At 70.3% G+C, this 57,671-nt stretch carries 43 protein-coding genes and 3 riboswitches (1 of these 46 running past the window's edge); of the genes, 30 read left to right on the top strand and 13 right to left on the bottom strand.

All coding sequences use genetic code 11. The annotated features are described in order from the left end of the window. The 11 genes from LGM56_RS31850 to bamE all read left to right on the top strand — a co-directional run. Window positions 1–8,280, top strand: the 3' portion of a protein-coding gene (locus LGM56_RS31850) for a non-ribosomal peptide synthetase (protein ID WP_226207752.1). The gene continues 1,386 nt to the left of window position 1, outside the view; 8,280 of the gene's 9,666 nt are visible here — the last part of the coding sequence; its start codon lies beyond the left edge, outside the window; it ends in the stop codon at window positions 8,278–8,280. Window positions 8,281–8,289: 9 nt separating this feature from the next. Then, window positions 8,290–13,290 (top strand): non-ribosomal peptide synthetase, encoded by a 5,001-nt coding sequence (locus LGM56_RS31845; protein WP_226207751.1) that lies wholly within the window; start codon window positions 8,290–8,292, stop codon window positions 13,288–13,290. Continuing rightward, window positions 13,280–14,314 (top strand): GNAT family N-acetyltransferase, encoded by a 1,035-nt coding sequence (locus LGM56_RS31840; protein WP_226207750.1) that lies wholly within the window; start codon window positions 13,280–13,282, stop codon window positions 14,312–14,314. The genes LGM56_RS31845 and LGM56_RS31840 overlap by 11 nt, the downstream gene beginning before the upstream one ends. Before the next feature lie 32 nt (window positions 14,315–14,346). Then, window positions 14,347–15,723 (top strand): lysine N(6)-hydroxylase/L-ornithine N(5)-oxygenase family protein, encoded by a 1,377-nt coding sequence (locus LGM56_RS31835; RefSeq protein WP_226207749.1) that lies wholly within the window; start codon window positions 14,347–14,349, stop codon window positions 15,721–15,723. A 22-nt stretch (window positions 15,724–15,745) separates the two neighbouring features. Continuing rightward, on the top strand, window positions 15,746–17,995 hold the full coding sequence (locus LGM56_RS31830; RefSeq protein WP_089494826.1) for a TonB-dependent siderophore receptor: 2,250 nt from the start codon (window positions 15,746–15,748) through the stop codon (window positions 17,993–17,995). 86 nt (window positions 17,996–18,081) lie between these two features. Beyond that, window positions 18,082–18,921 (top strand): formyltransferase family protein, encoded by an 840-nt coding sequence (locus LGM56_RS31825; protein ID WP_089494827.1) that lies wholly within the window; start codon window positions 18,082–18,084, stop codon window positions 18,919–18,921. Then, window positions 18,921–19,937: a GNAT family N-acetyltransferase gene (locus LGM56_RS31820; protein WP_226207748.1), complete on the top strand. Its 1,017-nt coding sequence runs from the start codon at window positions 18,921–18,923 to the stop codon at window positions 19,935–19,937. The genes LGM56_RS31825 and LGM56_RS31820 overlap by 1 nt, the downstream gene beginning before the upstream one ends. A 249-nt stretch (window positions 19,938–20,186) precedes the next feature. Continuing rightward, window positions 20,187–20,453: a type II toxin-antitoxin system VapB family antitoxin gene (gene vapB / locus LGM56_RS31815; RefSeq protein WP_089494829.1), complete on the top strand. Its 267-nt coding sequence runs from the start codon at window positions 20,187–20,189 to the stop codon at window positions 20,451–20,453. After that, on the top strand, window positions 20,450–20,866 hold the full coding sequence (locus LGM56_RS31810; RefSeq protein ID WP_083265877.1) for a PIN domain-containing protein: 417 nt from the start codon (window positions 20,450–20,452) through the stop codon (window positions 20,864–20,866). The genes vapB and LGM56_RS31810 overlap by 4 nt, the downstream gene beginning before the upstream one ends. 361 nt (window positions 20,867–21,227) lie before the next feature. Further along, a complete protein-coding gene (locus LGM56_RS31805; RefSeq protein ID WP_226207747.1) occupies window positions 21,228–22,391 on the top strand; it encodes a M20 aminoacylase family protein in 1,164 nt (387 codons plus the stop codon). Between the two features lie 174 nt (window positions 22,392–22,565). Next, window positions 22,566–23,105 carry an outer membrane protein assembly factor BamE gene (bamE, locus tag LGM56_RS31800; protein ID WP_089495289.1) on the top strand — a complete coding sequence of 180 codons (540 nt, stop codon included), beginning with the start codon at window positions 22,566–22,568 and terminating at the stop codon, window positions 23,103–23,105. Between the two features lie 42 nt (window positions 23,106–23,147). On the opposite strand, the gene LGM56_RS31795 is transcribed toward bamE, so the two are convergent. Genes LGM56_RS31795 through cobA form a run of 4 tightly spaced genes read right to left on the bottom strand, consistent with a single transcriptional unit; the run spans window position 23,148 to window position 26,218 of the window. Then, window positions 23,148–24,452, bottom strand: coding sequence for a cobyrinate a,c-diamide synthase (locus LGM56_RS31795; protein WP_226207746.1), 1,305 nt, complete (start codon window positions 24,450–24,452; stop codon window positions 23,148–23,150). A gap of 2 nt (window positions 24,453–24,454) precedes the next feature. Then, the gene (gene cobO, locus LGM56_RS31790; RefSeq protein ID WP_089425397.1) at window positions 24,455–25,057 is read right to left on the bottom strand and encodes a cob(I)yrinic acid a,c-diamide adenosyltransferase; all 603 of its coding nucleotides are present in this window, start codon (window positions 25,055–25,057) and stop codon (window positions 24,455–24,457) included. 37 nt (window positions 25,058–25,094) lie between these two features. Next, a complete protein-coding gene (locus tag LGM56_RS31785) occupies window positions 25,095–25,472 on the bottom strand; it encodes a cobalamin biosynthesis protein (protein WP_226207745.1) in 378 nt (125 codons plus the stop codon). Further along, window positions 25,469–26,218 carry a uroporphyrinogen-III C-methyltransferase gene (gene cobA / locus LGM56_RS31780; RefSeq protein ID WP_226207744.1) on the bottom strand — a complete coding sequence of 250 codons (750 nt, stop codon included), beginning with the start codon at window positions 26,216–26,218 and terminating at the stop codon, window positions 25,469–25,471. The genes LGM56_RS31785 and cobA overlap by 4 nt, the downstream gene beginning before the upstream one ends. A gap of 169 nt (window positions 26,219–26,387) precedes the next feature. Beyond that, window positions 26,388–26,625: riboswitch (cobalamin riboswitch) on the bottom strand. 113 nt (window positions 26,626–26,738) lie between these two features. Next, a riboswitch (cobalamin riboswitch) is annotated at window positions 26,739–27,004 on the top strand. Window positions 27,005–27,337: 333 nt separating this feature from the next. Between cobA and cobW the strand changes: the two genes are divergently transcribed. From cobW to LGM56_RS31745, 7 genes are all read left to right on the top strand, one after another. Next, a complete protein-coding gene (gene cobW / locus LGM56_RS31775) occupies window positions 27,338–28,426 on the top strand; it encodes a cobalamin biosynthesis protein CobW (RefSeq protein WP_089494834.1) in 1,089 nt (362 codons plus the stop codon). 6 nt (window positions 28,427–28,432) lie between these two features. Then, window positions 28,433–32,242 (top strand): cobaltochelatase subunit CobN, encoded by a 3,810-nt coding sequence (gene cobN, locus LGM56_RS31770; protein WP_226207743.1) that lies wholly within the window; start codon window positions 28,433–28,435, stop codon window positions 32,240–32,242. After that, entirely contained in the window at window positions 32,239–33,324 is a 1,086-nt protein-coding gene (locus tag LGM56_RS31765) for an ATP-binding protein (protein ID WP_226207742.1), read from the top strand. Before cobN ends, LGM56_RS31765 begins: the two co-directional genes overlap by 4 nt. 68 nt (window positions 33,325–33,392) lie before the next feature. Beyond that, window positions 33,393–34,001, top strand: coding sequence for a vWA domain-containing protein (locus LGM56_RS31760; RefSeq protein ID WP_226207741.1), 609 nt, complete (start codon window positions 33,393–33,395; stop codon window positions 33,999–34,001). Between the two features lie 60 nt (window positions 34,002–34,061). Then, window positions 34,062–34,514, top strand: coding sequence for a YaiI/YqxD family protein (locus LGM56_RS31755; RefSeq protein ID WP_089425404.1), 453 nt, complete (start codon window positions 34,062–34,064; stop codon window positions 34,512–34,514). A 174-nt stretch (window positions 34,515–34,688) separates the two neighbouring features. After that, window positions 34,689–35,261, top strand: a complete 573-nt coding sequence (locus LGM56_RS31750) for a DUF1993 family protein (RefSeq protein ID WP_089494838.1) — start codon at window positions 34,689–34,691, stop codon at window positions 35,259–35,261. Between the two features lie 31 nt (window positions 35,262–35,292). Continuing rightward, the gene (locus LGM56_RS31745) at window positions 35,293–35,619 is read left to right on the top strand and encodes a low molecular weight protein tyrosine phosphatase family protein (protein WP_071334455.1); all 327 of its coding nucleotides are present in this window, start codon (window positions 35,293–35,295) and stop codon (window positions 35,617–35,619) included. Between the two features lie 21 nt (window positions 35,620–35,640). On the opposite strand, the gene LGM56_RS31740 is transcribed toward LGM56_RS31745, so the two are convergent. Both LGM56_RS31740 and LGM56_RS31735 read right to left on the bottom strand, forming a co-directional pair. Next, window positions 35,641–36,063 carry an NUDIX hydrolase gene (locus LGM56_RS31740; protein ID WP_089494839.1) on the bottom strand — a complete coding sequence of 141 codons (423 nt, stop codon included), beginning with the start codon at window positions 36,061–36,063 and terminating at the stop codon, window positions 35,641–35,643. Window positions 36,064–36,212: 149 nt separating this feature from the next. Continuing rightward, window positions 36,213–36,473, bottom strand: a complete 261-nt coding sequence (locus LGM56_RS31735; RefSeq protein ID WP_089472774.1) for a hypothetical protein — start codon at window positions 36,471–36,473, stop codon at window positions 36,213–36,215. A 276-nt stretch (window positions 36,474–36,749) separates the two neighbouring features. On the opposite strand from LGM56_RS31735, the gene LGM56_RS31730 reads away from it, so the two are divergent. The 4 genes from LGM56_RS31730 to LGM56_RS31715 all read left to right on the top strand — a co-directional run bounded on the left by LGM56_RS31730 (window position 36,750) and on the right by LGM56_RS31715 (window position 41,452). After that, the gene (locus tag LGM56_RS31730) at window positions 36,750–37,928 is read left to right on the top strand and encodes a CaiB/BaiF CoA transferase family protein (RefSeq protein WP_226207740.1); all 1,179 of its coding nucleotides are present in this window, start codon (window positions 36,750–36,752) and stop codon (window positions 37,926–37,928) included. A 106-nt stretch (window positions 37,929–38,034) separates the two neighbouring features. Next, window positions 38,035–39,336 (top strand): CitMHS family transporter, encoded by a 1,302-nt coding sequence (locus LGM56_RS31725; RefSeq protein ID WP_226207739.1) that lies wholly within the window; start codon window positions 38,035–38,037, stop codon window positions 39,334–39,336. Window positions 39,337–39,481: 145 nt separating this feature from the next. Then, a complete protein-coding gene (locus tag LGM56_RS31720) occupies window positions 39,482–40,648 on the top strand; it encodes an acyl-CoA dehydrogenase family protein (RefSeq protein ID WP_089431073.1) in 1,167 nt (388 codons plus the stop codon). A 60-nt stretch (window positions 40,649–40,708) separates the two neighbouring features. Then, window positions 40,709–41,452, top strand: a complete 744-nt coding sequence (locus LGM56_RS31715; protein WP_226207738.1) for an IclR family transcriptional regulator — start codon at window positions 40,709–40,711, stop codon at window positions 41,450–41,452. 117 nt (window positions 41,453–41,569) lie between these two features. On the opposite strand, the gene LGM56_RS31710 is transcribed toward LGM56_RS31715, so the two are convergent. Beyond that, window positions 41,570–42,925 (bottom strand): chitinase, encoded by a 1,356-nt coding sequence (locus LGM56_RS31710; RefSeq protein ID WP_226207737.1) that lies wholly within the window; start codon window positions 42,923–42,925, stop codon window positions 41,570–41,572. A gap of 250 nt (window positions 42,926–43,175) precedes the next feature. Beyond that, window positions 43,176–44,078 (bottom strand): LysR substrate-binding domain-containing protein, encoded by a 903-nt coding sequence (locus LGM56_RS31705; protein WP_226207736.1) that lies wholly within the window; start codon window positions 44,076–44,078, stop codon window positions 43,176–43,178. 94 nt (window positions 44,079–44,172) lie between these two features. On the opposite strand from LGM56_RS31705, the gene LGM56_RS31700 reads away from it, so the two are divergent. Continuing rightward, complete coding sequence (locus tag LGM56_RS31700; RefSeq protein WP_226207735.1) at window positions 44,173–45,381, top strand: MFS transporter; 1,209 nt, start codon at window positions 44,173–44,175, stop codon at window positions 45,379–45,381. A gap of 6 nt (window positions 45,382–45,387) precedes the next feature. Here LGM56_RS31700 and cobJ read toward each other — a convergent pair whose 3' ends face one another. From cobJ to cobG, 4 genes are read right to left on the bottom strand one after another with little or no spacing between them, the layout of a single operon-like run. Beyond that, on the bottom strand, window positions 45,388–47,109 hold the full coding sequence (gene cobJ / locus LGM56_RS31695; protein ID WP_226207734.1) for a precorrin-3B C(17)-methyltransferase: 1,722 nt from the start codon (window positions 47,107–47,109) through the stop codon (window positions 45,388–45,390). After that, the gene (locus LGM56_RS31690) at window positions 47,106–47,840 is read right to left on the bottom strand and encodes a precorrin-2 C(20)-methyltransferase (protein ID WP_089494848.1); all 735 of its coding nucleotides are present in this window, start codon (window positions 47,838–47,840) and stop codon (window positions 47,106–47,108) included. Before LGM56_RS31690 ends, cobJ begins: the two co-directional genes overlap by 4 nt. Continuing rightward, window positions 47,837–48,463 carry a precorrin-8X methylmutase gene (locus LGM56_RS31685; protein ID WP_046545711.1) on the bottom strand — a complete coding sequence of 209 codons (627 nt, stop codon included), beginning with the start codon at window positions 48,461–48,463 and terminating at the stop codon, window positions 47,837–47,839. The genes LGM56_RS31690 and LGM56_RS31685 overlap by 4 nt, the downstream gene beginning before the upstream one ends. Further along, on the bottom strand, window positions 48,456–49,820 hold the full coding sequence (gene cobG / locus LGM56_RS31680) for a precorrin-3B synthase (protein ID WP_319000786.1): 1,365 nt from the start codon (window positions 49,818–49,820) through the stop codon (window positions 48,456–48,458). The genes LGM56_RS31685 and cobG overlap by 8 nt, the downstream gene beginning before the upstream one ends. 106 nt (window positions 49,821–49,926) lie before the next feature. Then, a riboswitch (cobalamin riboswitch) is annotated at window positions 49,927–50,118 on the bottom strand. A gap of 142 nt (window positions 50,119–50,260) precedes the next feature. Between cobG and LGM56_RS31675 the strand changes: the two genes are divergently transcribed. From LGM56_RS31675 to LGM56_RS31650, 6 genes are all read left to right on the top strand, one after another. Beyond that, window positions 50,261–50,557: a hypothetical protein gene (locus tag LGM56_RS31675; RefSeq protein ID WP_226207732.1), complete on the top strand. Its 297-nt coding sequence runs from the start codon at window positions 50,261–50,263 to the stop codon at window positions 50,555–50,557. Window positions 50,558–50,698: 141 nt separating this feature from the next. After that, window positions 50,699–51,952: a precorrin-6y C5,15-methyltransferase (decarboxylating) subunit CbiE gene (gene cbiE, locus LGM56_RS31670; RefSeq protein WP_226207731.1), complete on the top strand. Its 1,254-nt coding sequence runs from the start codon at window positions 50,699–50,701 to the stop codon at window positions 51,950–51,952. Then, window positions 51,952–53,040 carry a cobalt-precorrin-5B (C(1))-methyltransferase gene (locus LGM56_RS31665; protein ID WP_226207730.1) on the top strand — a complete coding sequence of 363 codons (1,089 nt, stop codon included), beginning with the start codon at window positions 51,952–51,954 and terminating at the stop codon, window positions 53,038–53,040. The genes cbiE and LGM56_RS31665 overlap by 1 nt, the downstream gene beginning before the upstream one ends. Then, the gene (locus LGM56_RS31660) at window positions 53,037–53,768 is read left to right on the top strand and encodes a cobalt-precorrin-6A reductase (RefSeq protein WP_226207729.1); all 732 of its coding nucleotides are present in this window, start codon (window positions 53,037–53,039) and stop codon (window positions 53,766–53,768) included. Before LGM56_RS31665 ends, LGM56_RS31660 begins: the two co-directional genes overlap by 4 nt. Before the next feature lie 43 nt (window positions 53,769–53,811). Further along, window positions 53,812–54,540 (top strand): precorrin-4 C(11)-methyltransferase, encoded by a 729-nt coding sequence (cobM, locus tag LGM56_RS31655; RefSeq protein ID WP_226207728.1) that lies wholly within the window; start codon window positions 53,812–53,814, stop codon window positions 54,538–54,540. Window positions 54,541–54,672: 132 nt separating this feature from the next. Continuing rightward, complete coding sequence (locus LGM56_RS31650) at window positions 54,673–55,500, top strand: hypothetical protein (RefSeq protein WP_226207727.1); 828 nt, start codon at window positions 54,673–54,675, stop codon at window positions 55,498–55,500. Between the two features lie 13 nt (window positions 55,501–55,513). Here LGM56_RS31650 and LGM56_RS31645 read toward each other — a convergent pair whose 3' ends face one another. After that, window positions 55,514–56,692, bottom strand: coding sequence for an MFS transporter (locus LGM56_RS31645; protein WP_226207726.1), 1,179 nt, complete (start codon window positions 56,690–56,692; stop codon window positions 55,514–55,516). A 133-nt stretch (window positions 56,693–56,825) separates the two neighbouring features. On the opposite strand from LGM56_RS31645, the gene LGM56_RS31640 reads away from it, so the two are divergent. Then, on the top strand, window positions 56,826–57,341 hold the full coding sequence (locus tag LGM56_RS31640; protein WP_226207725.1) for a MarR family winged helix-turn-helix transcriptional regulator: 516 nt from the start codon (window positions 56,826–56,828) through the stop codon (window positions 57,339–57,341). The last annotated feature ends 330 nt before the right edge of the window (window positions 57,342–57,671 follow it).

Raw genomic sequence — 57,671 nt, 5'->3', positions numbered from 1 at the left:
GACGATGCGGCGCTGAAAGCGCACGTGGTCGCGCAACTGCCGGCCGCCTGGCAGCCGCACCGGTTCGTGCGGTGCGATGCGCTGCCGTATACGCTGAACGGCAAGCTCGACCGTGCCGCGCTACGCGAGCAGATCGCCGCCGCGCGCGACACCGCGCAAGGCAGCGGCGACACACCGCGCACGCCGACCGAACAGCAGCTCGCCGGCCTCTGGCAGACGCTGCTCGGCCTCGACGTCACGCCGTCGCGTGACGACCGTTTCTTCGCGCTGGGCGCCGATTCGCTCGCCGCGATGCAGTTGCAGGCCGCGATCCGTGCCGCGGTACGCGTGAACCTGCGGCTCGACACGCTGTTCGCCGATCCGGCGCTCGTCGAACTGGCCGAAGCGGTCGACCGTGCGGAACGCGAAACCGGCGAGCCGCTGGCCACGATTTCCGCACGCCGTGTACCGGCCGATGCGGCCGTGTCCACCGCACCGTATGTCGACCGCGCCGCATCGCTCGCCCAGCAACGTTTCTGGGTACTTGCGCAAACGCGCGATGCAAGCGCCGCGTATCACATCGCCGCACACTGGACGATCGACGGCACGCTCGATCGCGCGGCGCTGCAGCGCGCGCTCGATCACGTGATCGGACGCCACGAAGCCTGGCGCACGACGCTCGTCGACAACGACGACGGCGTCGTGATGCAGCGGATTCATGCCCATCTGCCGGTGTCGATCGCCGACCTCGACCTGCGCGACCAGCCGCCCGCCGCGCGGGACGCGCAAGCCGCCCGTCTCGCCGAGCGCGAGGCGGTCGAGCCGTTCGACCTCGCACGCGGCCCGCTGCTGCGCGCGACGCTGGTCGCACTCGCCGACGACCGTCACCGTCTGCTGCTGACCGCCCATCACGCGATCACCGACGGCTGGAGCTCGCGCTGCGCGTTCGACGAACTGTCGGCCGCCTATCGCGCGTATGCCGAGGGCCGCGAGCCGTCGCTGCCCGACCTGCCGATCCAGTACGCCGACTACGCGGACTGGCAGCGCGACATGCTGGCCGACGGCGAGGGCGAGCGGCAGCTCGATTACTGGCGCGGCGCGTTGCGCGACGTGCCGGGCCCGCTTGCGCTGCCGGTCGATCGCCAGCCGGGCGCCACACGCACGCTGCAAGGCGCGCGCGTGTCGGTGCGGCTGCCCGACGCGGTCGCGGCCGACGTGCGGCAACTCGCGCGCGACGCGCAGGCAACGGCCTTCACGGTGCTGCTGGCCGGGCTCGACGCATGGCTGTCGCGCCTGACCGGCGCAACGGACGTCGTCGTCGCGGTGCCGGTCGCGCATCGCCAGCGCCCGGAAACCCGTGCGCTGCTCGGGCTGTTCCTGAACACGGTCGCGCTGCGTGTGCACGTGGCGCCGACGCTGCCGTTCCGCGCGCTCGTCGATGCGACGCGCACGGCGGCACTCGATGCGCTCGCGCATCAGGACGTGCCGTTCGAACGCGTCGTCGATGCGGTGAAGCCGCCGGTCAAGCGCGGCGACGAATGGCTGCGCGTGAAATTCGCGCAGCAGTTCGACGCGCGGCACGACAGCGTGCTGCCGGGCGCGACGGCCGTTGCCACGCCGGGGCCCGACCTCGCTGCACGCTTCGATTTTGCCGTGGATTTCACCGACGATGCGAATGGCATCGAACTGGTCGCGGCCTATGCGACCGACTGCATCGACGCCGACACCGCGCGGGCGTGGCTCGACAGCTACGCGGCGCTCGTCGGTGCGGCCGCGCGCGATCCGCACCAAACGACGGCCGTATTGCCGTGCGACGCGTCGGCCGCTTCGCGCCAGCCGCGCGACGGCCGTGCGCTGCGCGTCGAACATGCGGACATCGTCGCCGCGTTCGCGCGGCAGGCGGCCGCGTATCCGCACCGCATTGCGCTCGCCGATGCGTCGGCGTCGCTGACGTTCACCGAACTCGACGATGCGTCGAACCGGATCGCCCGCGCGCTGACCCAGCGAGGCGTGGCCGCCGAAGCATCCGTCATCGTCTGCATCGAACGCTCGGCGCGCTTCGTCGTCGGCCTGCTCGGCGCGCTGAAGGCCGGTGCGCTCGCCGTATTGCTCGATCCCGCGCAGCCTGCCGCGCGACTGGCCGCGGCGGCAGCCGACTGCGGCGCGCGCTGGGCGCTCGTCGCGGACCCGGCCGCATGGCCTGCCGGCATCGACGCACAGCCGCTCGACGTCGACGCGCTCGCGCAGGACGCGACGCTCGCCCACGCCACCGGCGTGCGCCTCGCACCGCATCCGGAGCAGGGCGCGTACCTGATCTATACGTCGGGCTCGACCGGCACGCCGAAGGGCGTCGTCGTGTCGCACGGCGCGCTGGCCGACTACGTGCAGGGGATGCTCGATGAACTCGCGTTCGCCCCGGACGCGTCGTTCGCGATGGTGTCGACCGTCGCGGCCGACCTCGGCCACACGACGCTGTTCGGCGCGCTGTGCGCGGGCCGCACGCTGCACCTGCTGCCGGCCGCCTGCGCGTTCGATCCCGACCTGTTCGCCGAAGAAATGCGCCGCCGCGACGTCGGCGTGCTGAAGATCGTGCCGAGCCACCTGCAAGCGCTGCTCGATGCACGTGTGCCGGCCGACGTGCTGCCGCGCCACGCGCTCGTGACCGGCGGCGAAACGCTCACGTGGGCGCTCGTCGCGCGCCTGGCCGCGCTGGCCCCGGCCTGCCGCGTGATCAACCACTACGGGCCGACCGAAGCGACCGTCGGCGCGATCGCCTGCGACACGGCGTCGATCGCCGCCGACGCGCGCGATCCGGCGAGCGGCGTGCCGCTCGGCCTGCCGCTGCCGAATGCGCGCGCGCTGGTGCTCGACGCGTTCGGCGCGTGCGTGCCGGCCGGCGCGACAGGCGAGCTGTATCTGGGCGGGCCGGGCGTCGCGCGCGGCTACCTGAGGCGTCCGGCGCAGACCGCCGAGCGCTTCGTACCCGATCCGTTCACGCCCGGCGCGCGGCTGTATCGCACGGGTGACCGCGTGCGCCTGCGCGCGGACGGCCGCCTCGCGTTCCTCGGCCGTATCGACGACCAGGTGAAGATTCGCGGCTATCGCGTCGAACCGGGCGAGGTGAGTGCGGCGGTGCGTGCGGCCGGCCCGGTCGCGCAGGCCGAAACGCTCGCGATCGAACACGACGGCCGTCTGCGGCTCGCGACGTTCGTCGTGATGCGCGACGGTTCGACATTCGACGAGGCGCCCCTGCGCGCGGCGCTTGCCGCGAAGCTGCCCGACTACATGGTGCCCGCGCAATTCGTCGCGCTCGCACGCCTGCCGGTGACCGCGAACGGGAAGATCGATCGCGCTGCGTTGCGCGAACTGGCGGCCGCGCCGGTCGTGACGGCCTCCGGCGATGCGCCGCAGGGCGCGGTCGAAACGGTGCTCGCCGAAGTGTGGCAGGCCGTGCTGAAGGCGCCGAAGGTCGGCCGCGACGACAACTTCTTCGAGCTCGGCGGCGATTCGATCCTCGTGCTGCAGGTGATCGCCCGCGCGCGCAAGCGCGGCGTGCGCTTCACGCCGAAGCAGCTGTTCGACGGCCCGACGGTCGCCGAACTCGCGCGTATCGCGAAGACGGAGGACGTGACTGCCGCTGCCGCCGTGAAACCTGCGGTCGCAGCCGCTGTCGGCGCGCCGGTGACGGCGCAGGTCCTCACGCCTGCCCAACAGCGCTTCTTCGCGCTCGATATCCCGCATTCGGGGCACTGGAACCAGTCGGTCACGTTCGACGTACGCGGGCCGTTCGACGCCGACGCATTCGCGCGCGCGTTCGACGCATTGCTGACGCATCACGACGCGTTCCGCCAGCGTTTCGCGCGCGGCGCGGACGGCACGTGGCACGCCAGAGACGCGGCAAAGCCGTACGATGCACTGCCGTTCGTCGAAGTCGCCGCCCGCGACGCAGCCGACGCGCTCGCGCGCTTCGACGCATTGCAGCGCCGTCTCGACCTCGGCCGCGGGCCGCTTGCCTGCGCCTGCGCGGCACGCTTGCCGGACGGCTCGACGCAGCTCTATCTCGCGATTCACCATGCGATCGTCGATGGCGTGTCGTGGCGCATCCTGCTCGACGACCTGGACACGGCCTATCGCGCCGCATGCGAACGCGCGCCGGTCCGGCTGTCGCAGCCGGGCCTGCGTGCGGATGCATGGGCGGTACGGCTTGCCCGTGCGGCAACGGAACCGGCATCGCCGTTCGCGGCCGAGGCCGCGTACTGGGCCGGCATGGCGCAGGGCGACGACATCGTGCCCGATCATCCCGACGCAGCGGCGACGAACGCCGATGCGGCCGCTGTCGTGCAGACGATCGACGCGGCCTTGACGCGCGCGGCGCTCACCGACGCGCACGCGGCTTATCGCACGCAGACGATCGAACTGCTGGGCGCGGCGCTCGCACGGGCGCTGGCCGGCGTGAGCGGTGCCGCATCGTGCCGAGTCGAACTCGAAGGGCACGGCCGCGAGGCGCTGTTCGACGACGTGGATGCCAGCCGCACGATCGGCTGGCTGACGAGCCATTACCCGGTGACGCTGCCGGTCGCGGCCACGGCAAGCGACACGCTGTGCGCGGTCAAGGACGCGCTGCGTGCGGTGCCGCACAAGGGGCTCGGCTTCGGCGTCCTCGCGCACTACGGCGATGCGGCGACGCGTGCGGCGCTGGCCGCCGTGCCGCGTCCGCGCGTCACGTTCAACTATCTCGGCCAGTTCGACGCGCCGCGCGATGCCGCGCTCGTGCCGCGCTTCGGCGGCACCGGCGTGGAGCGCGATCCGCAGGGGCCGCTCGGCAATACGCTCGCGATCCACGCGTACCTCGACACGGATCGCGACGGCGCTCGCACGCTGAAAGTGCACTGGGTCTACGGCGCACCGCAATTCGAGCGCGCGACGATCGACGCATTCGCCGAACGTTTCGCGTCGGCGCTGCGCGAACTCGTCGACGCGTGCGCGTCGCGCGTCGCGCATCGCGTCGGTGGCGCGACGCCGGGCGATTTCCCGCTCGCGCAGGCCGCCGGGCTCACGCAGGCTGCGATCGAGCGCACGCCGCTCGACTGGCGCACGATCGACGACGTCTATCCGTTGTCGCCGATGCAGCAGGGCATCCTGTTCCATGCGCTGTTCGCCCCCGGTCACGCCAGCTACGTGAACCAGCTCGTCGCGACCGCGGCAGCACTTGACGCCGACCGGTTCACGGCCGCGTTCGACGCGTCGATCGCACGCCATGACATCCTGCGCACGAGCGTGATGCCGGACGAAGCCGCGCCGCTGCAGTGCGTGCATCGCCACGCGCAAATGCCGGTCGAACAGCTCGACTGGCGCACGCGTGGCGACACGTTCGATGCCGATTTCGACGCCTGGCTCGCCGCCGATCGCGCACGCGGCTTCGACTGGCGCGAGCCGCCGCTGATGCGGCTCACGCTGATCCGTGTGAGCGATGACGCGTGGCGCGTCGTGTGGACGCGTCACCACGTGCTGCTCGACGGCTGGAGCACCGCGCGCCTGCTCGCCGACGTGTTGCGCGACTATCGCGACCCGGACGCCGTGTCGCCGTTCGCGAGCCGTCCGGCGCTGCGTTATCGCGACTTCATCGCGTGGCTCGGCACGCGCGACCGCGACGCCGACGAACGTTTCTGGACCGAACGCCTCGCGCGCCTCGACGCACCGACGCTGATCGCGGAACGCACGGCCGACCGTGCGGAGGCCGACATGGTCACGTGGCGCGCAACGCTCGATGCCGACACGCTGACGCGTGTCGCGCAGACGGCGCGCGCACTGAAGCTGACGGTCAACACGCTGGTGCAGGGCGCGTGGGCGCTCGCGCTGCAGCGGATGACGCACCAGCCGGCCGTCGCGTTCGGCGCGACCGTCGCGGGCCGCCCCGATGCCCTCGCGGACGTCGATTCGGTGCTCGGTCTCTTCATCAACACGCTACCGGTGATCACGGCGCCCGCGCCGCAGCAACGCGCGGCCGACTGGCTGCAAACGCTGCAACGCGAGAACGCGGCCGCCGCCGAGCACGCGCACACGCCGCTCGCCGACATCCAGCGCTGGGCGCGCGGCGCGGGCGGCGCACTGTTCGACACGCTGGTCGTGTTCGAGAACTACCCGGTCGACGACACGGCGCGCGACGCCGATCCGCGCGCACTCGCATTGAGCGACGTGCGCAGCATCGAATCGACCGATTTCGCGCTGACGCTGGTGATCGAGAGCGGTGCCGAACTGACGATCGACTACGGCTACGACACCGCGCGCGTCGACGCGCGGCAGGTCGAGACCTGGCACCGCGCGTTCGTGTGCGCACTCGATGCACTGGCCCGCACGCCGGATGCGCGGATCGGCACGCTGTCGATCGCCGACGAAGCCACCCGTGACGCACTGGCGCGGGCGCAAGACACCGCCCAAGCGTGGCCGGCTGCGCAGCAACAGCCGCTGCACCTGCAATTCGCGGATGCGGCACGGGCGACGCCCGATGCGGTCGCGCTCGAATACGCGGACGTTCACGGTGGCGTGCATCGCGCGACCTATCGCGAACTCGACGTCAGCACGTCACGCATCGCGGCTGCGCTCCGCCGGCGCGGCGTGCAGCCCGACACGCCGGTCGCGCTGTGCGTCGAGCGTTCGTTCGACATGGTGATGGCGCTGGTCGGCGTGCTGAAGGCCGGCGCGGCGTACCTGCCGATCGATCCCGACTATCCGGCCGAGCGCATCGCCTACATGCTGCGCGACGCGCGGCCGGCCGTCGCGATCACGCAGGCCCATCTGCGCGAGCAGGTCGAGGCCGCGCTCGGCGAGGGCGTCGCGACACAGCTGCTGACGGTAGCGGACCTGCTCGCCGACGAAGCCGAAAGCGACGCTGCCGAGGTGACCGCCACGATCGACGACGCCCAGCTCGCGTACCTGATCTACACGTCCGGTTCGACCGGCAAGCCGAAGGGCGCGGGCAACACGCACGGCGCGCTCGCGAACCGGATCGCGTGGATGCAGCACGCCTACGGGCTGACGCGCGACGACGTCGTGTTGCACAAGACGCCGTTCGGCTTCGACGTGTCGGTGTGGGAATTCGTATGGCCGCTGGCGATCGGCGCGAAGCTCGCGATCGCCGCGCCCGGCGACCATCGCGATCCGGCGCGTCTCGCGGCCGCGATCCATGCGCACGGCGTGACGGTGCTGCACTTCGTGCCGTCGATGCTCGCCGCGTTCGCCGCGCATCTCGACGATTTCTCGGCCGCCGCGCAGTGCGACAGCGTGCGCCTGATCGTCGCGAGCGGCGAGGCGCTCGCGCCCGAACTCGTCGCGAAGATGGCGCGGCTGCTGCCGAACGCGACGCTCGTGAACCTGTACGGGCCGACCGAAGCGGCGATCGACGTGTCGCACTGGACCTGCGGCCCCGACGATGCGCAGGCGGCCGCGGTGCCGATCGGCCATCCGATCGCGAACCTGCAACTGCACGTGCTCGATGCGGCTTGGCAGCCGGTGCCGGCCGGCGCGACCGGCGAACTGTATCTCGCGGGTGCGGGCCTCGCGCGCGGCTATCTCGGCCGTCCGGCGCTGACCGCCGAGCGCTTCGTGCCCGATCCGTTCGTGCCGGGCGCGCGCATGTACCGCACGGGCGACCTCGCACGCCGGCGTGCCGACGGCGCGCTCGACTATCTCGGCCGCGACGACACGCAGGTGAAGCTGCGCGGCCAGCGGATCGAGCCGGGCGAAATCGAGGCGCTGCTGCGCGCGGCGCCCGGCGTGAACGACGCGGTCGTGATCGTGCGCGACGAGCAACTGATCGGCTATGTCGCACGCGGCGACGCGGGCCCGCTCGACCGGGCGGCGCTACTCGACACGCTGCGCGCGCAATTGCCGGCCTACATGGTGCCGTCGCAACTGATCGAACTCGACGCGTTGCCCGTGACGCCGAACGGCAAGTGCGACCGTCATGCGCTGCCCGCGCCGGTGCGTGAAGCGGCCGCGGAAGTCGCGCTCGCGACCGACACCGAACGCGCGCTCGCCGGGATCTGGCAACGCGTGCTGCACGTGGACGCGATCGGCCGCGACGGCGATTTCTTCCTGCTCGGCGGCCATTCGCTGCTCGCGACGCAGGCCCACGCGCAGGCGAACCTGCACTGGGGGCTCGCGTTGCCGCTGCGCACGCTGTTCGACACGCGCACGCTGGCGCGCTGCGCGGAGGCGATCGACGCGGCCTGCGCGGCCCGCGGCGCGACCGATGCGGCGAGCGCGATCGATGCGCTGCTCGGCGAACTGGAAACCCAATAAGGACGACGGATGACGAAGGTTCAACCCGACTGGCTCGCGCTCGCGACGCGTTTCGCGCAACTGCCGGACGCGCAGCGCGCGGTTTTCATCGACAAGCTCGGCGCGGCCGGCATCGACTTCCGCGTGCTGCCGATCCCGCCGCGCACGCCGCGCCACGACCGCGTGCCGGCGTCGTTCGCGCAGACGCGGCTGTGGCTGCATGCGCGGCTGATCGATGCGCCGGATGCGTATCACATCACTGAGCGGCTGGCGCTGACGGGCCCGCTCGACGCGCATGCGCTGCGTCTTGCGTGCGATGCGCTGATCGCGCGCCACGAGGCGCTGCGCACGACCTTCGACGAAGCGCAGGACGGCGTCGCGCAAACGATCCACGCACCGTTGCGCTGCCCGTGGCGTGAAACCGATCTTGAAGCGCTGCCGGACGCGCAACGCACGGCGCGCGCGGCAGCCGTCGCGACGGCCGACGAAGCCGAGCCGTTCGATCTCGGCGTGGCGCCGCTTGTCCGCGCGCATCTGGTGCGCTTCGATGCGACGCATCACTGGCTCGCGCTGACCGTGCATCACATCGTGTCGGACGGCTGGTCGTCGAGCGTGATGCTGGAGGAGCTCGCGGCGTTCTATCGCGCGTATGCGTCCAACCGGTCGGTGTCGCTCGCGCCGCTGCCGATCCAGTACGCCGATTACGCGCTGTGGCAGCGCCGCTGGCTCGACGCCGGCGAGCGCGATCGCCAGCTCGCGTTCTGGCGCGAACGGCTCGATCCGCAACGTGGCGTACTGACGCTGCCGGGCGCGACGGCACGACCCGCGCGCCGCAGTGCGCGCGGCGCACGCCATGTGTTTTCGCTCGATTCGCGCATCGGCGCGCAACTGCGCGCATTTGCGGCCGCATCGGGCGCCACGCCGTTCGCGGTGCTGCTCGCCGCGCTCGATGCGCTGCTGGCGCGCGCGACCGGCGACGCGCGGATCTGCGTCGGCGTGCCGGCCGCGAACCGCGAACGCGCGGAAGTCGCCGGCCTGATCGGCTTCTTCGTCAACACGCTGGCAATCGACGTCGACGTGCCCGCGCACGGCGATTTCTCGTCGCTGGTCGCGCGCACCCAGCGCGCGCTCGTCGACGCGCAGATGCACCAGGACGTGCCGTTCGAGCAGGTGGTCGATGCGCTCGGCGTGCCACGCAGCGCGAGCCACCATCCGCTGTTCCAGGTGATGGCCGCGTACGGCGAGCGCCGTGCGCTGCCGGCGCTCGGCGCGGCAGCGGCCGCGTTGCTGCCGTCGGGCACGCCATCCGCGAAATTCGACCTGACGCTGTCGGTCGAAGCGACGCCGGACGGCACGTTCGACGCCGCCTTCATCTACGCGCTCGACCTGTTCGAGGCGGACGCGATCGCCCGGCTGGCCGCACGCTTCGTCACGCTGCTCGCCGATGCGCTCGCGCGCCCGGACATGCCGATCGGCGATCTCGACTGGCTGCCCGCCGCTGAACGCGCGCAACTCTTCGCATGGAACGCCCCGGCGGGCGCGACCGAATCCGAACCGTTCGTGCCGGTGCATGCCCGCATCGCCGCGCATGCTCAGGCACGGCCCGACGCACGCGGCGTGGCCGACATCGACCGCGCGCTGACGCGCGGTGAAGTCGACGCACGCGCGGCACGCCTGGCGCGCCACCTGGTCGCGGCCGGCGTCCGCCCGGAAATGCGCGTCGGCGTCGCGCTGCAGCGCTCGGTCGACCTGCTCGTCGCGCTGATCGCGGTGCTGAAATCGGGCGCCGCGTTCGTGCCGCTCGATCCCGCGCATCCGCGCGAACGGCTCGCGCAGATCGTCGACGACGCGAACATCGCGCACGTGCTGACCGACGGCGCGAGCGCCGCGTCGCTGCCCGAGCTGCCCGAGCTGCGCGTGTGGCGCGCCGATGAAGTCGATGCCCTCGACGAAGCCGCGCACGTCGTGCTGCCGGACGTGCTGCCGGGCCACGCGGCCTATGCGATCTACACGTCGGGCTCGACCGGCAAGCCGAAGGGCGTGATCGTCGACCACGCGTCGTTCGCGCTGCATTGCGCGGCGATCGCCGAACGCTACGGCGCGGGCGAGAACGACGTGTTCCTGCTGTTCCAGTCGGTCAACTTCGACGGCGCGCACGAAGGCTGGTTTTCGCAATACATGTCGGGCGCCGCCGTGTCGGTGACGGCCGACGTGCTGTGGCCGCCCGCGCAGACCTGCGCGATGATGGTTCGCGACGGCGTGACGATGACCTACGTGCCGCCCGGCTGCGCCGCGCAGCTTGCCGAATGGGCGCTCGCGCATGGCGCGCCGCCGACGCTGCGTTCGCTGACCGTCGGCGGCGAGGCGACGTCGCGCGAGGCGTTCGCGCTGCTGCGCCGCGCGCTGCCGAACGTGCGCGTGGTCAACGGCTACGGCCCGACCGAGACGGTCATCACGCCGACGCTATGGATGTTCCGGCCCGGCGACGATCTCGCGAAACTCGGCGACGCCGCGTACCTGCCGATCGGCACGCTGGTCGGCGCGCGCACCGCGCACGTGCTCGACGAGCGGCTGCATCCGCTGCCGGTCGGCGTGATCGGCGAACTGTATCTGGGCGGCGAGGGGATCGGCGTCGCGCGCGGTTATCTCGACCGCCCGGCGCTGACGGCCGAGCGCTTCGTGCCCGATCCGTACGGCGCGCCGGGCGCGCGGCTGTACCGCACCGGCGACCTCGTGCGGCGTCGCGCGGATGGCGTGTTCGACTTCATCGGCCGCGTCGACCACCAGGTGAAGCTGCGCGGGCTGCGCATCGAACTCGGCGAGATCGAGGCCCAGCTTGCCGCGCACGACGCGGTGCGCGAAGCCTGCGCGGTCGTGCACGGGCAGGGCGCACTGGCGCAGCTCGTCGCGTACGTCGAACTGACCGCCGACGCACAGGCGGCCGCGCAGCCGGTCGAAGCCGCGACGCTCGACGCGCACCTGCGCCGCACGCTGCCGGACTACATGGTGCCCGCCCAGCTGATCGTGCTCGACGCGCTGCCGCGCAACGCGAACAGCAAGGTCGACCGCGCACGGCTGCCGGCGCCGGTACGCGTCGAACGTGCGTACGAAGCGCCGCACGACGGCGACGAAGCCGCGCTCGCGGCGATCTGGTGCGACGTGCTGAATCTCGAGCGCGTGGGCCGCGGCGATCATTTCTTCGATCTCGGCGGCCATTCGCTCGCCGCCGTGCGCGTCGCGACGCGCGTGGCCGAACGACTCGGCCGCGACGTGCCGGTGCGCGCGCTGTTCGAGGCGCCGGTGCTCGCGCAGTATGCGTTGCAGGTGGCCGATGCGCCGCGCGCCGCGCATGCCGGTGCGGCGGCGCCGGGTGTGGCCGTCGCCAAACCCGATGCACACGGCGTGTGGCCGCTGTCGCCGGCGCAGCTCGGCCTGTGGTTCCTGTGGCGCGCACAGCCGGACAGCGCCGCGTACAACATTCCGGTCGCGCTGCGGGTGCGCGGCCCGCTCGACGTCGATGCGCTGCGTGCGGCCTTCGCGGATGTCACGGCCGCGCATCCGGCGCTGCGCGCGCGGCTCGTGGCGCGTGACGGCGCACTGCCGGGCCAACGGATCGATGCCAATGCTTCTGTCGAACTGCCGGTGATCGACCTGTCCGCGCAAGCCGATGTGCTCGCCCGCGCCGCAGCGCTGACCGACGAGGATGCACTCGCACCGTTCGATCTGGCCGCCGATGCGCCGCTATGGCGTGCGCGCGTGCTGCGTCTGGATGCGGAAGACCACGTGCTGTCGGTGACGATTCATCACATCGTGTCGGATGGCGAATCGATCGAGCTGTGGCTCGATGCGGTTCGTGCACGCTATGTCGCCCGCGTGCAGGGCCGCGCCGGCGCCGTGCCGGCCGATGAGGTCGTCCAACAGTCCGCCCAACCGCTCGTGCTGCCCGCACCGTGCCATCCGGCCCGCGTCGCCTACTGGCGTGACGCGCTGGCCGATCTGCCGGCAAGCGTGCTGCCGCAGCGCGCGGACGCGCCCGCCGTGCCGCAATGGTGCGCGGCCCGGATCGCGTTCGAATTCGACGGCGCGCTGATCCGCGCCGCACGCGACACGGCGTCGGCCGCGCACGCGACGTTGCCGATGCTGCTGCACGCGGCGCTCAATACCGCGCTGTTCCGCGCGACGGGCGCGGCCGACCAGCCGGTCGGCGTGCTGGCTTCGACGCGCGAGCTGACGGGCGATGCGGCCCGTGCCGCGCTCGGCCTCTTCATCAATTCGGTCGTCGTGCGCACGCGGCTCGACCCGGCCGCGCGTCGCGCGGACGTACTTGCACACGTGCGCGATACGGCGCTCGCAGCGTACGCGCATGCGGACGTGCCGTTCGCGGACGTCGTCGCGGCGCTGCGCGCGCCGCGTGCCGCGCAGGCCAATCCGCTGTTCCAGGTGATGTTCAACTACCTGCGCCCGGCGGGTGCCGCGGCGCGCGACTGGGCCGGCCTGGCGCTGGCCGGATTCGACGATGTGCGCCATCGCGTCGTGTTCACGCTGGAGCTGGACGTCGTCGAGCATCCGGACGGCCGCGTGAGCGCCGCGTTCTCGTATGCGGACGAACTGCTCGATCGCGGTTTCGTCGATGCGCTCGTCGATCTCTATCACGACGAAGTCGCGCGCTTCGCCGGTGCGCCGGAAGCGGTGCTCGGTGCGCCCGACAAGCGCATCGTTGCGCAGGCGTCGCATCGCGTGCAGACCGACAGCAACGCACGCGCCGCAACGCCACCCCGCGCGCCGCATGCGGCGGCCGTGCTCGCGGCGCTGTGGTCCGACACCTTCGCGACGGCCGCGCCCGAACCTGACGCCGACCTGTTCGAAGCCGGCGCGACGTCGTTCGACGTCGTGCGCTTCGTCGACGCGGCCAACCGCGCCGGTCACGCGCTGACGGTCGCCGACGTGTTCGCGTCGCCGACGCTCGCGGCACTCGGCGCGCGGCTCGATGCGCACACGGAAACGGGACAGGAGGCGCGCCATGCTGGCTGAAGTGCGTCCGGACGGATTCACGATGCTCGATACCTACCGCCTCGCGTTCGCGGACGGCCTGTTCGCGGTGCGCGACGGCGCTCAGATCCGCGTCGCGCAGGGCGACGGCATCGGCGCACAGTTGCTGCGCGCCCAACTCGGCGACGACGGCGCGCTGCGCCTCGTCGCCTACAACCATCGCGCGGCGCCGGCCGACCAGCGGCGTGCGCTGCTGGCCGCACTGGCCGCGGCGTTTTCGGACAGCGCGCGCCACGCGGCGATCCGGCTCGACCCGGCCGCGTGGCCGGCGGTCGCGCTCGATGCGCTGCGCGCGAGCGGCGTGCTCGCCGACGGCGGCCGCTGCATGCGTGAAGGCTGGGCGCAGCAGGCTGATCTGTGGCGCGTCGGCGCGCATCTGCCGTGCGCGACGTTGCCGATGTTCACCGATGGCCGCCGTCATCCGCGCCGGCCGCCCGCGCCGCGCGGCGAGGTCTACGCGCGCGACCTGCCGGCGCTCGGCGTGCGCTTCACGTTGCGCGGCTGGCAGCCGGCCGAGGATGCCGAACGCCTCGCGCGCTGGTTCGACGAACCGCGCGTGCGCGACGGCTGGCCTGGTGCGCAGCCCGGCTTGAACGGCCCGCAAGGCGCCGCGCCCGACATCGATCCGCACGTGACTCCGCTCGTCGGCTGCTTCGACGGCGAACCGTTCGCGTATGTCGAGGCGTACTGGCTGAAGGAAGACGCACTCGCGCCGCACGTCGCGGCGCGCGACTACGACCGCGGGCTGCGGATGCTGGTCGGCGAGTCGCGCTGGCGCGGCCCGCATTGCGTGGCGGGCTGGTTGCCGTCCGTCGTGCATTACCTGTTTCTCGACGACCCGCGTACCGAAGCGGTCGGCTGTGCCGTTCCGGCCGGCCACGCGCGGGTTGCCGACCATCTCGCGCGGCATGGCTTCGCGCGGCAGCGCCGTCTCGCGCTGGCCGACGCGCAGCCGCTGTGGATGCACACGCTGCGCGAGACGTTCTTCTCCGGCCGTCACGTCTGACGCGCCGGATTCACCGACAAGGGAGCTGAGACATGCAGAGAGAAACCGTATTCGACCTGATCGGCGTCGGCTTCGGGCCGTCGAATCTGGCGCTGGCCATCCGCCTCGAGGAACGGCGCGCGGCGCGCCCGCTCGCCCATTGCTTCATCGAGCGCCAGCCTGAATTCGGCTGGCATCGCGGCATGCTGCTCGACGACTGCCGGATGCAGATCTCGTTTCTGAAGGATCTCGTCACGATGCGCGATCCGACCAGCCGCTACACGTTCATCAACTACCTGTTCGAACGCGGCCGGCTGAACGAATTCGTCAACCTGAAGAACTTCTATCCGACCCGCGTCGAATTCCACGACTACCTGAGCTGGGTGGCCGACGCGTTCGACGATAGCGTCCACTACAGCGAGACTGTCCTCGCGATCGAGCCCGTGCACGGCGACGGCGCGAAGATCGACGCACTGCGCGTGCTGTCGCGCGACGCCGCCGGCCACGAGCGCCAGCGGGTCACGCGCGCGCTGTCGGTCGGCGTCGGCGGCACGCCGGCGATTCCCGACGCGTTCGCCGCGCTCGGCCGCGACCGCGTGATCCACTCGTCGTCGTACCTGACCGACATCGACCGGCTCGTCGCGTCGCCGGACGGCGAGCGCCGCCGCGTCGCGGTGATCGGCGCGGGGCAGAGCGCGGCCGAGGTGTTCATCGATCTCGCGCGCCGCTTCCCGCACGTCGACGCGAGCCTCGTGATGCGCGCAGGCGCCTTGAAGCCGGCGGACGACAGCCCGTTCGTCAACGAGATCTTCAGCCCCGAGTTCACCGATGTCGTCTATGCGCAGCCGCACGACGCGCGCCGCGCGCTGCTCGAGCGCTATCGCGACACGAACTACGCGGTGGTCGACCGGCCGCTGATCGAACAGATCTACGAAATGCTGTACCTGCAACGCATCGACGGCACGCCGCGTCATGCGCTGCTCGCGAACAGCGCGATCGAGGCCGCGGTGCGCACCGCCGACGGCCGCATCGAGCTGACGCTGCGCGACCGGATGAGCGGCGACACGCGCGTCGAGGGCTTCGACGCGCTCGTACTGGCCACCGGCTACCGCCGCGACACGCATTCGGCGCTGCTCGAGGGGCTCGCGCCGCACCTGGGCGATGCGCTTTCACGCGGCGACGTCACGCGTGACTACCTGCTCGCGACGCCCGAGCACTTCGCGCCGCGCATCTACCTGCAAGGCTGCTGCGAAGACAGCCACGGCCTGTCCGACACGCTGCTGTCGGTACTGGCGCGCCGCGCGGACGAAATCTGCGCGTCGCTGGAAGACGGGATCGCGCCCGCCCATGAAGAAGGCGCGGCCCGGGCAACACAGGAAAAACGACAGGAAAACGGGGCGAGCGCGAGCCGGATGGCTTTCGCTCTTTGACAAAGGCGCGGTCGGAGACCGCATGAAAAAAGTGGAGCAGAGAAAGATGGAGTGGGCAACAGGCACGCGTTTGCGTGCGATCGCAGCCGCGGCGAGCGTGGCGTTCGGGGTGGCGGCAGGGCACGCACAGGCCCAGACGGCGCCTGCCGTGAACGCAGGCGCGGCGGCGTCGGCCAGCAGTGCGCAGAACGGTGCGGCGGCCAGTGCGTCGACCGGTACGCTGCCGACGATCAACGTCAACGCGGCCTCGGAAGGAGACGGCACGGTCGGGCTCGTCGCGAAGCGCAGCCGCACCGGCACGAAGACCAGCACGTCGATCAACGAGATCCCGCAGACGATCAACGTCGTCACCGCGCAGCAGATCGAGATGACCGGCGCGACCGACGTGAACGCGGCGCTGCGCTACGTGCCGGGCTTCTCGTCGTACGGCTCGGACAACCGTTCCGACTGGTACGCCGCGCTGCGCGGCTTCACGCCGACCGCGTACGTGAACGGGCTGCAGGTGCCGAACACGATCAACCTCGCGAGCTGGCGCGTCGATCCGTACATGATCGACAGCATCAGCGTGCTGCGCGGGCCGACCTCGGTGCTGTACGGCGCGGGCGACCCGGGCGCGATCGTCGACGTGCAGACCAAGCTGGCCGACGGCGAGCGCGTGCGCGAGGCCGGCGTGCAGATCGGCAACTACGCGCGCAAGCAGTTCATGATCGACGTGGGCGACAAGCTCGACCCGGACGGCAAGTACGCGTACCGCTTCGTCGGCGTCGCACGCGACGGCAACGCGCTGACCGGCCCGAACAACGACCAGCGCGTCGCGCTCGCGCCGTCGTTCCGCTGGCGTCCGAACGCGGATACGTCGCTGACGCTGTCGGCCACCTATCTGCAGGACTGGGGCGACATCTCGTCGAACTTCCTGCCCGCGCAGGGTACGGTGCTGCCGAACCCGAACGGCCAGATCAACAAGGACGTGTACGAAGGCGATCCGAACTTCAACTACTACCGCAAGAAGCAGTGGTCGGTCGGCTATCAGTTCGAGCGGAACCTGACGCCGGCGTGGACGTTCCGCCAGAACACGCGCCTGATGCACCTGTCGCTCGACAACGGCTCGGTATTCGGCAACGGCTTCGTCGACGGCAGCACGACCGACGTGTCGCGCTGGGCCGGCGTGTTCCAGATGAACTACAGCCGCTTCGACATCGACAACAACCTCGAAGGCCGCTTCGCCACGGGGCCGCTCCAGCACACGCTGCTGCTCGGGTTCCAGTACAACCGCCAGACCGCGACCGACAGCGAGTGGCTCGCCGCCGCGCCGCCGCTGAACATCTACAACCCGGTCTACCTGCCCGTCACGAAGGCGGTGTTCACGCCCGACTCGACGTTCCGCACCAACACGTACACGACGATGAACACGTTCGGCCTGTACGCGCAGGACCAGATCAAATGGAACCGCTGGACGCTGACGCTCGGCGGCCGCGAGGACTGGGTCAACATGCGGATGGACGACCGCGCGGCCGGCACGTCGACGAAGGCGGACGTCACCGCGTTCACCGGTCGCGTCGGCCTCACGTACCAGGGCGATTACGGGCTGTCGCCGTACGTCAGCTACGCGACGTCGTTCAATCCGCTGATCGGCGTGAACCTGGTCGGCGGCGGGTTGCCGCAACCGACCCGCGGCAAGCAGATCGAAGCCGGCCTGCGCTGGCAGCCGCCCGGCAAGAACCTGATGCTGAACGCGGCGATCTACCAGATCAACCAGACCAACGTGCTCACGACCGCGCTGCCGAGCCAGGACCCGACCGGCACGAAGTCGGTGCAGACGGGCGAGGTGCGTTCGCGCGGGATCGAGCTGAGCGCGACCGGCAAGGTCACGCGCAACCTGTCGGTGATTGCCTCGTACGTGTACCAGGACGTGAAGAACGTGAAGGCCAACGACGTGTCGCTGAACAACTGGCCGGTCGACATTCCGCGCCCGCGCCAGATGGCGTCGCTGTGGACCGACTGGACCTGGCACACGGGGCCGCTCGCGGGCTTCGGCCTGGGCGGCGGCATTCGTTACCAGAGCGCATCGGCCGGTGGGGCCGACAACTCGCTGACGGTATCGAGCGTCACGCTGTTCGACGCGGGCGTGCACTACGACACGCGTAACTGGCGCTTCGCCGTGAACGGAACGAACCTGGCCAACCGCCACTACATCAGCGGCTGCCAGTCGATGAACGTCTGTGTGTTCGGCACCGACCGTACCGTGATCGCGACCGCGAAATACAACTGGTGACAAGGCGTGCCGCGTCGCGCCGGCCGGCCCTCGCGGCCGGCGCGGGCGGGCCGCGGCACCTTCGTCCGCTTTTCCACGACGCATCCATGCCGAAGAAAAATCTCGTCTACATCCAGTCGCTGCGCAACGGCGCGGCCGATCGTGCCGGCCAGCCGGTCGCTTATCGGGGCGGCACGCGCTACATGAAGGCGCCGCTCGAATATCTCGTCGAACGCCTGAACGACTCGTCGCTCGGCGAGCGTTACACGCTCAAGGGCGTGATCGTCGACGACGACGACGGTTCGCCGGCCGACCGCGCGAAAGTCGCCGACTACGGCTTCGCCCGCACGCCGGGCCGTCCGTGGATCCTGCCGGAAGGGTTGGCGGTGCAGGGCCGGCCGGTCGACGAACTGTTCTGCACGATTGCATCGACGTACCGGCGGCTGCCGCGCGACGCGCGCGAGCGCGTGGCTGGCAAACAGGCGTTCGAGCGCCGCCTGCTCGAGCGCCTGCTCGAACTCGACGCCGACGTCGTCGTGCTCGACGGGCTGCTCGTGATCCTCGACGAGCTCGTGCGGCCCGGCGCGCGCTTTCACCGGCGCATCGCCAACATCCACCCGGGCATCACCGCCGACGGTTCGCCGTACCAGCGGCGCGGCGCGTGGGCGACGCTCGACGCGCTGCACGGCGCGCGCGGCGAACGGATCGACTGGTCGAACGGCACGACCTCGTCCGTCGCGCCCGTGACGATGACGGGCGCGTCGTTTCACTACGTCGACAACGGCATCGATTCCGGCGAGGTGATCTGCGACGTGCTCGACACGCCGATCTCACCGGACGACACGATTCTCGAACTGCGCTGGAACAACTTCCAGCGCAGCCTGTTTCCGGCACTCGAACGGGGGCTGCACGTCCTCGCCGACCGCCACGACGCGGGAGCACTGTGATGGAAGACACGTTGACGAAACCGGCCGGCGCCGCGGATGCCGTCGAAGGTGAAGTGGCCGCCGCGCTCGACGGCGCCGCACCCGGGCAGGCGATGGCCGTCGCCGAACACACGCTCGACGCGTGGCGGCCCGACGACTCGCCGGACGTATTGCTCGCGGCATTCGTCGCGCTGTTCAACACCGACACGCGCTACGACGCGGCGACGATCACGGTGCCGCTCGGCGGCGCCGACGCGGCAGCCGTGGCGGCGTACGTCGCGCGCGCGGTGCGCGAGGGCGTGATCGACGGCGCGCAGGTTGCCGGCGACGCGCTGCGCTTCACCGTGTCGCGTGCGACGTTCTGGCAGAACCCGCGGCCGTGGCTGAAGGCGCCCGCGTCGGGTGGCATGCCGCTGCGCCATGTGATCACGAACGGCCACCGGCACCCGGTGCGGCCGCCGTCGCCGGCCGGCGAGATCTACGCACGCACCATGCCGCAGGTCGGGATGACGTTCAGCCTGCGCACCGTCGATGTCGACGCGCACGCGGACCTGTTCAGCGGCTGGATGAACCTCGATCGCGTCGCGCACTTCTGGGACCAGCGCGGCACGCGCGACGAACACGCGGCGTATCTCGCCGAGCGGCTCGCCGATCCGCACATGCACCCGATGATCGGCTATTTCGACGACACGCCGTTCGGCTATTTCGAGTTCTACTGGGCGAAGGAGGACCGTCTCGCGCCGTTCTACGACGCGCACGACTACGACCGCGGGCTGCACCTGCTGATCGGCGATTCGCGCTTCCAGAGCGCCGGCAAGCTGCATGCGTGGTGGAGCGGGGTGCTGCACTACATGTTCGTCGACGAACCGCGCACGCAGCGGCTCGTGGGCGAGCCGCGCGTCGATCACGTGCGGCACATCGCGTACATGCACCGGCTTGGGTTCTACACGCTGAAGGAGTTCGACTTCCCGCACAAGCGCGCGGCGCTCACCGTGATCGAGCGCGATACATTCTTCGACACTTTCAAATTGCCGTGACGGCGCGGGGGCGGGGTGCGGCGCGAGGGTGCGCGCCGCACCGTGGCTCGCGGGCATCGGCCGTCCGGGATATGGACCGCGCGGCCCGCGTCGTGAAGAATGGATCGCTCTCCTCATCGACGACAGGCCCGCGACATGGCAAAAACATCCGCGACAGCATGGGGCGCGACATCCGATTCGCGCGCGCCCGCATTGACATATGCCAGCATATGCCTAGAATGGACGCATCGTACTCCCATGGAGTGGCTCATGCGCACCGTTTCCATTTTCAAGAACGCCCGTAACCAGGCCATCCGCATCCCGAAGGACATGGAGTTCGAGGGCGTGACGGAACTCGAGATCCGCCGCGAAGGCGACACGCTGCTGCTGCGGCCGGTGCGGCCCACGTGGCTCTCGTTCGCGAGCGAACCGCCGGCCGACGCCGACTTCCTCGCCGAACGCCCGGCCGTCATCGAGTCCGGCCGCTTCGACCTGTCCGATGGCGGTGGCGCCGCACCGACGGAGTCCGGCCAGTGACCACGCTCTACATGCTCGATACGAACATCTGTTCGTTCATCATGCGCGAGCGGCCGCCCGTGGTGCTGTCGCGGCTGCAATCGTGCGTCAATGCGCAGCACCGGATCGTCGTCTCGGCAATCACCTATGCCGAAATGCGGTTCGGCGCGGTCGGCAGGAAGGCGTCGCCGAAGCATGCGGAACTCGTGACGGCCTTTGTTGCGCGGCTGGACGGCGTGCTGTCGTGGGATACGGCGGCCGTCGATGCAACGGCCGCGATTCGTGCCGATCTCGCCGCGCGCGGCACGCCGATCGGCGCGAACGACGCATCGATCGCCGGCCATGCGATCGCCGCCGGTGCGGTACTCGTCACGCACAACAGCCGCGAGTTCGGTCGTGTCGCGGGGTTGTCGCTCGAAGACTGGGCGGCGTGAGCGCAGTCGGGCCAGGATGTGCCCATGTCGGGAGTTGTTCACTTTTCAGCCGGCGTACACAAAAAGCGTACGGGGTGAGAAAGTGAACAAGGCGATCGTAAGCCATTGATTGAAAATAAATTCCCAGCCGCCTTCCGCGAATGGGGATCGGCGCGCCGGGGGCCGGAAATCGGGGGGCGACGCCCGGCCCGGCTAACCCCGTTTGCCCGTGACAATCGTCCCGAAAATCCATTCAGGCTCGTCCTGCGCGTTGAATCAGCGGCAACCGCCGGTTGCTACCGCGACGACTTTCCATCTGCCCGGTTGCCGTCGAATCCACTATCCTTGCCTGCATATTCCCCACAGGACAGGAGACGACACCGTGACGCACAGCGTGATTCCCGCAAGCCTCGCCGACGAAATGATCGAGATCCGGCACCGCATCCACGCCCACCCCGAGCTCGGCTTCGAGGAATTCGCGACGAGCGACCTCGTCGCGGAGCAACTGCAGTCATGGGGCTACACGGTGCATCGCGGGCTGGGCGGCACGGGCGTCGTCGCGCAGTTGAAGGTCGGCAGCGGCGCACAGCGTCTCGGCCTGCGCGCCGACATGGACGCACTGCCGATCCACGAGGCCACGGGCCTGTCGTACGAGAGCAGGATCGCCGGCAAGATGCATGCGTGCGGCCACGACGGTCACACGGCGATGCTGCTCGCGGCCGCGAAGCATCTGGCGCGCGAGCGCCGTTTCTCCGGCACGCTGAACCTGATTTTCCAGCCGGCCGAGGAAGGGCTCGGCGGCGCGAAGAAGATGCTCGACGAAGGGCTGTTCGAGCTGTTCCCCTGCGACGCGATCTTCGCGATGCACAACATGCCCGGTTTCCCGACGGGCAAGTTCGGCTTCCTGCCGGGGTCGTTCATGGCGTCGTCGGATACGGTGATCGTCGACGTGCAGGGCCGGGGCGGCCACGGCGCGGTGCCGCACAAGGCGGTCGATTCGGTGGTCGTCTGCGCGCAGATCGTCATCGCGCTGCAGACGATCGTGTCGCGCAACGTGTCGCCGCTCGACATGGCGATCGTCACGGTCGGCGCGATCCATGCGGGCGAGGCGCCGAACGTGATTCCCGATCGCGCGCAGATGCGCCTGTCGGTGCGCGCGCTGAAGCCGGAGGTGCGCGACCTGCTCGAGACGCGCATCAAGGAAGTCGTGCATGCGCAGGCGGCCGTGTTCGGCGCGACCGCGACGATCGACTACCAGCGTCGCTACCCGGTGCTCGTCAACGATGCGGAAATGACCGCGTTCGCGCGCAACGTCGCCCGCGAGTGGGTGGGCGACGCGAACCTGATCGACGGGATGGTGCCGCTCACCGGCAGCGAGGATTTCGCGTTCCTGCTCGAGAAGCGGCCGGGCTGCTACCTGATCATCGGTAACGGCGACGGGGAGGGCGGCTGCATGGTGCACAACCCCGGCTACGACTTCAACGACGCGGCGCTGCCGACCGGCGCGTCGTACTGGGTGAAGCTGGCGGAGACGTTCCTGACCTGACACCGCGGCGCGGCGGCGCGGAAGCTGCCACCCGGTGCGCATCCCGTCGCGTCCGCGACATCGGACGCGACGGGATGCGCGTGAATTTGACGCTCCTTGACATCGGCGGGACAGGTCACGTGCTACGCTGCGCGCGACGCCGAATCGGCTCGATGAATACAGGTGTGGACGAAAATGCGAAAACAGCTTCTGACCGTGCTGACGGCCTGTGCGGTCGGCGTTCTGGTGGCCGGGTGCGACGACCAGAAAGTGGCTGACGCGGTCAATGCGATCAAGCCCGATCCGATGGCGTTCGGTAACCTGCAGCCGGGCGTTTCGACGATCGAGGACGTGCTCCGTCAGGCAGGCAAGCCCGAGATGGTCAGGCAGGGCGAAGACGGCTCGCAGCGGTTCGAGTATCCACGCGGTCCTTATGGCACGAGCACCTACATGCTCGATTTTGGGCCCGATGGCCGGCTCGTGTCGATCACGCAGGCGCTGACGGCGGCGAACATCACGAAGGTCGTGCCCGGAATGTCGAAGGACGACGTGCGACAACTGCTCGGCAAGCCGACCGAGGTCGCGCAATACGCGTTGAGCCATGAAGAGGTGTGGAGCTGGCACTGGGCCGAGGGCGGCGTATCCGGCGACGCGATGTTCAACGCGCATTTCTCGCCCGACGGCACCGTGATCCGGACTTCGCGTTCGGAAGCGCCGGGCCGCGAAAAACCCTGACCTGATGATCGACGCGACGCAAGCGGCGCAGCATCGAGCAAACTACAACGCTTCCCCGCTGAACAACGCCACGACCGCATCCGGATTCGACGGCCAGTACATGTGCATGTACGTCGCGACGATCGCATCGCAACAATAGACGGCTTCACCGTAGGCCGCCGCGCCATCGGGACGCGCGGCATGCGCGACCGGTTCCAGCGGCGTCGCGAGCCGCGAGTAGTGGAACGTATGCCCTCGCATCGTCCCGCTGCGCGTGTCGAGTTGCTGCATGCCGAGCGCCGCGAACCGGCGCTGCATCGTCGCGTGACCCGGCAACAGCCCAAGCATCGGCGTCATCACGCCGTCGACATCGGTCAGCGACTCACACAGATACACCATCCCCCCGCATTCTGCGACGATCGGCCGGCCAGCCGCTGCGTGCGCACGAATCGACCGCGCGGTCGCGGCATTCGCCGCGAGTGCCGCCGCATGCAATTCCGGATAGCCGCCCGGCAGGAACAGTGCGTCGCAGTCGTCCGGCACGGGTTCGTCGGCGAGCGGCGAAAAGAATCGCACTTGCGCACCGAGCGGGTCGAGCAACGCGAGATTCGCCGGATAGATGAACGAAAAAGCCGCATCGCGCGCCACCGCGATCCGCTTGCCAGCAAGCGCACGCGGCAGCGGCGCCGCTGCATCCGGTTCCGCGAACGCAACGGCCGGCGGCAACTCGGCAAGCGCCGTTTGCGCGAGCACGTCGGCCGCGCGATCGAGCCGCGCATCGAGATCGTCGATGTCGCCCGGCTGATGGAGGCCGAGATGCCGCTCCGGCAGCGCGATGCCCGCATCGGCCGGCACGTGCCCGAGCCAGCGCAAGTCGTCGGGCAGCGCCTGTTGCAGCAGTTCCGCATGCCGGGCCGACCCGACGCGATTCGCCAGCACGCCATGAAACGGCAGCCCCGGCCGGAACCGCGCGAGCCCGAACGCGATCGCCGCGAAGGTCTGCGCCATCGACTTCGCCGAAATCACCGCGACGACCGGCACGCCGAACGCGGCCGCGAGGTCGGCGCTGCTCGGCGTGCCGTCGAACAGCCCCATCACGCCTTCGATCAGGATCAGGTCGGCCTCGCGCGCGGCGTCGGCCAGCAGCGCGCGGCAGCCGGCCTCGCCGACCATCCCGAGATCGAGCGCATGCACGGGCGCGCCGCTCGCGCGCGCCAGCAGCATCGGATCGAGAAAATCGGGCCCGGTCTTGAAGACGCGCACGCGCCGGCCAAGCCGGCGGTGCAGCCGCGCCAGGCCAGCCGTCACCGACGTCTTGCCCTGGCCCGACGCGGGCGCACTGACGAACAGCGCGGGGCAGGCGGCCATACTCAGAACTCCACGCCGCGCTGCGCCTTCACGCCTTGCTCCTTGTACGGATGCTTGACGAGCCGCATTTCGGTGACGAGGTCGGCCGCGTCGATCAGCGCATCGGGCGCATGCCGCCCGGTCACGACGACGTGCACCGACTCGGGACGCGCGGTCAACGTCGCGAGCACTTCGTCGAGCGGTAGGTATTCGTACTTCAGCACCGTGTTCAGCTCGTCGAGGATCACCATCCGGTAATCGCCGCTCTCGATCATCCGGCGCGCCTCGTCCCAGCCCTTGCGCGCGGTCGCGATGTCGGCGTCGCGGTTCTGCGTGTTCCACGTATAGCCGTCGCCCATCGTCACGAAATCGCATTCGGCCACCGCGCCGAGGAAGTCACGCTCGGACGTGTGCAGCGCGCCCTTGATGAACTGCACGACACCGAGCCGCATGCCGTGGCCGAGCACGCGCACGGCCATGCCGAACGCGGCCGTGCTCTTGCCCTTGCCGTTGCCGGTGTTGACGATCAGCAGGCCCTTTTCGTTGACGGCGGCGGCCTGCTTCTTCTCGTGGCCGGCACGGCGGCGTTCGGTCATCCGTTGATGGGATTCAGCGTCGGTTTTCATCGGATTCGTCCTGTCGAAAGAAAGCGAAACAAAGGGTTCAGAGCGGGCCGGCGAGTGCGACCGTCACGCCGTCCCGGATGGATTTGGGGCCCAGCAGCCGGCCATGCGGCGCCGCGAGCTGCGCGCACGGCTCGGCCACGCCCGCGACGCCGAAGCGGGCGAGCGCGGCGGCCGACGGGCCGCTCGCGGCCAGTTCCGGGCGGCTCGCGAGTTGCGCCGCATCGAACGCGACGAGCGGCCAGCCGCGCTGCGCACACAGCGTGCGCAGCGCGCGGGCACGCGCCTTGTCGGCGAGCGTGGCCACGAGCGCGGGTTCGGCGGCCGGGTAAAGCATCAGCGCCGCGCGGATCGCGGCATCGAGTTGCGCGGCCGTCACGCCTGCACGGAAACCGATGCCGAGCGCGACACGCATCATGCGCCGCCGCCGAGCGCGGCCCGTACCGCGGGATCGTCGGCAAACGCCGCGACGCGCCCGATCACGACGATCGCCGGCGAACCGATACCGGCGGTGCCGATGCGTTCGACGAGCGTGTCGAGCGTCGCGAGTACGTGCCGCTGTTCGGCGCGCGTCGCGTTCTCGATCGCCGCGCACGGCGTCGCGCCGGGCAGGCCGCCATCGCGCAGCGCGGTGGCAATCGCGTCGAGCCGGCGGATGCCCATGTAGATGACGATCGTCATGCGCGTGGCCGCGAGCGCGCGCCAGTCGGGTTCGTCGGCGCCCGCGCCGTGGCCCGTGACGAAGATCACGCCCTGCGCGTCGCCGCGCTGCGTGACCGGGATGCCGATCGCGGCCGGCGCGGCGATGCCCGCGGTGACGCCGTTCACGACCTCGACCGGGAATCCCGCCGCGCCGAGCGCGGCCAGCTCCTCGCCGCCGCGGCCGAACACGAACGGATCGCCTCCCTTGAGCCGCGCGACGCTGCGCCCCGCGCGCAGATGCGCGAGCATCGCGGCGACGATCGTCTCCTGCGGCGTCGACGCATGACCGCCGCGCTTGCCGACGTGCTCGATGTACGCATCGGCGCGCGCATGGCGCAGCACGTCGGGATTCACGAGATCGTCGACGAGCAGCACGTCCGCCGCGCCGATCGCGTGGACGGCCTTGAGCGTCAGCAGGTCGGCGTCGCCGGGGCCGGCGCCGACGAGCCAGGCGCGGCTCATCGGACGCGGCACGGCGCACACCGTGTCGAAACAAGGGAATAAGGCAGGCGGGCGGCGCGGCGGCGGCCAGCGGACAGGTCAACCATGACGGATCGAACGAAGCCCGCGCGGACGCGGGCGGAATGCGCACCTCATCCGTCCCCCGCGGATCGGGCGTTCGGCGAGCGTCGGGCTCGCCCCTTGCGTCGGCCGGTATCCGGGCTGGCCGCTTGCCAGGCCGCAGCCTTCCCGCCCGGCTGACGGGCAGTGGCATCGTGGGCGGCCTGGGCGCGTGCGCGGGGAAGCGCGTCGCGCGGGCGGCGTACCGTTGCGGGGACAGCACAGGCCGGGCGGGGGGCCGCCTCCTGTTTCCCGTTTAACTGCACGCGCGGAATGCGCATGCGGGCACCGAACGCGGCGCTACGATAGCACAGCGCCTCCCCCGCGCGAACCGCCGCGCACGGCTTCCGGCCACGCGCGGCGGTCATCCCGAACCGGGCCCGGCGGCCCGCTCCGCCTTGACGCTCCCCGCACCGCCGCCTACACTCGCACGCGTTTTGGTGCTCGCGCGCGCCGCTCCGGTGCGCGCAGTTAAACGGGAAACAGGGAGCCTGCCTGCGCCGCAGTCGAGCCAACCTGTGCTGCCCCCGCAACGGTAAGCGAACGCGTCGCGCGAGAAGCGCCACGCAACGCCGCTTCGCCGCATGCCGCATGCATGCGGACGACCGCCACTGGATGCCGCGCATCCGGGAAGGCGAAGCGGCGTGTTCGTCAGCCCGGATACCGGCCGAAACGTTGGGGTTCAGCGCCGCGGGGAGGCGGCGCATCGTCCACGGCCGCAGCCGGCCCGACGCCCGCGCATTGCCCGCTTCCTCCACCGATCCGTCCCCGCGCGAACCCGCGCCGGCCGACCGGCGTGGCGAATGGCAGGCAGCGCGAGCCGGGCCGCCGGCAGCCGTGTTGGCATTCACGATGTCGACCGTTCGCAAGGAAGCACCATGTCCGATTCGTCGTCCCGCCCGTCCCGCGACTGTCCGTGCGGACCGCGCGGCGGCATGCCCGCGATCCGCCAGATGAACTGCCACGCCGCCCTCGACGCGACGATCCCGGGCTGATTCCATTTTCGACACAGGACCTACCATGACCCTACGCAAGCTTCCCGTCACGATCGTCACGGGCTTTCTCGGCAGCGGCAAGACGACGCTGATGCGCCACATCCTGCAGCACGCCGAAGGCCGCCGCATCGCGGTGATCGTCAACGAATTCGGCGAGCTCGGCATCGACGGCGAAATCCTGAAGGGCTGCGGCATCGGCTGCGAGGATGCCGATGGCGCGCAGGGCGAAGCGGCGGGCCAGCTGTACGAACTCGCGAACGGCTGCCTGTGCTGCACCGTGCAGGAAGAGTTCTACCCGGTGATGGAAGCGCTCGTCGAGCGCCGCGCGGACATCGACCACGTGCTGATCGAGACGTCGGGCCTCGCGCTGCCGAAGCCGCTCGTGCAGGCGTTCAATTGGCCGACGATCCGTAACAGCTTCACGGTCGACGCGGTCGTGACGGTGGTCGACGGGCCGGCGGCCGCCAGCGGCCAGTTCGCGGAAAATCCGCAAGCCGTCGACGCGCAGCGCCGCGCCGATCCGAACCTCGACCACGAATCGCCGCTGCACGAGCTGTTCGCCGATCAGCTGTCGTCCGCCGATCTCGTGATCGTGAACAAGGCCGATCTCGTTGGCGACACCGAGTTCGCGCAGATCGAAACCGCGATTCGCGACGAGATCCCGCCGCAGGTGAAGATCGTGCGCGCGACGCGCGGCGAGCTCGACCTCGCGATGCTGCTCGGCCTCGAATCGGCATCGGAAGACACGATCCACCTGCGTCACGACCATCACGGCTCGGCCGACGACGGCGATCACGATCACCATCACGACGATTTCGACTCGGTAGTCGTGTCGGGCGACGCCGGCACGCGCGAAGCGACGATCGCCGCGCTGCAACGCGTCGTCGAAGCGCACACGATTTACCGTGCAAAGGGCTTCGCCGCGCTGCCCGGCGCGCCGATGCGGCTCGTGATCCAGGGCGTCGGCCGCCGCTTCGACAGCTATTTCGACCGTCGCTGGCAGGACGGCGAAACGCGCGCGAGCCGCTTCGTGCTGATCGGCGAGGATCTCGACGCGGCCGCGCTGCAACGCGCGTTCGACGCCGCGTGCGCGGCCGAGCCGCAACAGGCGTAACGCACGATGCATCTGCTGCGCACCACGCCGGGCGGCTTCGTCGACGATACGCAGGGCGTCGTCCGGATCGACCAGCAACCGGCCGACATCGTGATCCTGAGCTCGGCCGACACGACGCTGTCGCTGCTCGCGAGCGTCGTGCCGCATCTGCCGGCCGGCTTCCCGAGCGTGCGGCTCGCGAACGTCACGTTCCTGCGGCAGCCGGCGTCGGTCGACTTCTACGTCGACGACGTGCTGCAACACGCGAAGTCGGTCGTGATCGATCATCTCGGCGGCGAGGCGTACTGGCCGTACGGGATCGAGCAGGCCGTGTCGCTCGCGTCGAAGCGCGGGCAGCACCTCGCGATGTTTTCGGGCGACCTGCAGGAAGACCCGAACCTCGTCGCGAAGAGCACGGTCGCGCCCGACCTGTGCCGGCTGTGGTGGCGCTACCTGCGTGAAGGCGGCGTGCACAACGCCGAGGCGCTGCTGCGCAGCATCGCATTCCACACGCTCGGCTTCGGCGACGAACCCGAATTGCCGCGCCCGCTGCCGGCCGCCGCGCTGTATCACCCGGCGCGCGACCGCGCGAGCGTCGACGACTGGCGGCCGCGCTGGACGCCCGGCGCGCCCGTCGTTGCGATCCTGTTCTATCGCGCGCACTGGCAGGCCGCGAACACGGCCGTGTTCGATGCGCTGGCCGATGCGCTCATCGACGAAGGATTGAATCCGCTGCCGATCGCGGTCACGTCGCTGAAGGACGCGGTGAGCCGCGAAGTCATCACGCAGCTCTGCGACACGCACGACGTCGCGCTCGTGCTGAATACGACCGCATTCGCGGCGGGCGCGATCGACAGCCCCGGGCACGACGTGCTCGCCGGCGACGCGCCGGTACTGCAGGTTATCCTGTCCGGCGGCAATCGCGACGCGTGGGTGGCCGACAACCAGGGCCTGCATGCGCGCGACATCGCGATGCACATCGCGCTGCCCGAGGTCGACGGCCGCATCGTCACGCGTGCGGTGAGCTTCAAGGGGCTCGCGTACCGCTGCCCGCACACCGAGGTCGACGTCGTGCGCTACCAGCCGGACGCAGAGCGGATCGCGTTCGTCGCGGCGCTTGCGCGCGGCTGGTGCCGGCTGCGCACGCTCGACAACGCCGACAAGCGCGTCGCGCTGATTCTCGCGAACTATCCGCAAAGCGAAGGGCGGATCGGCAACGGCGTCGGGCTCGACACGCCGGCGTCCGCGCTGCGCGTGCTCGCGGCGCTGCGCGACGCGGGCTACACGGTGGCCGACCTGCCGCCCGACGGCGACGCGCTGATTGCGCGGCTCACCGAAGGCGTGACCAACGACGCGGCCGTGCATGCGTTGCGCCCCGCATTCCAGAGCTTCCCGCTGGCCGACTACGTCGCGCGTTTCGCGCGCCTGCCGGCGGCCGTGCGCGACGCGCTGAACGAACGCTGGGGCCCGCCCGAAGTCGACCCGACGCTGCGGCAAGGGCGCTTCACGATCGCGGGCTGGCGCGCGGGCAACGTGTTCGTCGGCATCCAGCCGTCGCGCTCGCGCGGCGAGAACGACTACGCGAGCTACCACGACGCGGATCTCGTGCCGCCGCATGCGTATCTCGCGTTCTATTTCTGGCTGCGCGATGCGTACCGCATCGACGCGGTCATCCATCTCGGCAAGCACGGCAACCTCGAATGGCTGCCGGGCAAGAGCGTCGCGCTGTCCGACGCGTGCTGGCCCGACCTGACGCTCGGGCCGCTGCCGCACCTGTATCCGTTCATCGTCAACGATCCGGGCGAGGGCAGCCAGGCGAAGCGCCGCGCGCAGGCGGTGATCATCGATCACCTGATGCCGCCGCTCACGCGCGCGGAAAACTACGGCCCGCTGCAGGATCTCGAGCGGCAGGTCGACGAATACTACGAAGCGCTGATGGTCGATGCGCGGCGCGCGAAGCTGCTGCGCAAGACGATCCTCGCGACGATCGCCGAGCATCGTCTGCATGACGAACTGAGCGTGTCGCCGCCGCGCGATGCGGGCGACGAGGATGCGCTGCTCACGCGCGTCGACGCGTGGCTGTGCGAACTGAAGGAAGCGCAGATCCGCGACGGGCTGCACGTGTTCGGCGAATCGCCGATCGATCGCCAGCGGCGCGACACGCTGCTCGCGCTCGCGCGCTTTCCGGTCGGCGACGGCAAGGGCGCACGCGCCGGGCTGATCGGTGCGCTGGCGCGCGATCTCGCACTCGGCGACGACTTCGATCCGCTCGCGGCCGATTGGGCCGCGCCGTGGGTTGGCCCGCGTCCGGCGATCCTGCAGGCGCTCGACGCATCGCCGTGGCGCCATGCGGGCGATACGCGCGAGCGGCTCGAACGGCTCGCGCAGCAATGGCTCGACGGGCTGTGCACAGCGGACGGCGGCAACACCGGCACGGACTCGACACCGCCCGGCGATTGGCCGCACACGCTCGCGGTGATCGAGCGCGTCCGCGCGACGCTGCTGCCCGCGCTCGACGCGTGCGGCGGCGAGGAAATGCGCCAGCTGCTGCGCGGGCTCGACGGCCGCTTCGTGCCGCCGGGGCCGAGCGGCTCGCCGTCGCGCGGCCGCCCGGACGTACTGCCGACCGGCCGCAATTTCTATTCGGTCGATACACGCGCGGTGCCGACGCAAGCCGCGTGGTCGCTCGGCCTGAAATCCGCGCAGCAACTGATCGAGCGTCATCTGCAGGATCACGGTGACTATCCGCGCGCGATCGGCCTGTCGGTCTGGGGCACGGCGACGATGCGCACGGGCGGCGACGACATCGCGCAGGCGTTCGCGCTGCTCGGCGTGCGGCCGAAATGGGCGCACGGCAGCCATCGCGTGACCGACTTCGAGATCCTGCCGATCGAAATCTTCGACCGGCCGCGCATCGACGTGACGCTGCGCGTGTCGGGCTTCTTCCGCGACGCGTTCCCGAACCTGATGCACCTGTTCGACGCGGCCGTGCAGGCGGTGGCCGCGCTCGACGAACCCGAGGCACTGAATCCGGTCCGCGCGCGCATCGAGCGCGAACGCGAGAAATGGGTCGCGCAGGGCGTGGCGCCGGACGAAGCGCGACGCCGCGCCGGCTGGCGCGTATTCGGCGCGCGGCCGGGCAGCTACGGCGCGGGCCTGCAGGACCTGATCGACCAGCGCCGCTGGCAGACCGACGCCGATCTCGCCGATGCCTACCGCCAGTGGGGCGGCCATGCGTACGCACAGAACAGCGCGGGCGATGCGGCGGCCGACGTGTTCGGCGAGCGGCTCGCGACGATCGACGTCGTCGTGCAGAACCAGGACAGCCGCGAGCACGACATCCTCGATTCGAACGACTACTACCAGTTCCAGGGCGGGATGACGGCGGCCGTGCGGCACCTGTCCGGGCAGCAGCCGAGCATCTACCACGGCGACCACGCGAACCCGGCCGCGCCGAAGATGCGCACGCTGCGCGAGGAAATCGCGCGCGTGATCCGTTCGCGCGTCGTCAACCCGAAATGGCTCGACGGCGTGAAGCGTCATGGCTACAAGGGCGCGGCCGAGCTGGCCGCGACGGTCGACTACCTGTACGGCTATGACGCGACCGCGCGCGTGCTGTCCGACCATCAATACGCGCTCGTGGCCGACGCGTACCTGTTCGACGACGCCACCCGCGCGTTCCTCGAACGGCACAATCCGAAGGCGCTGCACGGCATCTGCGAACGCTTCGTCGAGGCGATGCAGCGTGGCCTGTGGCAGCAGCCGGGCGACTATCGCGAACGGATCGAAGCGGTCTGGCTCGCGAGCGAACAACTCCAGGAAGGGGGACGGCGATGACCGATCCGACGACGCCCCGCGCCCGCGCGGTTTTTCCGTTTGCGGCGCTCGTCGCGCAGGATGCGCTGCAGCAGGCGCTGCTGCTCGCCGCGATCGACCCGTCGCTGGGCGGCGTGCTCGTGAGCGGGCCGCGCGGCACCGCGAAATCGACCGCGGCGCGCGGCCTCGCGGAGCTGTTGCCCGAAGGGCAGTTCGTCACGCTGCCGCTGTCGGCGAGCGACGAGCAGGTGACGGGTACGCTCGACCTCGCGCATGCACTCGCCGAAAACGGCGTGCGCTTCCGGCCGGGCCTGCTTGCGCGAGCCCATCTCGGCGTGCTGTACGTCGACGAAGTGAACCTGCTCGCCGACGGGCTCGTCGATACGCTGCTCGACGTCGCCGCGAGCGGCGTGAACATCGTCGAGCGCGATGGCGTGTCGCACGCGCACGATGCGCGCTTCGTGCTGATCGGGACGATGAATCCGGAGGAGGGCGAACTGCGTCCGCAGTTGCTCGACCGCTTCGGTTTGATGGTCGAGCTGGAAAACTGCTTCGACGCCGCGCAGCGCGAGCGGATCGTGAAGGCGCGGCTTGCATTCGATCTCGATCCGGATGCATTCCGCGCCCGTCATGCGTCCGCGCAACGTGAACTCGGCGACCGGATTCATGCAGCACGCGCACGGCTCGCGACGCTCGATTTCGACGATACGGTTCATGCGCGCGTCAGTGCGCTGTGCATCGACGCGGCCGTCGACGGGCTGCGTGCCGATCTCGTGATGCTGCGCGCGGCGCGTGCGCTTGCCGCGCTGGAGCAGGCCGATGCGGTAACGGTGTCGCATGTGGAGCGGGTGGCCGACGCGGTGCTGCGGCATCGGCGCCACGCGGGGCCGCCGCCATCGTCCGGCGCGCAGCAACCCAGCGACGAACGCGACGGTCGCTCTGCGCCCGATACGCCTGACACGCGCGGTCGCCCCGACGATTCGTCGGATGTGACGAAGAACGATGCCGCGGCATCGCAGGGCGACTGGGGCTACCTGCCGCCCGAGCCGGCCGGCCTGCGCGACGTGAAAGGCGTGGTGCCGCTGCCGCTAAAAAAACGCTGAGCCATCGAGCCGGCGCCGCCGCGAACACCGTTCGCGGTCCTCGATGGCAATCAGGCGCAGCCGCGCGCGTGCCGGGCACGGTGCGCGCCGGCACGGCCGTGGCGTGGCCGGCGACGCTCGCCGCGAAGCGCGGCGGCCCGCTGCAGCGCGACCATCTGCGCTTCCGCCAACGCGCCGGCACCCCGCACGCACTGCATTGCTTCGTGCTCGACTGCTCGGCGTCGATGCTGTCGCACGAGCGGCTCGCACTGGCGAAGGGGCTGATCGTCGCGTATTTCGACCAGGCCGCGCGCGACCGTGTCGAAACCGCGCTGATCTGTTTCGGCGGCCATGGCGCCGTGCGGCGCTTCGGCCCGGCCGTGCCGCGCTGGTGGAATGCGCGCTGGCTCGAACCGGTCGAAGGCGGCGGCGGCACGCCGCTCGCGGACGGCATCGCGGCCGCCGAGCAATTGCTCGCACGCGCGGCGCGGCTTGAGCCCGACAAGCAGCGCTGGCTGTGGGTGCTGTCCGACGGCCGCACGCGCGAGACGCCCGCGAAACCCGCGGCGGCCGATCACGTCGTGTTCGTCGACTTCGACGACGCGGCCGTGCGGATCGGGCAGGGCGCGCGGCTGGCCGCGGCGTGGGGCGCACAGTGGGTGACGGCCGACGCGCTGAGCACGGGCTGCGCCGGCTGAGGGCCGGCCGGCGGTGCGCTATGATCGCCGCTTCTGCTTCAATCCATTGGAAAAACCGCCATGCAAGTACTGGTCGATGCCGACGCGTGTCCCGCCGTCATCAAGGACATGCTGTTTCGCGCCGCGCGTCGTGCCGAAATCTGCGTGACGCTGGTCGCGAACCAGTTTCTGCGCACGCCGCCGTCGCCGTTCATCAAGGCGGTGCAGGTGCCGGCCGGCTTCGACGTGGCCGATGCGCGCATCGTCGAGCTGGTTGAAGCGGGCGACCTCGTGATCACCGCCGACATTCCGCTGGCCGCCGCCGTGCTCGACAAGGGCGCGCATGCGCTCGACCCGCGCGGCAACTGGTTCAGCCGCGAGAACATCGAGGAACGCCTGTCGACGCGCGCGATGATGGATCAGTTGCGCAGCGCGGGCATCGACACGGGCGGGCCGGCGCCGTTCAGCGCACGCGACGGCAAGGCGTTTGCCGCGCAGTTCGACCGGTTCCTGGCGCGACAGGGCAAGCCTTGAGGTGGTGTCGCGGCCGCCGCGTGTCGTGATCGCCCTGCGCGGGGCGACACCTGCGCGCCATGCGCGATATCACCGAATCCGCAATCAATCGCGCGCATCGCCCCTGCGAGGATGCAGGTTTGTCCCTACGCTGCTATCGTGGCGCAAACCACAACACAGCATAGGAGCGCACGCGTGTCACCGACTCAACTTCTCGTTCCGACCTTCTCCCAGATGCTGCGCGCGCAGTCCGCGTGGCTCGACAAGGCTGCCGCACACCGCCAGGCCGCGGGCGACGCGCCCGACGCGGCGATGTCGCTGAAGCTGGCGCCCGACATGTATCCGCTCGCGGCACAGGTGCGCTTCTCGTGCTTCCAGGCGATGGAGCCCGTCCACCGGCTGCGCGGCGAACCGCTGCCGGCCGCACTGCTCGCATTGCGCGAGGCGGGATGGCATGCGGATGCGCAGCCCGGCACGCTCGCCGATGCGCAGGCGATCGTCGCCGGCACGCTCACGTTTCTCGGCGACCTCGCGCCGGATGCGCTCGATGGCGGTGCCGCGCGGCCGATCGCGCTCGAGATGCCGAACGGGATCGCGTTCGACATGACGGGCGAGCAGTACGCGCGCGACTGGGCGCTGCCGCAGTTCTACTTCCACGCGATCGCCGCTTACGCAATCCTGCGCCACCACGGCGTCGAACTCGGCAAGGCCGACTACGTGCCGCACATGCTCGCGTACGTCCGGCCGGGCACGATTCCGCAAGGTTGAGCGGGCAGCCGCCGGGCAACCGCGAAGCGACATGACGCGGGCACTTTTCCTCTGCAGCCGCAACCGGCTGCGCAGCCCGACGGCCGAAGCGGTGTTCGCCGCATGGCCGGGCGTCGAAACCGACTCCGCGGGCCTCGCGCCCGATGCCGACACGCGCGTGTCCGCCGAGCAGCTCGACTGGGCCGATGTCGTATTCGTGATGGAGCGGGCGCACAAGGCGCGGCTGGCAGCGCAATTCGGCGCGCATCTGCGGCACAAGAAGATCGTGTGCCTCGATATTCCCGACCGGTACGCCTACATGCAGCCGGAACTTGTCACGTTGCTCGAACGCAAGGCCGGCCCGTTGCTGCGCGCATGACCGGCGCGAGCGCTATCGACGTCAGCGCAGCCGGCCGCTTGCGATCGCCGAGAAACAGTCGAGACGCAGCAGCTCGATGATCTTGCGCGTCGGCACGCTCGCACGCAGCGTGTCGAGCCGGTCGACGGTGAACCACTTGCAGCGGGCGATCTCGTTGCTCGCGCGCGGCGTCAGGTGCGCCGGCACGTCGACCACGAACACGTGATGGAGCTTTGTCAGCCCGCCGAACTGCACCGCGTAGTCGAGCGCGAGCCCCTCCAGCCGCGTTTCCTCGGCAAGCTCCCGCAGTGCAGCATCGAGCGGCGTCTCGCCACGCCGGATCGTGCCGCCGGGCAGCGACCAGCGCGACGCGGTGCGGGCGACCAGCAGCACGCTGCTGCGCTGACGGCACACGATCGTGGCGCGTTCCTTGATGACGGCGAGAGTGTCCAGCCCGGTACGCATGTTCGGTCAAACAGGTGCTGAATCGTGGAGAAAATGCGTGTCGGCGGCACGTGACCCGGCAGCAGCCGCCACGGCGTAGAGGCAGCCGCACCGATCTTAGCGGCCGTTCATGACAGTTCCATGCACGCCCTCGCGGGGCAAACGCCGAGTCACGCGTGCGTATAGATGCCGCTGCGCGTGGGCTTCACGTGGCGCGGCTGGCGGCGCTTGTGGACAGCCCGCCGATGGTGGGACGGCGGCGGCGTGACGTGCCGGCGCGCGGGCGCGGGCCGTGCGGTCGGTGAGGCCGACTGCGGCGCGCCACCCGGCATCCCGGTCTGTCCTTCGCCGAAGTGGAACGTCTGGGTTTGCGCATGTCCGACGCCCAGCGTCGACGCCAGCATGAAGGCCGCCAGCAGCATCCGTTTCATGAATGATCCGTCCGATTTTTTTGAGATGAAGATTGCCCGCCAGCTTAACGAAAGGCGGGATGCCACCGCAACCGGCCCGTGTTCGGTGTCGCCCCGACTTGCGCACGGCGGCGTCTTTCGCTTCGCCTCAGGGTGCCGCCGGGGTTGACAACGAATTTCCTGAGTGTGAATATAAATTCACATACAAGAATTATTCGCCGAATCCGGAAGCTCGCGCCTACGCGCCGGGCCTGCCGGGACCGGCTGTCCGATCAACCGGAACCAGGAGCGGGACGCATGGCGGAACACGAGCAGCAGGGCGCGCTGGCGGGATTGCGCATCATCGATCTGTCGCGGGTGCTGGGTGGCCCGTATGCGACGCAGATCCTGGCCGACCACGGCGCGGAGGTGATCAAGGTCGAACCGCCGTCCGGCGACGAGACGCGCACGTGGGGCCCGCCGTTCGACGGCGATACCGCGTCGTATTTCCTCGGCGTGAACCGCAACAAGCTCGGGATCGCGCTCGACCTGACGCAACCGGCCGACCGCGAGCGGCTGCTCGGCCTGCTCGAACACGCGGACGCGATCGTCGAGAACTTCAAGATCGGCACGATGGAGCGCTGGGGGCTCGGCTTCGACGCGCTGCATGCGCGGTTTCCGCGCCTCGTCCATTGCCGCGTGTCGGGCTTCGGCGCGGACGGCCCGCTCGGCGGGCTGCCCGGCTACGACGCGGCCGTGCAGGCGCTCGCGGGGTTGATGAGCGTCAATGGCGAGGCCGGCGGCGCGCCGCTGCGGGTCGGCGTGCCGATCGTCGATCTCGTCACCGGGCTGAACGCGGCGCTCGGCGTGCTGATGGCGCTGCGCGAGCGCGACACGAGCGGCCGCGGCCAGTTCGTCGAATCGACGCTGTTCGACTGCGCGCTATCGATCCTGCATCCGCATACGCCGAACTTCTTCCATTCTGGGAAAGCACCCGTGCGCACCGGCAACGCGCATCCGAACATCACGCCGTACGACAGCTTTCCGACGGCGAGCGTCGACATCTTTCTGGCGGTCGGCAACAACGGGCAGTTCGCGGGCTTGTGCGACGTGCTCGGCACGCGCGACTGGCTCGACGATCCGCGTTTCGCGGACAACCGCGCGCGCAGCGCGAACCGCGCCGCGCTGCGCACGCTGCTCGAAACGGCGTTGGCCGGACACGACGGCGCGGCGCTCGCCGAGCAACTGATGCGCCGCGGCGTGCCGTGCGCGCCGGTGCTCGGGCTCGATGCGGCGCTCGACCATCCGCATGTCGCGCATCGGCGGATGAAGGTCGAGCTGGGCCGGCATCGCGGCATCGCGTCGCCGATCAAGCTCGGCCGCACGCCGGCCACGTACCGTCGGCCGCCGCCCGCGCTGAACGAACACGCGGCGCAGGTGTTTGCCGACGCCGCGGCCAACGCTGACGACCACGACCACGACACGCACCGGGACTGACCCGCATCGTGGCCGCCGGCCGTGCCGCGCGCCCGACGGCGCCGCACGGCCACTCGAATACCACGCCGGGCGACGACGCGCGCACCGGCTGAAGAGGAGACGCATCATGCTTGCATGGATCGGCGCGATCGCCATCGTCGCGCTGTTCGGCCTGATCATCACGAAGCGGCTGTCGCCGCTCGTCGCGCTGATCGTCGTGCCGGTGGCCGCATCGCTCGCGGCCGGGTTCGGGCTCGCGACCGGCAAGTTCATCGTGCACGGCGTGCAGAACATCGGCCCGATCGCCGGGATGTTCGTTTTTGCGATTCTTTTTTTCGGAATCCTCACCGACGCCGGGATGCTCGATCCGATCATCGCGGGCGTGCTGCGCGTGATCGGCTGCCATCCGCCGCGTATCGTGATGGGCTCGGCGCTGCTCGCGCTGCTGATCCATCTCGACGGCTCGGGCGCCGTCACGTTTCTCGTCACGCTGCCCGCGATGATGCCGCTCTATACGCGGCTCGGGATGGATCGCCGCATCCTCGCGTGCGTCGCGTCGATGGCGGCCGGCGTCAATTTCCTGCCGTGGGTCGGGCCGATGCTGCGCGCATCGGCGGCGCTGCACATTCCCGGCTCCGCGATCTTCATGCCGATGATTCCGGTGCAGATCGTCGGGCTCGTGTTCGTGTTCGGCACCGCCTACGTGCTCGGCGTGCGCGAGGCGAAGCGGCTCGGGCTCGATCGTGCCGGCGCGGCGTCGCTCGCGATCGCGCCGCGGGCGCTGACCGACGACGAGCGCGCATTGCGCCGGCCGAAGCGCTTCCGGATCAATCTCGGGCTGACGCTCGTCGTGCTCGTCACGCTCGTGGCGGGCATCGTCGACCCGATGGTGATGTTCATGCTCGGCACGGTCGCCGCGCTCGTGATCAATTACCCGGACGTACAGGCGCAGCGCGAGCGGATCGACGCGCATGCCAAGGCCGCGCTGATGATGGCGAGCGTGCTGCTCGCGGCCGGCGCGTTCACCGGCATCATGTCCGGCACCGGGATGCTGAAGGCGATGGCGGACGTGGTCGTCGCACACGTGCCGGTCGAGCACGCGCGCCACATGCCGTTCGTGCTCGGACTGCTGTCGATGCCGCTCAGCCTGCTGTTCGACCCCGATTCGTTCTACTTCGGCGTGCTGCCGGTGCTCGCGGAAAGCGCGAAGCTGCTCGGCGTGCCGCCGATCCAGATGGCGCAGGCAGCACTGCTCGGCCAGATGACGACGGGCTTTCCGGTCAGCCCGCTCACGCCCGCGACGTTCCTGATCGTCGGCCTGACCGGCGTCGAGCTCGCCGAGCACCAGAAATTCACGATTCCGTTCCTGTTTGCCGCCACGGTGCTGATGGTGTTCGCCGCGGTGATCGTGGGCGTGTTTCCACTGTGAGCGAGCGGGACTTGCCGCTTCGTGGCGGCGCTCCAAGAGGGCGATCCCGCAAGGGACGCGCGCCGGAGCGGAAGCCTCGACGCCGCCGGGCGTTTTCCTTCTTGAAAGCGGCGAAGCCGCTTGGCCTTTTCCAGGAGTGCATGCCATGCAGTTCGACCTGACCGATGACCAGCGCGCGATCGAAAGCGCGATCGAGAAAATCTGTGCGCGCTTCGGCGACGACTACTGGCTCGAACGCGACCGCGCGGGCGGGTTTCCGGCCGACTTCCACGCGGCGCTCGCCGAGGCCGGCTGGCTCGGCATCGCGATGGACCCGGCCCATGGCGGCGCCGGGCTCGGCATGACCGAGGCCGCGCTGATGATGCGCACGATCAGCGCCTCGGGCGCCGGCCTGTCCGGCGCGTCGGCCGTCCACATGAACATCTTCGGGCTGAATCCGGTGCAGGTGTTCGGCACCGACGCGCAAAAGGCGCGCTTCCTGCCGCCGCTGATCGCCGGGCGCGACAAGGCGTGCTTCGCGGTGACGGAACCCGATGCGGGCCTCGACACCACGCACCTGAGCACGCAGGCGCGCCGCGACGGCGACCACTACGTGCTGAGCGGGCGCAAGATCTGGATCTCGACCGCGCAGGTCGCGAACAAGATGCTGATCATCGCGCGCACGACGCCGCTCGACCAGGTCGCGAAGCCGACCGACGGGCTGAGCCTGTTCTATACCGACCTCGACCGCTCGCGCGTCGAGGTGCGCGAGATCGAGAAGATGGGCCGCAAGGCGGTCGATTCGAACATGCTGTTCATCGACAACCTGCGCGTGCCGGAAGGCGATCTGATCGGCAACGAAGGCGACGGCTTCCGCTACCTGCTGCACGGGCTGAATCCCGAGCGGATCCTGATCGCCGCGGAGGCGATCGGGCTCGGGCAGGCCGCGCTGCGGCGCGCGACGCAGTATGCGTGCGAGCGCGTCGTGTTCGGCCGGCCGATCGGGCAGAACCAGTCGATCCAGCATCCGCTCGCGCAGGCGTGGATGCAGCTCGAGGCCGCGTGGCTGATGGTGATGAAGGCCGCGACGCGCTACGACGCGGGGCAGTCGTGCGGCGCGGAGGCCAATGCCGCGAAATACCTCGGCGCGGAAGCCGCGTTCCAGGCCTGCCAGACGGCGGTCGCGACGCACGGCGGAATGGGCTATGCAAAGGAATACCATGTCGAGCGCTACCTGCGCGAGTGTATGATTCCGAGGCTCGCGCCCGTGAGTCCGCAACTGATCCTGTGCTACATCGCGGAGAAGGTGCTCGGGCTGCCGAAGTCGTACTGACCGGTCCGACCCGGCAGCCGGCCCGGTGCGCGGTGTCCCGTTCCGATTCAAGCACTCGTCATGGACGTCAAACTCGTTGCCCGCACGCTCGACCTGTTCGAGCTGTTCGCCGCCGAACGGCGGCCGCTGCCGCTCACCGAACTCGCGCGCCTGCTCAATGTGCCGGCGTCGAGCTGCCTCGCGATGGCGCGCACGCTCGTGAGCCGCGGCTACCTGTACGAAGTGCGCAAGCGCGGCGGCTACTACCCGACGCGCCGCCTGCAGACGCTCGCCGCCGCGATCGACGCGACCGACCCGGTCGTCGACATCGTCCATCCGCATCTCGTCGCGCTGCGCGACGCGAGCCGCGAGACGGCCGTGCTCGGCAAGATCCAGGGTGTGTCGGTCACGTATCTCGACGTCGTCGAGTCGGAGCAGGCGATCCGCTATACGCGCGCGCCGGGCGAACTGCGCCCGCTGCACGCGAACTCGATCGGCAAGGCGATCTTCGCGGAACTGGCCGGCGACGCGCAGCAGGCGCTCGGCGCGCAGTTGCCGTTCGAGCGCTTCACCGATGCGACAGTGGCGGATCTACCCGCGCTCGTCGCGCAAACCACGCGGTTTCGCGAACTCGGCTGGGCCGAGAACTTCGGCGAGAGCGCGCCCGAGCTGTCGGCGATCGCGGTTGCATTGACGCTCGACGGCGACTGGTACGGGCTGTCGGTGGTCGGGCCGACCGAGCGGATTCGCCAGCATCGCGACACGCATGCGGCGCTGCTCGTCGACGCAAAGGCCAGGCTGCTGGCCGAGCACCCGCGCGACTGAAAGCGGGCAGGGCGCTGCCGCCCAGCGGGCCGTCCGCCGGCGATCCCGTAGCGGGCGATCGCCGTGAACGGCCCCGGATGCGCGGGCCTCGCGGCTAGCGCCGGCCGCTACGCCGCATCACGACTTTACCCACACGCCGCCCGCACTCGGGTTGTCGCCTTGCGTCCACCATTTCGCGCAGTATTTCGCGCCCTGGTACATCACGCAGGTGCCGCCCGAATACGCGGTGGTGGCCGACCACGTGGGCGTGCCGCCGCCGACCACTTTCCACACGGCGGCCTGGCCGGGCACGTCGCCCTGCGTCCACCATTGCGCCTGGTACGTCGTGCCCTGGTAGGTGACCGTCGCGCCGGCCGTATAGACCTGGCCGGCCGCCCAGGGCGCGCCCGGTTGCGGCGTGCCGCCGTCCGAGCCGCCGCCGTAGTTCGGATCCTGCGTGACGCCCGTGCCCCACTTGCCGTCGAGCCGCTTGAAGATCGTCGCGAACGCGTACGGCTGCTGCGCGACGCCCGAGCAGGTCGGCGACGCATACGTGCCGCCCGACGGGCACGCCTGATCGCGGCCGACCGACCAGTTGCCGAAGAAGCCGTAGCCGTTGCTGACCGCCGCGTTCAGCACGCTTTGCGCATTCGCGAGCGTGAAGGTTTCGCCTTGCACGTCGTTCACGCCGATCATCGGCGTGACGCCGACCATCTGCCAGAGCTGCGCATTCGTCTTCGGCTGGCCGGCCGACTTGAACGCCGTATCGAGTTGCGAATAGAGCGCCTGCGCGGCACTGATCGCGGCCGCGCCCATGTCGAGGTTCGCGGGGCCGTAGTCCATCGCCATCACGTTCACCGCATCGAACGCGGTCTTGTTCGAGATCGCCGCGTTGACGACGTTCAGGCCGTCCTGCGTGAGCCCGGTCGGCATCGTCGGCAGCGTCAGCGTGACGTGCAGCGGCTTGCCTTTCGCCGCATAGCTCGCCTGCAGCTGCGTGACCGCCTGGAAGTTGCGCGCAACCGCGGCCGTGTCCGTTTGCGACGCACCTTCGATGTCGAAGTCGAGGTGCGTGAGGCCGTATGTGTCGATTACGGTCTGATATGCGCTCGCCAGCGCGGGGACCGTCGTGCACGCCTGCATCAGCGGCGTGCCGTTCGCACCGCCGAACGACACGGCGACTTCGCCGCCTTTCGCGCGATAGCTCGCGATCGACGTCGACAGCGCGGTCAGCAAGCCGCCGCTCGCGCCGTTGCCGATCGGCTGTACGCCGCCCCATGACGGTATACAACCGTTGCCCGCGACCACGAACGCGAGCGTGAACTGCTGGATGCCTTGCCGGACGCCGATCTGGTCGACGAGCGGCGTCGGGTAGAGCGTCACGTCGACATAGGGCGCATAGACGCCGGCGCCCTGGGACACGCTCGCCACGGCAAGCAGGCAACCCGCTGCAAGCGCGCGCGGGATGAAACGCGGCAACACATTGTTGTGCATTGTGTTCTCCAAGTGGAAGAGGGATACGCTGGCCCGCGTATCGCCGCCGGTCGGGCGACCGGGCATGCCCGGCCGGCGGCGTGCTCATCTTGGAGGATTCGCGTCGAATAGTGAATAGTCAGGAGTTCTTTTTGTTATTTGATTCCCGATACGTAACGATCTTGCCGATTCGACACAGTTCCGGCACGCGTGACGCGGGTGATTTTTCCGATCGACCGGGTGAGGCCCGACGCGTGTCGCTCGTCGCGCTTCAAGCCGATGGCGGCTGGACGAGCGAGCGCGCCAGTGCGACGAAGCGCTCGACGCACGCCGACGCGAACGGCTCGTTCCACGACACGATCTGCTCGACCGCGCGCGTGCCGGCGAGCGGCACGTAGACGACGCCCGGACGCTGCAGCGTGGCCGTGAAACCCGGCACGATCGCGATGCCGCGTTCGGCGGCCACCAGCGATACGAGCGTCGTGATCTGTGCGGCGGTCGCGCCGATCCGCGGCGTGAATCCGGCTTGCGCGCACAGGTCGTCCAGTGCCGCGGTCAATGCCGAGCCGTAACCGGGCGGAAAGGTGACGAAGGTTGCGTGCGCAAGCGCCGCGACGTCGACGCTCGCACGGCTCGCGAGCGGATCGCCGGCCGGCACGGCCGCGACGAGCGGTTCGCGCGACACGACGAGCGATGCCACCGGCACGCCGGGCGCACCGTGCCACGCCCAGCCGAAACCGATGTCCATCGTGCCGTCCGCGATCTGCTGGCGCTGGCTCGCGGTCGCCGCCTCGCGGAACGCCAGCTCGACGTTGGGCATCGTCCGGCTCGCGACGCGGATCACGTCCGGGAACGTGTCGGACATCGGAATCGAGCTCGCATAGCCGATCACGATCCGCCCGGCGATGCCCTGCGCGATCTTGCGCGCGCTCGCCTCGGCCTCCGCGGCCGCGCTGACGACGTGGCGCGCATGGTCGAGGAACGCGGCCCCTTCCGGCGTCAGCCGCACCGCGCGCGTCGAACGCTCGAACAGCCGGACGCCGAGCTCGCTTTCGAGTGCGGCGATATGGCGCGTCAGCGGCGGCTGCGCGACCCGCAGGCGCAACGCCGCGCGGCCGAAGTGCAGTTCGTCGGCAACGACCACGAAATAGCGGAGGCGGCGCAGGTCGAGCATTGTTGTCGTTCCGGTATCAATCGCGATGAAAACGGTATTGGCGTGCACGCGGCGCGCTCGTCAGACTGTCGGTATCGACGACCAGGCCGCTCCGATGAACGACAGGACCACGCGCATCGCGTTCTTTCTCTGCGGCTTCGCCGCGTTTCTCAATCTGTATTCGACGCAGGGCATCCTGCACGAACTCGCGGCCACCTTCGGTGTCAGCGCGGAGCGCGCGGGGCAGGGCGTGAGCGCCACCACGACGGCCGTCGCCATTATCGCGCCATTCGTCGGCGTGCTGGCCGCGCGCATCGAGCGGCGCGTCGCAATCTCGCTCGCGGCGGTGGCCGTCGCGCTGCCGGTCGTGTGGTCCGCGCATGCGGGCGGTTTCACGTCGTTCCTCGGCGCGCGCTTTGCAGCCGGTCTCGTCATGCCGTTCATTTTCGCGCTGTCGATCGCCTATATCGCCGAGCGCTTCGATCGCGGCACGTCGGCCGAGATCAGCGCATTGTTCGTCGCCGGCACGACGCTAGGCGGTTTCGCCGGCCGCTTCGCGACCAACCTGATGACGTCGATCTGGGGCTGGCGGCATGCGCTCGACGTCGTCGCGGCACTGTGTCTCGTCACGGGCGTCGCGATCTACGCGAGCCTGCCGGCGTCCGGCGCGATCGCGCGGCGCGTCGAGCACGTTGCGGATAGCGGCGCGGGGCCGTCCTGGCGCATCGTCACGCGCGGCCCGCTGCTTGCATCGTTCGCGATCGGCGCATGCGTGCTCGCGTCGCAGGTCGCAACCTTCACCTTCGTCGGCCTGCGCCTGGCCCGCGCGCCGTTCAACTTCGGCACGGTCGGGATCGGCGCGATCTACGCGGTGTTTCTGGTGGCGGTGGTCGTGACGCCGCTGGCAGGACGCCTCGCGCGGCATCGCGGCCCGCGCGCGCCGGGGCTTGCCGCGGCCGCGCTCGCGATCGGCGGGGCGCTGCTCACGCTGTCCGACCACGTGCCGGTGATTCTGGCCGGCCTCGCGCTCAGCTCGACCGCCGTGTTCGTCGAACAGGCGTCGGCCAACACGTTCATCTCGCAGGCGGCGTCGAGCGCGCGCTCGACGGCGATCGGCATCTACCTGTCCTGCTATTACTTCGGCGGCAGCCTCGGCTCGATCCTGCCGGTGCCCGGCTGGCATCGGTGGGGATGGGCCGGCTGCGTCGCGTTCGTGGTCGCGGCGCAGGCCATCGTCGGCGTGCTCGTGTACCGGTTCTGGCATGCCGACGGCACAGCCGGCACCGCGCAGGCCAACGCGCGCGGCGTCACACCGTCGCGCTGACCGGCTTCAGCGATACCAGCGCGGCGTATAGACCCACTCGCGTGTATTGCCGATTGCGAAGCGCCGCGTCGTCGACGAGCCGACGATCACCATCGTGCGCATGTCGACCTGATCGCTGCGCAGCGCGCCGAGCGTCGTCGTCGTGAGCGTCGCGCCCGGCCGGCCGATGTCGCGGCCGAGCACGACCACCGTCTCGGCGCTGCGGTGCGCGCGCACGGCATCGAGCGCACGATCGAGCTGCCACGGCCGTGCACGCGAGATCGGGTTGTAGAACGCCATCACCAGATCGGCCTGCGCCGCGTGCCGCAGGCGCGTCTCGATCACGTCCCACGGCTTCAGGTTGTCCGACAGCGAAATCGCGCAGAAGTCGTGACCGAGCGGCGCACCCGCCTGCGCGGCCGTCGCGAGCGACGCCGAGATGCCGGGTTCCACGCGCAGGTCGACCGCGGCCCAGTGCGGATCGCGCGCTTCGTCGAGCGCTTCGAGCACGGCCGCGGCCATCGCGAACACGCCCGGATCGCCCGACGACACGACCGCGACGCGCCGGCCTTCGGCCGCAAGCTCGAACGCATGGCGCGCGCGCTGCATTTCCTCGCGATTGTCGGTGCCGTGCACGCGCTGGTCGGCGCGGAACGGGCCGGCCATGTTCACGTAGGTCGTGTAGCCGAGGATGTCGGTCGCGTCCGCGAGCGCGGCACGCGCGGCGGGCGTGAGCCATTCAGCACCGCCCGGGCCGAGGCCGAGCACCGTCAGCCGGCCGCGTGCACGGCCGAGCGTGGCGGGATCGACCGGATGCGACGCGACCGCGCATGCGATGCCGTTCGTCGTGGCGCGCAGCGTGTGCGCGAAGCGCAACGCACGGCCGAGCAGGGTGGCCGCCTCATCTGTCGTGTCAGCGTCGCCGTCTGTATCGGTATCAACGAAGCGCAGCGGTACGTCGAGCGTATCCGCGGCCGTTTCCAGCACGGCATCACCGATTGCCGATGCGGGCGCAACGATCGCCGCGAGCGCCAGTCGTGCGAGACCTTGCGAATCGAGTGCTGCATCAATGCGTGCGGCAAGCGCTTCATCCGCGTGGATAGCCTGCGCATCGACGCCGACCACCACGCTGCGTGGATGAATCACGAGTTCGTCGCGCGTACCGCGCCATGCGTCGGGAGTTACGCGGATCGCATGCGCGGCTGCGTCGTCGCGCGGCAGTGCGACATCGTCGAGCCACGGCGCCGCGCCGTCGATGCGCGTCGACGCGCCCGCGAGCAGATCGGACACGAAGCGCTTGCCCTGGCCGAGATCGGCGAGCGCATAGCCTTCCGGCGGATTGAGCACGCACGCGCCGAAACGCAGTTCGCCGCTCGTCGTGATCGCCGGCGCAACGCCGACGCATGCGGCGATTTCCCGCGCGATCACGTTGACGCCCGTCAGCCCGCCGAGCAGCGGCACGACCGCCGAGCCGTCTTCCGCCACCGCGAGCACGGGCGGCTCGACGCCCTTGTCGGCGAGCGCGGCGGCGATGCAGCGGATCACGATGCCGGCCGCGCACAGCGCGACGATCGGCAGCCCGCGCGCATAGAGTTCCCGCAGGTGCGCGCCGAGATCGTCGAACGGCACGTCGGCCGCGACGCGCGATGCGAGGCCATGCACGCGCGCACCCGGATAACGCGCCTGGATGCGCCGCGCGGTTTCGAGCGCGCCCGCGCCGAGAATCACGATCGCGGGCGGAGTCGTCATCCTTGCCATTTTTCCCCCGGCACGACGAGCAGCGAGAAATACGGCGACGCCATCGGGTCGACTTCGTCGAGCGGCACGATGCGCTGGCTCGCCATCGTCGCGCGCTCGACATACAGCGCGCGCTTCGCGAGCCCCAGCGCGTCGAGCACGCGCCGCACCTTGTCGAAATTGCGGCCGAGCTTCATCACGACGGCCGCGTCGGCCCGCGCGAGCCGCTCGCGCAGTTCGGGCTCGGGCAGTACACCCGACAGCACCGACAGGCTCTGGTTGCGATAGACGAGCGGCTGGCCGAGCACCGCGGTGCCCCCAAGCATTGAACACACGCCGGGGATCACCTCGGTGTCGTAGCGCGGCGCGAGGCGGTCGTGCAGGTACATGTACGAGCCGTAGAAGAACGGATCGCCTTCGCAGATCACCGCGACGTCGCGCCCCGCGTCGAGATGCGCGGCAACGATCTCGGCGGCCGTATCGTAGAAGTCGGCGATCACCGTCTCGTAGCACAGCGGCGGCGGCAACGCCTCGGTCGTCACCGGATAGACGAGCGGCAGTTGCGTCTGCGCGTCCTGCAAGTGCGCTTCGACGATGCCGTACGCATTGCCTTTCTTGCCCTTCGCGACGAAATACGCGACCACGGGCGCGGCCTGCAGCACGCGCAGCGCCTTGATCGTCATCAGTTCGGGATCGCCGGGGCCGACGCCGACCCCGAACAGGCGTCCGCGCGCGGTCGTCATTCGACCTCCGTCGCGAGTGCGTTGACCGCCGCCGCCGCCATCGCGCTGCCGCCGCGCCGGCCGAGCAGGGCGACGTACGGCACGCCGCGGCTGTCGGCGTCGAGCAGCGCCTTCGATTCGGCCGCGCCGATGAAGCCGACCGGGAAACCGAGGATCAGCGCGGGGCGCGGCGCGCCGGCGTCGATCATGTCGAGCAGATGGAACAGCGCGGTCGGCGCATTGCCGATCACGACGACGCTGCCCGCGAGATGCGGGCGCCACAGCTCGAGCGCGGCGGCCGAACGCGTGTTGCCGAGATGCCGCGCGAGATCGGGCACCTCGGGCTCGCCGAGCGTGCAGATCACGCGGTTGTCGGCAGGCAGCCGCGCACGCGTGATGCCTTCGGCGACCATCCGCGCGTCGCACAGGATCGGCGCGCCGGCCGCGAGCGCCGTGCGGCCCGCCGTGCCGGCGCCGGCCGAGAAACGCAAGTCGTAGACGACGTCGACCATCCCGCACGCATGGATCACGCGCACCGCGAGTTTCTCGAGGTCGGGCGGAACCTGCGACAGGTCGGCCTCGGCGCGGATCGTCGCGAACGACTGGCGGTAGATTTCCTGCCCGTCGCGAATGTAGTCAAGCATCGGTGGTGTCCTGGCTGTGCCGCGCGCCCGTCAGTCGGGCCGCGGCCTGGTCAATCGTCAGATGGCGCGCGAGCGGGGCGCCGAGGCCCGCGGCGGCGTCGCGCCGGTAAAGGTCGTAGTGCGCGGGCGCAACCGCGACGAGCGTGTGCGTCGCGGGATGCGGCAGCGCGCAGTGGCGCTCGCAGCCGGTCAGGTGCACGTCGACTGCGTGGCCGATGCGGGCGGCGAGCGCGCGTGCATCGTGCTTCGTGTCGGCGCGCGCCTTCGCGCAGCCCGCGCTGCCGGTGCACGCGACGAGCGTCGCCAGCGGATCGGACGACGCGCAGACGAGGCCGAGCGACGCGAGCGCATCGAGCGCGGCCGGTGCGCGTTCGCGCGATACGCGATGCAGGAGTACGCCTTGCCATGGCGTCATCGACAGCGTGCCGTCGCCGTCGCTTTCGGCCAGCGCCGCGAGCCGTTCCAGTTGGGTGGCATCGAGCCGGCCGAGCACGAATTGCGCGCCGACGTTGCAGCGCGTCGCATCGAGCGACGGGCGCACGCCGAAACGCAGCGTCGGGTCGGTGCACGTGCGGCGCCAGCCGGCGAGTGCCGGATCGGCTTCAAGCGGGAAGGGCAGGTAGTGCTGCGCGCGTTCGAGCAGCGCGCGTTCGCCGCATGTTGCGAGCAGCGCGCGCATCCGCGTGACGTCGGCCGGTGCGAGATCGAGGAACGCGAGCAGCAGCGCGCGGACCAGCGCGACAGCTTGATCCGGCGCGACATCGACCGAAGCGGGCGGGTCATCGTGCGCGACCGGCGGACAACCGGCCAGCCCGGCCGCGACGCGCACCGCACCATCGCTGCGGCGCCAGGCGGCCAGCCAGATGTCGTGCGGATGGTCGAGCGCCGCAACCGATTCGCCGCCGTCGAGCTGGATCGAGAATTTCGGCGACAGCTCGCCACGGCGCGGCTCGCGCGCCAGCATGTCGAAGAGCGGTGCGGCGAGTGCGCGGCTGTCGACGAGCGCGGCAGGGTCGTGGCCGGCGAGCGGGCTGAGCATCACGTTGCGCACGTCGTCGCTTGCGGCGAGCGCCGCCGCATCGGCGTCTGCATTCGAGGTGGCGTCGACGGGCGGGCCGAGACCCGCTTCGAGCAACGCACGCGTCAGCGCGTCGGCCGCGCCGTCGCGAATGCCGCGCAGCTGGAGATTCGCGCGATTGGTCGCGTCGATCGTGCCGGAGCCGAAGGCGCGCGCGGCGGCGGCGATCGCACGCGCCTGGCGCGCATCGAGTCGGCCGCCCGGCAGCTTGATCCGGCACAGCCCGCCGTCGGCGGCCGCGACCACGCGCACGAGCCCCGGGCAGGCCGACGGGCGCACGACGGGCGACGCAGGAATCGAAACGGGGGCGGAACTCAACGGGGTACCGGGACAGTGTCGGGCCGCGGCCAACGCATCGGTACACCCCGCCCGACGCCGACTGGCACGCACGCACTTTCTGGCCGGCAGGTCTCCTGGCTGACAGGTCGGCGCCGGCTCCCGGCCTTCCCGGTGGAACCAGTGGCATGAGGGGGAGATCGGCTCGCTGTCTACAGTTGCGGGGGCAGCCACAGCGGCGCGTGGCGCGCCCTGTGTTCCCTCTTCGGCCCCGAGGGGCACCGGCGAACGAACGGCCGTAGGATACCCGATTTTCGAGACGATCCGGCATTGTCGATATGCCGCGCAACCGCGCCACAGCGTAGTTTCAGCCGGTTTTGCTCTATCTCGCAAATGGTACGATTGGCGGCTCGATATTAGACCGGCGACCGCCGGCATCCGCGATGACACTCGGCAGGACGGAGCTGTTCGGCATGGGCATCGCGCTGGGCCTGCTGGCCATCCCGGCCTGGATGCTGCTCGCGTGCATACTGATCCCGCTTGCGCCGTCGGCCGAGTGGCCGAAGAATGTCGGGCTCGCCGGTCTCGGCGTGCCGATCGTGGCGGGCGGCACGTTCCTGTACAGGAAAAGCGGGGCGCGGCCGCTGATGTGGCTGCTGCTCGGCTGGCTGCTGATCGCGTCGATCGGCGGGATGGTTCTGGCCTTGCTGACGTTTGTCGTCGGCGTGCCGCTCGGCTGATGTCGTGGCCGCATCGCACCGGCGGGCGGGCGACACGCACGGCGCGGGAGCGGATCAGGATCATCAACGAATCAACGCGCGACGGCCCAGCCGCCGCGCATCGCAACACACGGTAGGAAATCGAACGATGGGGAAGGGTGCATGACGGCGTGGCTGACGGTAGTGGGCATCGGCGACGACGGTTACGCGGGGCTCGGACGCAGCGCGCGGCGCGCGCTGCTCGACGCGACGCTCGTCGTCGGCGCGAAGCGGCATCTCGACATGCTGCCCGCGCGGCTGCCGGCCGCGCGCGAAGCGTGGCCGTCGCCGTTCGATCTCGCGGGCGTGCTGGCGCGGCGCGCGTCGCCCGTCTGCGTGCTCGCCAGCGGCGACCCGATGCTGTTCGGCGTGGGCGCCACACTCGCGCGCCAGCTTTCCCCCGACGAATGGCGCGTACTGCCCGCGCCGTCGTCGCTGTCGCTCGCGGCCGCGCGCCTCGGCTGGGCGCTGCAGGAGGTCGGCGCGGTCTCGCTCGTCGGCCGGCCGCTGGCGACGCTCGCGCGTCACCTGCTGCCCGGGCGCCGCCTGTTCGTGCTGAGCGCCGACGGCCGCACACCGGCCGCCGTCGCGGCCGAACTCGTCGCACGCGGCTTCGGGCCGACGCGCATCAGCGTGTTCGAACATCTGGGCGGCCCGCTCGAGCGTCGTCTCGACGGCCTCGCGCAAGACTGGCGCATCGACGAAACGGCCGCGCTCAACCTGGTCGCGCTCGACTGCCAGGCCGGCCCCGACGCGCCGCGCCGCGCACTTACACCCGGCCTGCCCGACGATGCATACCGTCACGACGGCCAGCTCACCAAGCGCGACCTGCGCGCGATGACGCTCGGGCGCCTCGCGCCCGCGCCCGGCGAGCTGCTGTGGGACGTCGGCGCCGGCAGTGGCTCGATCGGCATCGAATGGATGCGCGCGCATCCGTCATGCCAGGCGATCGCGATCGAAGCGCATGCGGAGCGGCAGCGCTTCATCGAGCACAACCGCGACGCGCTCGGCGTGCCGGGCCTGCAGCTCGTCGCGGGCCGCGCGCCCGATGTGCTCGCGGGGCTCGCCGCGCCCGACGCGATCTTCATCGGCGGCGGGGCGACCGCGCCCGGCGTGCTCGACGCGTGCTGGGCAACGCTGAAGCCCGGCGGCCGGCTGGTCGCGAACGCGGTCACGCTGCAGGGCGAGATGACGCTCGCCGCCTGGCGCGATGCGCACGGCGGCACGCTCACGCGCGTGTCGCTCGCCCACGCCGAGCCGCTCGGCCGCTTCGATACGTGGCGGCAACCGTTGCCGGTCACGCTGTACGACGTGCGCAAGCCCGACGCGGCCGACACGTCCGCATCGCCGGCCACGACGAACGCAACGGACGCGTGATGCGCGACGAGACTCCCGAACAGCCCACGCCGCTACGCTTCGGCTATACGACCGGCAGCTGCGCGACCGCGACGTCGCTCGCCGCCGCGCGGCTGCTGCTCGCGGGTAGTGCGGACGACGCGGTCGAGATCGTGCTGCCGAAGGGGCAGCGCGTGATGATGCGGCTCGAGTTCTGCCGGGCGACCGCCGACGGTGCGGAAGCCGGCACGATCAAGGATGCCGGCGACGATCCGGACGTCACGCACGGCGCGCTGATCTTCGCGCGCGTCGCGCTCGCGGCGGTGCCCGGCGTGCGGTTTCATGCGGGGCCGGGCGTCGGCACGGTCACGCGCGCGGGGCTGACGCTGGCGGTCGGCGAACCGGCGATCAACCCGGTGCCGCGCCAGATGATGACGACGCACCTGGACGCGCTGGCGGCCGAGCACGGCTATGCGGGCGGCTTCGACGTGACGATCGGCGTCGAAGGCGGCGAAGCGCTCGCGCTGAAGACGATGAACCCGCGCCTCGGCATCGTCGGCGGGCTGTCGATCCTCGGCACGACCGGCATCGTGCGGCCGTTCTCGTGCTCGGCCTATATCGCGTCGATCCACCAGGGCATCGACGTCGCGCGGGCGAACGGCATCGCACACATCGCCGCGTGCACGGGCAACGCGAGCGAAGACGCGATGCGCGCGCACTATCACCTGCCCGACATGGCGCTGATCGAGATGGGCGATTTCGCGGGCGCAGTGCTCAAGCACCTGCGGCGCGCGCCGGTCGCGCGGCTGTCGATGTGCGGCGGCTTCGGCAAGCTCAGCAAGCTCGCGGCCGGCCATCTCGACCTGCACAGCCGCCATTCGAGCATCGACCTGCCGCTGCTCGCGCAGTGGGCGGCCGAGGCCGGCGCAAGCGATGCGCTGCAGGCCGCGATGCGCGCCGCGAACACGAGCCAGGAAGCGCTGAAGCTCGCGCACGCCGACGGCGTGCCGCTCGGCGATCTCGTCTGTGCACAGGCGTTGCGCGTCGCACGCGACATCGTGCCGCCGTCGGTCGCGGTCGAGATGTTCGCGATCGACCGGCAGGGCCGCTTCGTCGGGGAGGCGCGATGAGCACGCGCGTCCTGTTGCTCGGCGGCACCGGCGACGCACTGAAGATCGCGCGCGCGCTTGGGTCCCGTCACGTCTACAGCCTGGCCGGCCTCGGCAAGGTGCCCGACGACCTGCGCTGCGACGTGCGCGTCGGCGGTTTCGGCGGCGCGGCCGGGCTGACCGCCTATCTGCGCGACGCCGGCATCGGCCTCGTGATCGACGCGACCCATCCGTATGCGGCGCAAATCAGCGCGAATGCCGCCGTCGCGGCGCGTGAAGCGGGTGTGCCGCTGTGGGCGCTGCGCCGCGCGCCGTGGGTGCCGCAACCCGGCGACGACTGGCGCATGGTCGACGACTGGGCCGGCATCGAGGCCGCGCTCGCGCCGTTCAGGCGGCCGCTGTTCACGCTCGGCCGCGAACCGCTCGCGCATCTCGACGCGATCCCGCCGCACCAGTTCTGGCTCGTGCGCTGCCTCGACGCGCATCCCGGCAATGCCCGCGCGCAGATCGTCGCCGCGCGCGGGCCGTTCACGCTCGACGGCGAGCGCGCGCTGTTCGCGCTGATGGGCATCGACGTCGTCGTCAGCAAGAACAGCGGCGGCACGGCCACGGAAGCCAAGCTCGAGGTCGCGCGCGAACGCAGGGTGCCGGTCGTGATGCTGCGCCGGCCGCCGCTGCCTGACGCCGACCGCGCGTTCGATTCGGCCACGGCGCTCATCGACGCGCTCGATCCGGCCGCGCGCGCATGACGCCGCACGGCCGGTCATCCCATGAATTGACGGAGATTTTTCGATGACGGTGTATTTCATCGGCGCGGGCCCCGGCGACCCGGAGCTGATCACGGTGAAGGGCCAGCGCCTCGTGCGCACGTGCCCGGTGATCCTGTATGCGGGTTCGCTCGTGCCGGCGGCCGTGCTCGACGGCCATCGCGCCGAGCAGGTCGTCAATACCGCCGAACTCGACCTCGACGCCATCGTCGCGCTGCTCGCCGGCGCGCACGCGAAGGGGCAGGACGTCGCGCGCGTGCATTCGGGCGACCCGTCGCTGTACGGTGCGATCGGCGAGCAGATTCGCCGCTTGAAAGCGCTCGGGATTCCGTATGAAATCGTGCCCGGCGTCACAGCCACGGCCGCGTGCGCGGCGACGCTCGGCGTCGAGCTGACGCTGCCCGGCGTCGCGCAGACGGTGATCCTCACGCGCTTCGCGGGCAAGACGACGATGCCGGAAGGCGAAGCGCTCGGCTCGCTCGCCGCGCACCGCGCGACGCTCGCGATCCATCTCGGCGTGCGCCATCTCGCCCGCATCGTCGACGAGGTGCTGCCGCATTACGGTGCCGATTGCCCGGTCGCGGTGATCTATCGCGCGAGCTGGCCGGATGAAGAACGTGTGACCGGCACGCTCGCCGACATCGTCGGCAAGGTGCAGGGCACGCAGATCGATCGCACCGCGCTGATCCTGATCGGGCGCGTGCTGGATGCCGAAGGGTTCGCCGATTCGACGCTGTACGCGAGCGCGGGCTGATTGCACACGGAGCCGGCTCTTTCGGGCAGACTGGGCCACTTCGCGCGATCACGGCGCGGCGCGCAAGCCACCTTACAAGGACAACGTTGAATGGGTACGCGTATTCGATCGAGTCTGATCGGCCTGGCGGGAATGACGGCTGCTCTGCTGGCGGCATCCACGGCCCACGCCGCCAGTGAAGCGAACGATGCCCGCGCCGTGCCGTTTGTCGAGATCGCGAAAACCGCCGTGCCCGATCGCGACTGGCCGCGCAAGGTTTGCGCGTTGGCGTCGGCATCGTGCGGCGCGCCCGGCCAGCCCGACGATGCGGACGAGGCGCCGTCGCTGTACCGAGCCAAAAGCGACACGTCGGGCAACTACTACGCGATCCTGCCGGGCCCGCAACTGCTGAAAGTGAGTTTCGCGTCCGCCGCCGGCTGGAAGGTCGTGCAGCGGTGGGATTTCTCCGACTACCAGCCCGCCGACCGGGTCGAAGGCGACGGCAAGCCGCCGCCACACCGGATCTACCCCGCGCTGTATCCGCTGGGCGGCGAGCGTTTCGCGGTCGCGGTGCTGGCCGGTTGGTCCGAAAGTTACTCAGGCGGTGGCGGAGGCTGGGAAAACGCCGACTTCGTCGAACTGCGGCCGAACGGCGGCCATGCCCGCGCACCACGCGTATCGAAGCTGCCGTTCAGCTGCAGCAAGCAGATTCGCGCGTGCTTCACCGAGCACGACTATCAGCACTCGCCGCATTGCAGCGAACACTTCGACGGTGCCTTGCGGCTGCGCTTCGTGCCCGGTGCGAGCGCCGGCAATCTCGACTGGATCGCCACCTGGAAGGAGAGCCATTGGCCAGGCCAGGAACCGCAAAGCAAGACCGGGCATACGTCGGTTTCCGTTACGTTGCCGGCAGGACGGGACCCGGTCGCCGCAGGCAATGCGCTGCGCGACAAGATCCCGTTTTGCGAGCCGCTCAACTGAGCGGCGGCCGCTGCTACGCACGCGCCGCGTGCAGCACCCGCTTCGGCGCAAACCCCGCCGCCAGCGCGAACAACGCGACACACAGGCAGGCCATCGCGATCCATGCGGGCGTCAGGTCCGCGAGGTGCTGGCGCACGACGCCCGCCGCGAACGGAAACAAGCCGGCGATCAGGTAGCCGATGCCCTGCACGAACCCCGTCAGCGATGCGGCGTCGGCCGGCGTCGCCGCATGGTCGACGGTGACGATCAGCGACAGCGGAAACAGCGCGCCGATCCCCGCGCCCATCAGCAGCGCGGCCGGCAGCGCGAGCGCTTCCGGTGCGGCCAGCATCACCAGCAAGCCGACGAACAGCGACGCGATCGCCGCATGCAGCGCGGGCCGGCGGTCGGGCAGGCGGTCGATCGTCGCGGAGATCGTCAGCCCCGCGACGACTTCCGCGAGCGTCACGCCGCCGAGCAGGCTGCCGGCCGCCGTCGGCGACCAGCCGAGCCGCATGTAGTACGGCGGCAGCCACGCGAGCACGAGCGTGTACGCGCCCGTCGCGATGCCGAAGAACAGCGCGAGCCGCCACGCGCGCGGCGAGCGCGACGGCTGCGCGTTCGACGCCGACGTCGGCCCGGCGGCGAGCGCGTCGCCGCCGCGACTGGCCAGCGGCCACGCCAGCGCGGCCACCCCGGCCGGCAGCGCCCAGCCCGCGAGCGCGGGGAGCCAGCCCCACTGGGCCGCGGCGAACGGCGCGACGACGCTCGCGAGCACGGCGCCGCCCATGATCGACGTCGAATAGACGCCCATCGCACCGCCGATCCGCGTCGCGAAATGCGCCTTCACGAAGCCGGGCAGCAGCGCCTGCACCATCGCGATCCCGACGCCCGCGCAGCACGCGCTCGCGAGCAGCAGCCACGCATGCTGCGCGCCGATGCGCGACACGCAGGCGAGCCCGATAAACGCGACGCCGAGCCAGACGCCGCCCGCGATGCCGGTCAGGCGCTGCAGGCGCCGCGCACTCAGTGCACCAAGGCCCATCAGCAGGATCGGGATCGTCGTCAGCAGGCTGGCCGCGCCGTCACTGATGCCGGTCGCGCGCTGGATCATGTCGAGCAGCGGGCCGACCGCGGCGAGCGCCGGCCGCAGGTTCAGCCCGACGAGGACGATGGCGGCAAGCCGCCATCCGGGGGAAGTGAAGCGATTCATTGCAAGGCCCTCGATATCGGTGCGCGGCCGCCTCCGGGGAGGTGCCGCGCGCTTTTCATGTAAAGTATCTCGACATCAAGATAAATGCTGATTTATCTCGACGTCAAGATAACTGGTGAGCCGAGGAGGGTTAATGGATCGAGCCGCGCATGCGCTCGCACAATGGCGCGCCGAGCGCCCGGATCTCGACGCGTCGTCGATGGTGGTGATGGGGCGGCTGCAGGAAGCGGCGCTCGTGATCGCGCGCGACCGTCTCAATCCGCTGTTCGCGCGCTACGGGATGCAGCCGGGCGAATTCGACGTGCTGGCCACGCTGCGGCGCGGCGGGGCGCCGTTCGCGCTGACGCCGACGGCGCTGTACGACGCGCTGATGATGTCGTCGGGCGGGATGACCGCGCGCATCGACCGGCTGCAGAAGGCCGGGTGGGTGGAGCGCCGGCCGAACCCGGCGGATGGGCGTGGGACGCTTGTGGCGCTGACGGAGGCTGGCCGCGCGTTGATCGATGAAGCGGTTGTCGCGCATATCGACAATCAGCGGGAGTTGCTGGCTGTGTTGTCGGATGCAGAACAGGCGCAGTTGTCTGAACTGCTGGGAAAGTTGCTGACGGGGCTGGGAGACGGGGCGTCGAAAGGGGCGGAGGGGAAGTAGCGCCGCAGCATGCGTGAGGCGAACGCACGAGGCAGGAAAACATTGTCAGTTTTCGCGCCCCTCTCTCAACGATCACCGCTAATTTGCTGTCATCTCATGTGCTGCCGAAAGCTGGCGGTTGCGCCGAGGTTGATCAATCGAAAGCGTTGAGTGAAGGTCCGCGATCGAGCGAAGATGACCTGTCGTCACGATGGACGCGGAAATGAACCTGTCCGCATTTTTGTGGGCGAGGCGGTTGAACAGCACGTTATCCGCGCGCCTGCATAAATCGCTCCCCGAACAGGATAGCAAACTGGTTCATCGCTGATTTCCAGTCGAAGGCGGACCGCA

The sequence above is a fragment of the Burkholderia sp. AU38729 genome (assembly GCF_020419725.1).
Classification (GTDB): Bacteria; Pseudomonadota; Gammaproteobacteria; order Burkholderiales; family Burkholderiaceae; genus Burkholderia.
The sequence above is the reverse complement of the archived record's forward strand: the minus strand, read 5'-3'. Positions and strand labels throughout refer to the sequence as shown.

Bases quoted from the DNA above. Each gene is read 5' to 3' on its own strand.
- LGM56_RS31845 (WP_226207751.1), top strand. From the start codon at position 8,290: ATGACGAAGGTTCAACCCGACTGGCTCGCGCTCGCGACGCGTTTCGCG.
- LGM56_RS31840 (WP_226207750.1), top strand. From the start codon at position 13,280: ATGCTGGCTGAAGTGCGTCCGGACGGATTCACGATGCTCGATACCTAC.
- LGM56_RS31835 (WP_226207749.1), top strand. From the start codon at position 14,347: ATGCAGAGAGAAACCGTATTCGACCTGATCGGCGTCGGCTTCGGGCCG.
- LGM56_RS31830 (WP_089494826.1), top strand. From the start codon at position 15,746: ATGAAAAAAGTGGAGCAGAGAAAGATGGAGTGGGCAACAGGCACGCGT.
- LGM56_RS31825 (WP_089494827.1), top strand. From the start codon at position 18,082: ATGCCGAAGAAAAATCTCGTCTACATCCAGTCGCTGCGCAACGGCGCG.
- LGM56_RS31820 (WP_226207748.1), top strand. From the start codon at position 18,921: ATGGAAGACACGTTGACGAAACCGGCCGGCGCCGCGGATGCCGTCGAA.
- vapB (WP_089494829.1), top strand. From the start codon at position 20,187: ATGCGCACCGTTTCCATTTTCAAGAACGCCCGTAACCAGGCCATCCGC.
- bamE (WP_089495289.1), top strand. From the start codon at position 22,566: ATGCGAAAACAGCTTCTGACCGTGCTGACGGCCTGTGCGGTCGGCGTT.
- LGM56_RS31795 (WP_226207746.1), bottom strand. From the start codon at position 24,452: ATGGCCGCCTGCCCCGCGCTGTTCGTCAGTGCGCCCGCGTCGGGCCAG.
- cobO (WP_089425397.1), bottom strand. From the start codon at position 25,057: ATGAAAACCGACGCTGAATCCCATCAACGGATGACCGAACGCCGCCGT.
- LGM56_RS31785 (WP_226207745.1), bottom strand. From the start codon at position 25,472: ATGATGCGTGTCGCGCTCGGCATCGGTTTCCGTGCAGGCGTGACGGCC.
- cobA (WP_226207744.1), bottom strand. From the start codon at position 26,218: ATGAGCCGCGCCTGGCTCGTCGGCGCCGGCCCCGGCGACGCCGACCTG.
- cobW (WP_089494834.1), top strand. From the start codon at position 27,338: ATGACCCTACGCAAGCTTCCCGTCACGATCGTCACGGGCTTTCTCGGC.
- cobN (WP_226207743.1), top strand. From the start codon at position 28,433: ATGCATCTGCTGCGCACCACGCCGGGCGGCTTCGTCGACGATACGCAG.
- LGM56_RS31765 (WP_226207742.1), top strand. From the start codon at position 32,239: ATGACCGATCCGACGACGCCCCGCGCCCGCGCGGTTTTTCCGTTTGCG.
- LGM56_RS31755 (WP_089425404.1), top strand. From the start codon at position 34,062: ATGCAAGTACTGGTCGATGCCGACGCGTGTCCCGCCGTCATCAAGGAC.
- LGM56_RS31745 (WP_071334455.1), top strand. From the start codon at position 35,293: ATGACGCGGGCACTTTTCCTCTGCAGCCGCAACCGGCTGCGCAGCCCG.
- LGM56_RS31740 (WP_089494839.1), bottom strand. From the start codon at position 36,063: ATGCGTACCGGGCTGGACACTCTCGCCGTCATCAAGGAACGCGCCACG.
- LGM56_RS31735 (WP_089472774.1), bottom strand. From the start codon at position 36,473: ATGAAACGGATGCTGCTGGCGGCCTTCATGCTGGCGTCGACGCTGGGC.
- LGM56_RS31730 (WP_226207740.1), top strand. From the start codon at position 36,750: ATGGCGGAACACGAGCAGCAGGGCGCGCTGGCGGGATTGCGCATCATC.
- LGM56_RS31725 (WP_226207739.1), top strand. From the start codon at position 38,035: ATGCTTGCATGGATCGGCGCGATCGCCATCGTCGCGCTGTTCGGCCTG.
- LGM56_RS31720 (WP_089431073.1), top strand. From the start codon at position 39,482: ATGCAGTTCGACCTGACCGATGACCAGCGCGCGATCGAAAGCGCGATC.
- LGM56_RS31715 (WP_226207738.1), top strand. From the start codon at position 40,709: ATGGACGTCAAACTCGTTGCCCGCACGCTCGACCTGTTCGAGCTGTTC.
- LGM56_RS31710 (WP_226207737.1), bottom strand. From the start codon at position 42,925: ATGCACAACAATGTGTTGCCGCGTTTCATCCCGCGCGCGCTTGCAGCG.
- LGM56_RS31705 (WP_226207736.1), bottom strand. From the start codon at position 44,078: ATGCTCGACCTGCGCCGCCTCCGCTATTTCGTGGTCGTTGCCGACGAA.
- LGM56_RS31700 (WP_226207735.1), top strand. From the start codon at position 44,173: ATGAACGACAGGACCACGCGCATCGCGTTCTTTCTCTGCGGCTTCGCC.
- cobJ (WP_226207734.1), bottom strand. From the start codon at position 47,109: ATGACGACTCCGCCCGCGATCGTGATTCTCGGCGCGGGCGCGCTCGAA.
- LGM56_RS31690 (WP_089494848.1), bottom strand. From the start codon at position 47,840: ATGACGACCGCGCGCGGACGCCTGTTCGGGGTCGGCGTCGGCCCCGGC.
- LGM56_RS31685 (WP_046545711.1), bottom strand. From the start codon at position 48,463: ATGCTTGACTACATTCGCGACGGGCAGGAAATCTACCGCCAGTCGTTC.
- LGM56_RS31675 (WP_226207732.1), top strand. From the start codon at position 50,261: ATGACACTCGGCAGGACGGAGCTGTTCGGCATGGGCATCGCGCTGGGC.
- cbiE (WP_226207731.1), top strand. From the start codon at position 50,699: ATGACGGCGTGGCTGACGGTAGTGGGCATCGGCGACGACGGTTACGCG.
- LGM56_RS31665 (WP_226207730.1), top strand. From the start codon at position 51,952: ATGCGCGACGAGACTCCCGAACAGCCCACGCCGCTACGCTTCGGCTAT.
- LGM56_RS31660 (WP_226207729.1), top strand. From the start codon at position 53,037: ATGAGCACGCGCGTCCTGTTGCTCGGCGGCACCGGCGACGCACTGAAG.
- cobM (WP_226207728.1), top strand. From the start codon at position 53,812: ATGACGGTGTATTTCATCGGCGCGGGCCCCGGCGACCCGGAGCTGATC.
- LGM56_RS31650 (WP_226207727.1), top strand. From the start codon at position 54,673: ATGACGGCTGCTCTGCTGGCGGCATCCACGGCCCACGCCGCCAGTGAA.
- LGM56_RS31645 (WP_226207726.1), bottom strand. From the start codon at position 56,692: ATGAATCGCTTCACTTCCCCCGGATGGCGGCTTGCCGCCATCGTCCTC.
- LGM56_RS31640 (WP_226207725.1), top strand. From the start codon at position 56,826: ATGGATCGAGCCGCGCATGCGCTCGCACAATGGCGCGCCGAGCGCCCG.